Origin of the sequence: Kushneria aurantia DSM 21353, assembly GCF_000382245.1 — a bacterium.
GTDB classification, from domain to species: Bacteria; Pseudomonadota; Gammaproteobacteria; order Pseudomonadales; family Halomonadaceae; genus Kushneria; species Kushneria aurantia.
In genome coordinates, this window is the sequence record NZ_KB907873.1 from 1 (window position 1) to 57424 (window position 57424).

Sequence of the window (57424 nt, forward strand, 5' to 3'; positions counted from 1 at the left end):
ATCTTCCGGATAGCTATTGGGCTTCGAGTTTCTTGGCCCTCTCGCCCGGATGTGGCTGCCTCATATGCGGTTCCTGTTCGTCGGGCCAGGAGTTTGCCTGCAGCTTCCTTCAGATTCCGCCTCGCGACGGACACCCTTGCTGTTCGGCTAACGGTTCCCGCTACCAGGGTCCGTAGGGGACTTTCACCCCCAAGTCATCCAGCCAACCACCACGGCGGACCGGATAGCGCCTAGTCGGCGCTGCGCGCCATGCCTGGCGCACCATGAAAAAGGGGCACCCGGAGTGCCCCTCTCGATGACCGATTGAACCCCGGACAGGCGGTTACTCGGCCACCACGACCACGCGCACGCTGGTGTGCACTTCGGCGTGCAGGCGCAGTTCGATGTCGTACTCGCCGGTCTGGCGGATCGGGCCATCGGCCATGCGTACTTCGCTGCGGGCCACGTCGATGCCGGCCTGGGCGATCGCCTCGGCCAGATCGCGCGGACCGATCGAGCCGAACAGCTTGCCTTCGTCACCGGCGCGAGCAACCAGCGAGAGCTCGATATCGGAGAGCTCTTCGGCACGACGCTCTGCTTCCGCCTGACGCGCCGCGGCGTCGGCTTCCAGCTCGGCGCGGCGGGTCTCGAACGCCTCGACGTTGGCTTTGGTCGCCGGTACGGCAAGGCCGTAGGGCACCAGATAGTTACGACCGTAACCCGGCTTGACCTTGACCTGGTCACCCAGGCTACCCAGCTTACCGAGCTTGTCGAGCAGAATGACTTCCATCTCGTAAACCTCTTGATGTTATCTGCTGGCCAGACGCCCGCGGAGATCCGCAAAGGTGTCGCTCAGTGCCAGCAGCAGCACTATCACTAACGTGGGCCAGGTGGTCAGCAAAAGCGCATAAAAACCGACCAGCCACAGCCCGCTCATGGACTTGATACCTATCAGACCGTGCACAAGGGCGATACCGGCCACCAGCAGCGGCACCCATGCCATCAGGGCGGCACCGGGCAGCGCCCCCACCACGCCCACCAGAGCCATCAGGATGGCGCCGGCGAGCTCCAGCTTCGATAGCCGAAAGCGGTGAAACTCCTCGCGGAAACCGCCCGGATTGTAGAGCGCCGCCTGCCAGCTGCGCGCCAGCGCAAGGCAGATAATCGCCGCCACCATCACCATCAGGGCGGTTACGGCCGCGATCATCAAACGCGCCAGCATATCGACATCGACCCCCTGACCCGCATACTGACTCAGCAGGTTGTCGATCTCGGGCGCCTGGCTGCGCACCTGCGCGATCAGCTGCGCGGCGTTGGGCGGTGCAAAAACGCCCAGCTGGATCAGCACCGCAACGACCAGCGCGCCGGCCAGCAGTGTCTCACCCCAGCGAAAGCGCTCACGCAGGATGATGGCCATCAGGGTCACCAGCAAAATGCTGGCCAGCGGGATGGCGTCCCCCTGCATCCACCACCAGCCGGCAGGCAGTGCGGCGGCGATCACCACCGGTGCTGCCGGCCGCAGGCCGCGACGCAGCGTGACCAGGGCGCTGACAGTCGCCGAGAGCCAGAACAGCCAGGGAATCAGAGCGCCTGCCAGGGCAACGCCGACCGCCCGCAGCGGACTCTCCATCAGCCATCGTGCAAAAGCCTGCATGGCGTCTGACGACTTACTGGTGGCTGTCGGTGTAGGGCAGCAGCGCCAGATAGCGCGCGCGCTTGATCGCGGTAGACAGCTGACGCTGGTAGCGCGCACGGGTGCCGGTGATACGGCTGGGAACGATCTTGCCGGTCTCGGTCACGTAGGCCTTGAGCGTGTCGAGATCCTTGTAATCGATGTACTTCACGCCTTCGGCGGTGAAGCGGCAGAACTTGCGGCGACGGAAAAAGCGTGCCATTGGGGTCTCTCCGGTTGACTGTCAGAGCAAATCAGGAAGCGGTTTCGGTCGACTCGGCGTTTTCGCTGCGCTCACTGCGCTCGGAGCGCTCACGCGGCCGGTCGTCGTCGGAACGCTCGCGACGGCGCCCCTTGTCCTCGGCCGCCTTCATCATCGGCGAGGCTTCGGTGACCGCTTCGGTGCAGCGCACCACCAGATTGCGGATGATGGCGTCGTTGAAGCGGAAGATGTTCTCCAGCTCGGCGAGGGTTTCGCTCTCGCACTCGACGTTCATCAGCACATAGTGTGCCTTGTGGATCTTGTTGATCGGATAGGCCAGATGGCGACGCCCCCAGTCCTCGAGACGATGAACGGTGCCACCGTTTTCGGTCACGAGGTTGGTATAGCGCTCGATCATGGCGGGCACCTGCTCGCTCTGGTCCGGATGGACCATAACCACGACTTCATAATGACGCATGATGTCTCCTTTCGGTTTGACAGCTTCCCTCAGGCGGCGACCCTGAAAGGTGCCTGACGCATGAGAAGCAAGGAGTAGCTACTGCTGAGACTGTAAACTTCAGTGTGAACTACAGGCTGGTATTCGCGGCGCGGTAAAAGCATGTCGGCGCCGCTATAGGCGGCGCCGAGTTCAATGCGTTACGGACACTGCCGCCGCGAAACCGCGCTATTGTAAGGATGCTACGGACGACTTGCAAGCCGCTCGGCCCGCTGCCGCACTGCCTCGAACAGACAGATACCGGTCGCCACCGAGACATTGAGGCTCGACACCTGTCCCGCCATTGGCAGCTTGACCAGTACATCGCAGCGTTCACGGGTCAGCGGGCGCAGCCCCTTGCCCTCGGCGCCCATCACCAGCGCCAGCGGACCACTCAGTTCGGCATCGTAGAGACTGACCCGGGCTTCCCCTGCCGCACCCACGACGGTCAGGCCGGCCTCGTCGCGCAGTCGCGCCAGGGTGCGGGCGAGATTGGTGACCTGATAGACCGGCAGGCCTTCGGCGCCGCCGCAGGCGATCTTGCGTACCGTGGCATTGAGCGGCGCAGAGCGGTCACGGGAGACCACCACGCCGACGGCGCCGGCAGCAGCGGCGCTGCGCAGGCAGGCGCCGAAGTTGTGCACGTCGGTGACGCCATCCAGCACCAGCAATAGCGGTGCTTCCTGCTTTTGTGCCTCGAGATGCCAGAACAGGCTCGCCTCGTTTTCCGCCACCAGCGGCGGGCAGAAGGCGACGACGCCCTGGTGGGCCCCCTCGGCGACGGCGTCGAGGCGTTCACGCGCCACCTGCTCGATCCTTACGCCCTGCTCGACGGCGCGAGCGATGAGGTGTTCGAGTCGCTCCCGGGCGCGCCCTTCCTGCAGCCACAGCTCACTCGGCCAGTGGCCGCTGTCGAACAGGGTCTCGACGGCATGTACGCCGTGCACCGGGTCGAGCCCGCGCGGCGCGGCGGGTCCGGCCTGAGCCTGGCGCCCACCGGCGCGGCGTTTGCCGCCCTCCTTCGCTGCCATCAGCCCTGCTCTCCCCTGTCAGCGTCGGTGGACTTGCGCTTTTTGCTCTTTCTTTTCTTCTTTTTCCTGTCGCCGGCGGGCGCGTCACTCTCTTCAGCAGCGTGTTCTTCACGAGAGAGACGCTTGCGCGGCTGACGCGGCGCGTCGTCGCTCTGCGCTGCGTCGGTGGCCCCGGACTCCGACTGACCGTCAGCCTTGCCAGCGGCAGTGTGTTCGCCGCCCTCCTCATCCCGGCGGTTCTGGCGCTCACGCCTGCCGGGACGGCTCTTGCGTCGCTTGCGCGGCGGCTTTTGGCCCGCTTCGTCGGCCGGCGCGGTATCGTCGCCGCCGGGCTTTTTACGTACCCGGCGCCGCGAGCGCGGCTGTGCCTCGGTGAGCGAGAAGTCGATCTTGCGGTCGTCGAGATCGACCCGTGCCACCTGAACGGTCACGCCGTCGCCGATGCGATAGACGATGCCGGCGCGCTCGCCCTTGAGCTGAAAGCGCTCGGCATCGTACTGGTAGTAGTCCGAGGGCAGATTGGAGATATGCACCAGCCCCTCGACGAAGTGCTCGTTGAGGCGCACAAAGATGCCGAACTGGGTCACCGAGGCGATGGTGCCGTCGAAAATATCGCCCACCTTGTCGGACATGAACTCGCACTTGAGCCAGTCCTCGACGTCGCGGGTCGCCTCATCGGCACGCCGCTCGGTCAGCGAGCAGTGTTCGCCCAGTTCGACCATCTGCTCGAAACTGTAGGGGCACCAGCGCTGCGCTTCGTCCTTCGGCGCTCCCTCGACGCGCTCCACGCTTTTGCTGTCCTGCGAGCCGCGGATCACCGAACGAATGGCGCGGTGCACCAGCAGGTCGGGATAGCGGCGAATCGGCGAGGTGAAGTGAGCGTAGGCAGCGTAGGCCAGCCCGAAGTGCCCCTCGTTGTGTGGCGAATAGACCGCCTGATTCATGCTGCGCAGCATCACCGTCTGAATGATGTCGGCATCGGGACGATCCTTGACCGTCTCGCGCAGGGCCTGGAAATCCTGCGGCGAGGGTTTGCCCTTGTCACCGCTGGCGCCCAGCGTCAGCCCCAGCTCTCCCAGGAAGGTGCGCAGGGTTTCGAGCTTCTCGTCGGAGGGCGCGGCGTGTACGCGGTAGAGCGCCGGCAGCTTGTGCTTCTCGAGAAAGCGCGCGGTGGCCACGTTGGCCGCCAGCATGCACTCCTCGATCAGCTTGTGAGCATCGTTGCGCGAACGCGGTACGATACGATCGATCTTGCGATCCTCGTTGAAAACGATCTGCGTTTCGGTGGTCTCGAAGTCGATCGCGCCGCGCACGGTGCGCGCCTTGCGCAGCGTCTGATAGAGTCCGTAGAGCGACTCCAGCGGCTTGACCACGCTGCTGTATTCGCGGCGCAGCGCCTGCCCCTGTTCACTATCCGGCTCCTGAAGCATGGCCCCCACTTTGGTGTAGGTAAGCCGCGCATGGGAGCGCATCACGCCTTCGTAGAATTTGTAGCGACTGATGTCACCACTGCGCGAGATGTTCATCTCGCACACCATGCAGAGGCGGTCGACGTCGGGGTTGATCGAGCACAGCCCATTGGAGAGCAGCTCCGGCAGCATCGGCACCACCTGGCCGGGAAAGTAGACCGAGTTACCGCGCCCCCGCGCCTCTTCATCCAGCGGTGAGTCGACCTCGACGTAGTGGGAGACGTCGGCAATCGCTACCAGCAGCTTCCAGCTACCGGACTTCGTTTTCCACGCGCAGACGGCGTCGTCGAAGTCCCGGGCGTCCTCGCCGTCGATGGTGACCAGCGGCAGATCACGCAGATCGACCCGGTGGGCCTTGTCCTCTTCCAGCACCTCTTCGCTCATGCCGCGAATCTGGTCGAGCACCTGATAGGGGAACTCGGCCGGGATCTCGTGCTCGCGAATGGCGATATCGATCTCCATGCCGGGGTCCATGCGCTCACCCAGCACCTCGGTCACCTCACCCAGCGCCTGCTGCCGGATGCCCGGCGCAGTGGTGATGCGCACCTGCACCACCTGGCCATCCTCGGCACCGGCTTCGTCGCCCGGATTGATCAGAATCTCGTGAGCGATGCGGCTGTTTTCGGGTACGACCACGGCGATATCCGGACCGCGCTTACGGTAGTGGCCGACCAGCGTCTGCGTGTTGCGCTCGAGAATTTCGTTGACACTGGCCTCCTCGCGGCCGCGGCGGTCACGGCCGCTGATCCGTACCCGCACCCGGTCGCCGTCGAACAGCCGACGCATCTGGCGCGGCGGAATCACGAGATCGGGTTTGGCGCCGTCGTCACGCACCATAAAGCCGATGCCGTCGCGGTGACCGACGACCCGGCCATCCAGCAGCAGTGAGGGGTCGATGATTTCAAAAGCGCCGTCCTTGCGACGCAGAATCTGACCGTCACGCTCCATGGCGGAAAGCCGCCGCCGTACCGCTTCGAGACGATCCTCGTCCTCGATGCCCAACTGGCGACTGACGTTTTCGTGGGTGATCGGCTTGCCGTGCTCGGTGAGAATCTGCAGTAGATATTCGCGACTGGGCACCGGATTATCGTACTGGCTGGCCTCACGTTCCGCTTGCGGATCGTCGGCAGGCGTCCATTGACTCATAAATGACTTCCCTGAAACGGTTGTGTTGTGATCGCGGCGGGACGGCAGGCAGCAGTACGCGAGTAATTGGCATATTTCATGAAACGATTATAGCGGCGCGACCAGGCCGACCCAAACTTCCAGTTCAAAAAGGCCGATGTCGCTATAGATTAACGCAATTTAAACGCCATCTGTGGCCACCTCTTGCATCAGCACAAAATTTGCGTATTATTTCGGCCCACCTGCCCGGGTGGCGGAATTGGTAGACGCGCCAGCTTCAGGTGCTGGTGACCTTAGGGTCGTGGAGGTTCAAGTCCTCTCCCGGGCACCATCCGATGTCAAAAATCCTTCTCTTCGAGAGTCGGTGACATCAACAGGGTGGTGAATACGACAGTCGCAGGGACGACGCATTCAGGTAGACAGCACAGGTACAGATCGAACGCCCGGATGGCGGAATTGGTAGACGCGCCAGCTTCAGGTGCTGGTGACCTTACGGTCGTGGAGGTTCAAGTCCTCTTCCGGGCACCAAGCGTTCGATGCTCCCCTCTGCTTTATCATGCCGGCAGCGCATGACACCCGGCCCGGGTGGCGGAATTGGTAGACGCGCCAGCTTCAGGTGCTGGTGACCTTACGGTCGTGGAGGTTCAAGTCCTCTCCCGGGCACCATCTCTCTTTTATGCCTTGCCTGCCATCGATTCCCGCGACTGATGACGCGCTACTGCGACAGTTTCCAGCCGCTTGTGTCGACGCCGGATTCCAGCACGCTTTCGATGCGATCCGGCAGCACGGCAAAAAAATCCAGACCGGTACGATTTTCCACTTCATCGACGCTCACTACAAAGCGCGACAGCGGCTCGCTGCCCTGCACACTCTGCGGCACGATAAAGGCCAGCATCCGCGTGGGTCCGCCGCCATAGCCCGGCGCCACCAGAATCTTGTAAAAGGCGTCGGGAATCTCGATCAGCGACGGCAGGCGGCGGATATCGGCGTCGAAAATCGGCCCGGCGGTTACCCACAGGGTGCCCAGCCGCGGCGCGAAGTCGTCGATCACCACCTCTTCGAGGCGCCGCCAGAGTCGGCGGTTGAGCTTGGGACGCTGCGGCGACACATTGCTGATCAGAAAGCTGTCGCGCTGCGCGCTTCGTCCGTGCACGGCGGCAATGGCGTAGTTGGGCGCCATATGGCCGCGATCGAAGCCGCTGCCACTGTAGTCGTCGCTGGTGACCGGCCAGAACGTGCGCCAGTCATCGTGAAAGGCATCGGGGCGCTCGCCAACACGTGGATTGGCGATCGGATCGAGGCGATAAAGCGTCCACAGCGGGTTGGCGCGCAGATCCGACCAACCGGTTAGAAAACCGTCGTTGCGCAGGGTGCGGTGCAGGGTTTTCCAGTCATACCACTGCTGCGCCTGCGGCGTTCCCATCCAGCTCATCTGCGCGCGAAAATCGCGCTCCTGCCAGTACCACAGACCGTAAAGCACCGCTGTGATCAGAATGCCGGCCACACCGGTACGCCTCAATCGCGCGATCATGCCTCGACGCCCTGCGCCATTATGCTTCTCCACCTGAAAGTGACGACCAACGGAATCAGGCGATTATAACCACCACCCGCCGCAATACCGACCCCGATCTCTGCTTTTGCAGAGCGCTTGTGTCATGGCGCCATTATTTTTAATATCAGAAAACATGATATTGATGTAACGGACCGTACCGATGCCCTCGACTACCGGCGGCAAATTCCTGATTCTCGACCCTTACAGGGATTTTGCGATGCTCCGCGGGCTCGCCTCTCGCGCCAGAATCGACATTCTGCAACTGCTGCATGATCGCGGCCCTACCAATGTCAATCTGATCGCTGCAACACTCGCGCTACCACAATCCTCGGTCTCCTCTCATCTGACGATTCTCGAGGAGGCCGGACTTATCGAGACGTGGTCGAACAAGGGACGCAAGGGCAAACAGAAACTTTGCCGGGCCCTGCATGACGAACTGGTCATTGCTTTCGGCAACCGTGCAAGGACCGGCAGCAACAGTATCGAAGTTGCCATGCCGGTGGGGCTTTACTCGACCTATGATGTCACCGCGCCCTGTGGGCTGTGCACCACCGACAACATCGTCGGCATGCTGGATGTGCCTGAAACCTTTTTCAATCCGGAGCGCATGAAAGCGGGCCTGGTGTGGTTCACCAGCGGCTACGTCGAGTACCAGTTCCCCAATAACGCCCGTCTCACCCGTTCCGAGGTCAGTTCGCTGGAGTTCTCCATGGAACTGAGCTCGGAGGTGCCGGGCACCAATGCCGACTGGCCATCGGATATTTCGGTATCGGTCAACGGCATCGAGCTGGGCCTGTGGACCTCGCCGGGCGATTTCGGCGACCGGCGCGGCGCCCTTACCCCCTCATGGTGGAAGCTCAAGGGCTCACAGTACGGTCTGCTCAAGCGCTGGAGCGTCAATCATCAGGGCACCTTCATCGATAGCATCAGACTTTCGGATGTCACTATTGATCAGCTACGGCTCGCCGAGCATCACTCCATCAAGCTGCGCATCGGCGTCAACCCGAATGCCCGCCACCCCGGCGGCATCAATATTTTCGGGCGCGGCTTCGGCAATCATGACCAGGATATCGTGCTACGCCTGAACATCGTCGAATAGCGTCACCGACACGGCATTCGACCTTTGACGATGTTGACCCCTTTACACTCTCGGCTTTGAATATCAAAAAATCGGATAAAACCCTTTTTTCTGATACTAATGCCGGGGGCCCTTTTCATGCAGATTCGTGCCAGTGTCCATCGTGACTTCACCATTGCCGTCATTGATGATCGCCTTTATTCCGCCTTCATAGAGCACATGGGTCGGGCAATCTACTCCGGCATCCATGAACCGGATCACCCGGAGGCCGACGAACGTGGTTTTCGTCGCGACGTGATGTCGCTGGTACGCGATCTGCATATCCCCACCATTCGCTACCCCGGCGGCAATTTTGTCTCCGCCTATCGCTGGGAGGATGGCGTCGGCCCCAGCGAGCAGCGCCCGGTGCGCCTTGACCTTGCCTGGCGCACCAGGGAGACCAATCAGGTTGGCATCAACGAGTTCGGCGCATGGGCCGAGAGCGCCGGTATCGATATGATGCTGGCGGTCAATCTGGGCTCGCGTGGCCTCGAGGAGGCGCGCAATTTCGTCGAATACGTCAATCACCCCGGAGGCACCTGGTGGTCCGATCTGCGCCGCAGTCATGGCGTCGAAAACCCCTGGAATGTCAATCTCTGGTGTCTTGGCAACGAAATGGATGGCCCCTGGCAGATCGGCCACAAGGAGGCGAAGGAGTACGGCCGGCTGGCCGACGAGACCGCCAAGGCCCTGCGCGGGCTGACTCCGACGGCCGAATTCGTGGTGTGTGGCAGCTCCCACGACCACATGCCGAGTTATCCCGACTGGGAACGGGAGGTGCTGGAGCAGTGCTACGACAACGTCGACTACATCTCGCTGCACAAGTATTTCGGCAACCGTAGCGGCGATACTCTGGATTATTTCGCCACTATCGAGGAGACCGGGCGCTACATCCAGACGATTGCCGGCGTCATCGACTACGTCAAGGCGAAAAAGCGCTCCGCGCGGGATGTCTACATCTGCTTCGACGAGTGGAACGTCTGGTACCACAACCGCGACGAGGACGACCGCCGCGTTGCGCAGTGGGACTGGCCGGAGGCGCCGGCCCTGCTGGAGGAGACCTATAACTTCGAGGACGCACTGCTGGTAGCCGGCCTGATCAACGAATTCATCCGCCGCAGCGATCGCGTCCGCATTGCCTGTATCGCCCAGTTGGTCAATGTGATCGCCCCGATTCGGGCCGAGCGCGGCGGCCCGGCCTGGCGACAGACCATCTACTGGCCCTTTCAGTTCGCTTCTCGCTACGGTCGCGGCCGGGCGCTGCGCGTCGCAGTTGACGGACCGACCTACAACGCCCCGAACGCTTCCGACGTCCAGTATCTGGATATCGCCGCAGTGCATAATCCCGCCGAAGGCGCACTCACCTTCTTCATCATCAACCGCCATCTCACCGAGCCGGCCAGCCTCGATCTCGATCTGCACGGCTTTGACGGCGCGCGTCTGGACATGCACCACAGCATGAGCGGCCACGATCCGAAGGCGAGCAATGGGCCGGATCGTCCCGACCATATCGTTCCCGTGCCCGGTAACGGACTCGGTGTCGAGGATAACCGTCTCAGGGGCGAGCTGGCACCGCTCTCCTGGCACACCGTACGACTGGGGGTATAGATCATGTCGGGTATCGAGCTTGCCAACGTTTCGAAATCCTTCGACACCACCGAGGTCATCAGAGGCGTTTCGCTGACCGTCGACAAGGGCGAGCTGGGCGTTTTCGTCGGCCCTTCGGGGTGTGGTAAATCAACACTGCTGCGCATGATCGCAGGACTGGAAGAGACCACCAGCGGCCGAATCAGCATCGGCGATCGTGACGTAACTCGCATCGAACCGGCCGAGCGTGAAGTCGCCATGGTATTTCAATCCTACGCGCTCTATCCCCATCTCAGCGTGTTTGACAACATGGCCTTCAGTCTGCGACTTGCGCGCGCTTCGAAAGCGCAAACCCGCGACATGGTGCAGGAAGCGGCACGTATTCTGCAGCTCGAGGAGCACCTCGACAAGAAACCGGCTCAGCTCTCCGGCGGTCAACGCCAGCGCGTGGCGATCGGCCGCGCCATTGTTCGCCAGCCGAAAGTATTTCTGTTCGACGAACCCCTCTCCAACCTCGACGCCGAGCTGCGCGTTCAGATGCGCCTCGAACTGGCACGCCTGCACCGCCGCATTGGCGCCACCATGATCTATGTGACCCATGACCAGGTCGAGGCGATGACGCTGGCAGACAGGATCTTCGTTCTGCGCAACGGCATGGTCCAGCAACAGGGCGCGCCACTGGAACTCTACAACGACCCCGATAACCGCTTCATCGGCGGCTTCATCGGCTCTCCTGCAATGAATTTCCTCGACGGCCACGTCACTGCACAGAACGACGCAGGTATTGAAGTCGCCGTCGACGGCGCCGACGGGCAGCGGCTGCACGCCCGGCTGGCGTCGAAACGCGTTACCGGCGACAGGGTCACGCTGGGCCTGCGCCCCGAACATCTGCACCCCAATGCCGATGGGCTGCGCGTTCGCATGGAGATGGTGGAGGCGCTCGGCGGTGTCTCCTACCTGCATACCCGTACCCCTGATGGCACCGAGCTGGTGGTCGAATATCGCGGCGCGCAACCGCCTGCCGACAGTACCGGGATCGCAGTCGGTATCGATCCGGCCAACGTGGTGGTGTTCGATTCGCAGGGGCGGCGACTGAGATAGGCACAGGACCGCAGCACAGGGCCTCCAAACGAGAAAAGGAGAAGGACAATGATATTCCTACGCAAGCGCATCATGGCTATCGCTCTGGCCTCCATGATTCTTCCCGGCACTGTATTCGCGCAGCAGCACATCAGTTGGTGGGACTTTTTCGTCGGCGGCGACGGCGTGCGTATGAAGGCACTGACCTCACAGTTCAACGACGAGCATGCGGACATCAATATCGATGCGACATCGCTTGAGTGGGGCGTCCCCTTCTACACCAAGGTGCGCACCTCGGTAGCGATCGGCCAGGGACCCGATATCATGTCGTGGCACCTGTCGCGGCTGCCGCTGGGCCTCGAAGAGGGCGTCCTGAGCCCGATCACCGACCATGATCTCGAGGTAGCAGGGCTATCCAGGAGTGATTTCTTCCCGCATGCCATCGAGGCGGCCAGCGGTCCCGACGGTCAGCTCTACGCGGTACCCTTCGATATTCACGCGCTGGTGCTCTATTACAACAAGCGCTATCTGCAGGGAACCGATTATCTCGATGCCAGCGGCAGACTGACCGGCATTGACAGTCTCGAGGATTTCGAATCCGCCATGGCGGCGGCGGCCCGCAACGGGTCGCGGGTACCGCTCTCCTATGGCACCTCCGAAGACGCCCCGGTCTTTCGCATCTTTTTCACGCTGCTCAAACAGATGGGAGGCATCCTGATCTCACCCGATGGAGAGATCCTGCCCGGCGACAGCACGGCAAAGGCAACCCGGGCTATCGAAATCATGACCCACTGGTTTGATGAGGGCTGGCAGCCGGAGCAGACCAGTTATGAAGCCTCGGTGGCGCTGTTCACCTCCGGCGAGGCGGCCTTCATGCTCAACGGCGTCTGGGAGGTGCCCACCGTCAAGGATCTCGCGGCGAGCGGTAAACTCGGCTTTGACTGGGGAGTGGTGCAGGTTCCCATGCTGCTCGACCAGCCGGCCAGCTGGGCCGACAGCCACGCCTTTGCCATCCCCGCCAACGCGCGCAACCCGATGTCGCCGCAAAAACGCGAAGCGGTCATGACAGCCATCGGCTGGATGGAGCGGCACTCACTGGAATGGGCCGGTGCCGGTCATATCCCTGCCTACAAGCCGGTTGCCGAGAGTAGCGAATTTCAGCAGATGGAACCCAATGCGACCTACAGCGCACTGGTCGACACCGCCATGTATGACCCGCGCTCGCCGATCGCCGGCGTGGCATCGCCGGTCTACGACGCCGCCGTCAATATCCTGGCGCCAGCCATCAATGGCTATCTATCGCCCGAGCAGGCCATCGCACAGTTCAAATCCGAGTTGCAGTCGCGTCAGCGCTGATACCACATCTGCCGCACGCTCCTGCGAGCGTGCGGCAGCGCGCCGGGAGACAGAAAGATGACCATGATCCACAACCGTCGCCGACACTATCTCGTTGCAGCCAGCCTGGTTGCCCCCTTTATGGTGATCCTTGCGCTGGTCTTTCTCTACCCCGCCATCCGGATGGTAGCGCTGAGTTTCACCAACGGCCCTCTGATCGGTGCCGGAGACTGGGTCGGACTGGACAACTATCGGCGCCTGTTGAGCGACAACCTCTTCTACACCTCGCTGAAAAACAACGGCTACTTCATCGTCCTTACCGTATTGCCGACGACTCTGCTGGCGCTCGCCATCGCACTGATGATCAACCGCCTTTCAGGGCGGCTACAGGCCACCATGCTGGCGCTGTTCTTTCTTCCCTATATTCTGCCGGTGTCGGTGGTCACCCAGATCTGGAGCTGGATGCTCGATTTCCAGTTCGGCATCGTGCAACCCCTGCTGGCCTTCATTACCGGCAAGCCGATCCCCGTATTCCGTAATCCACACTGGGTGATGCCGATGGTGGCACTGGTCACTATCTGGTGGACCAACGGTTTCAACGTACTGCTTTTTATCGCCGGCCTGCGCAACATCCCTGTCGACCTATTCGAGGCGGCGTCGCTGGACGGCGCCAGCCGTCGCCAGAAGTTTTGCCGAATTACCTGGCCCTTGCTGTGGCCGGTCACGGCGCTGGTACTCACCCTGCAGTTGATTCTTCAGCTCAAGATATTCGATCAGGTCTATCTGATGAGCCAGGGCGGCCCCTTCAACTCCTCCTATGTACTGCTGTTGATGGTCTATCGCGAGGCCTTCCAGCTCAACAACGGCGGCTACGCCTCCGCCGTGGCGCTGGTGTTGTTCGTGCTGATCATGGTGGTTTCCGTCCTGCAGTTTCAACTCCTGCGGCTGGGAGGAGGAAAGCGATGACCCGCACGAGAAAAATCGAAAATGCCTGCCTGACGGCGATAACAATGGCGGCGGCCGTCCTGTGGATCTTTCCGCTCTACTGGGCACTGGTCACCTCACTGCGCAGCGAGGATCACGTCGTCAGCCGCAACGCCGGGCTGCTGCCCGATCAATTCAACCTGTCCGCCTATATCGATGCCATCTTCAATACGCAGCTTGTCACCTGGTATATCAACTCCATCGTCACCGCGCTGATCATTACGCTGCTGGTGATCGTCTCCGGCATGATGTGCGCCTACGCCCTTTCGCAGATGCGCTTTCCCGGGCGGCGCCTGCTCTATGTGGTGGTACTGGCCAGTTTCATGGTGCCGAGCCAGGCGCTGGTCGTTACCCAGTTCATCCTTATGGATCAGCTCGATCTTATCGACAGCTGGGCCGGTATCATCCTGCCGCAGCTGATCGTGCCGGTGGTCATCATCGTCTACAAGCAGTTTTTCGACGCCGTGCCCGGGGAGATGCGCGAGGCGGTGGTACTGGACGGCGGTGGCGACTACACCCTGCTCTTCCGGGTCTATCTGCCGCTCAACCGTGGGATCACCACGGCGCTGGCGATCATCACCTTCATCATGGCCTGGAATCAGTTCTTCTGGCCGTTTCTGGTGGTCAACAGCGAAGCGATGATGACCATTCCTGTCGGTATTACCCAGGTCAACGATGCTTTCGGCGTGCGCTACGCGCGGTTGATGGCAGTGGCGTTACTGGCGGCGATGCCGGTCGCGCTGGCCTATCTGATCTTCCAGCGCCGGGTTACCGAGGCAGTGATGATCTCATCAGGGGTCAAGGGCTGACCGGGGGCGAGAAGGCGCCTTTATTTGCAAGCGCCCTCAACGATCGCCGGCACCCTCACGCCTCGGGCCAGCTGTGGCGCTCGACCACCTCGTCATCCTCGACCGATTCGAGATGCACCGGAAAGCCCCACAACTGATGCAGATAGCGCAGCACCGGTGCCAGCGAGGCGTCGAGTTCGCGCCGGTCACGACGCTGGTGGCGCAGGGTCAGCGAGCGATCGCCGTGAACGTCTGCCGCCCACACCTGAATATCGGGCTCGCGCTGGCCCAGGGCGTACTGCGCCGACAGCGCTTCGCGTACCCGGCGATAGCCGCGCTCGTCGTGAATGGCGTCGATCTCGATCATGTCGTCCTGGTCGTCATCGACGATCGCGAACAGGTGCAGATCGCGCATCACCTGCGGCGACAGGAATTGCTGGATAAAGGATTCGTCCTTGAAGTTCTGCATGGCGAAGTGCACCGTCTCCAGCCAGTCACTGCCCGCCGTGTCGGGGAACCAGCGGCGATCCTCTTCTGTTGGCGTTTCGCAGATACGGCGAATGTCGCTGAACATGGCAAAGCCCAGCGCATAGGGGTTGAGGCCGCTGTAGTACGGGCTGTCGAAAGGCGGCTGCGCCACCACCGCGGTGTGCGACTGCAGAAACTCCAGCATTACCCCTTCATCGATCAGCTTGTCATCGTAGAGCCGGTGCATGATCTGATAGTGCCAGAAAGTCGCCCAGCCCTCGTTCATCACCTGGGTCTGGCGCTGCGGGTAGAAATACTGCGCCAGCTTGCGCACGATGCGCACGATCTCGCGCTGCCAGGGGGCCAGCAGCGGCGCGTTCTTTTCGATGAAATAGAGCAGATTCTCCTGCGGCTCGGCGGGGTAGCGTGGCCGGTCGCGCAGCCCCAGCGGGTCGTCACCGGCGGGGGCGCGCTGCTCCCGCGGCGCCTGCGGAATGGTGCTCCACAGGGTATTGAGCTGCTGCTGCAGATAGGCCTCGCGCTCCTGCTGGCGGCGGCTCTCCTCCTCGGCGGAGATCGGCGAGGGGCGCTTGTAGCGGTCGACGCCGTGGTTCTGCAGGGCGTGGCAGGCGTCCAGCAGCTGCTCCACGGCATCGACGCCGTGGCGCTCCTCGCACTCCGCCACGTAGCGCCGGGCAAATACCAGATAGTCGACGATCGCCGAGGCGTCGGTCCAGGCGCGGAACAGATAGTTACCCTTGAAAAAGGAGTTGTGGCCGTGGCAAGCGTGGGCCATGACCAGAATCTGCATCATCAGGGTGTTCTCTTCCATCAGATAGGCGATGCAGGGGTCGGAATTGATCACCAGCTCGTAGGCCAGACCCATCTGGCCGCGCCGGTAGGCCTGCTCGACGGAGAGAAACTGCTTGCCGAACGACCAGTGGCTGTACCCCACCGGCATACCGATGCTGGAGTAGGCGTCCATCATCTGTTCGGAGGTGATGATCTCGATCTGGTTGGGGTAGATGTCCAGCCCGAACTCGCCGGCGATGCGATTGATCTCGCGCTCATAGTACTCGAGATCGGCAAACGACCAGTCGGAGCCGCGGGCGTGGTACTCCTCGTCGTGAATCGCGCTGACGCTGTCGCTCATGCTCCACTCCCCTCTTCGCGGCTGCGAAACAGCTCGCGAAAGACCGGATAGATGTCGCCGGGCTCGACGATACGGCGCATCGCAAAGCGCTCCTCGAAGCGCGCCTGAACCCGCTCGTACTCCTCCCACAGCGCCTGATGGGCGTGGGGCGTAATCTCCACGTAGGCGTAGTACTGCAGCTGCGGCATCAGGGTCTGCTCCAGCAGCTCGCGGCAGCGAATCGAGTCGTCGTCCCAGTTGTCGCCGTCGCTCGCCTGGGCGACGTAGAGGTTCCACTGCGCCGGCGGATAGCGCTCGGCGATCACCTGCGAGAGCAGATCGAGCGCACTGGAGACGATGGTGCCACCGGTTTCGCGGGAGTAGAAAAACTCCTCCTCGTCCACCTCGCGCGCCGCGGTATGATGGCGAATGAAGACCAGCTCGACACGCTCGTATTCGCGCTCGAGAAAGAGATAGAGCAGCAGAAAGAAGCGCTTGGCGATGTCCTTGTGGTTCTGGGTCATGGAGCCGGAGACGTCCATGACGCAGAACATCACCGCCCGGTTGGAGGGCTGCGGCTGGTCGATGAGGTTGTTGTAGCGCAGGTCATAGGTGTCGATGAAGGGCACCGCCGCCAACCGCCGCTCAAGGCGCGCGATCTCCTCCTTCAGTTCGCGAATGCACTGCGGATTGCGCAGCACCGGGTCCTTGCGCTCCTCCTCTTCCAGCGCCTGCTGCGCTTCCAGCAGCGCCCGCTTGATCGGCGCGCGCATGGCGATACGCCGCGCCTGGGCCTCGCGCATCGAGCGCACGATATTCATCCGTGCCGGCACCCCCTGACGCGACACGCCGGCGCGCACCGGCCGCTGCTCCTCGACCTCGGCCAGTTGCTTGCGCACCAGGTGCGGCAGTTCGAGGCCGTCGAAGATGAAGCCGAGGAACTCCTCGCGAGAGAGCGTGAAGGCGAACTCGTCGACCCCTTCCCCCTGTCGGGAGGCATTGCCCTCGCCGCTGCCGCTACCACCGCCACGGCCGCCCGGGCGGCGCAGCCGGTCGCCCTCGACGAACTCGCGGTTGCCGGGGCTGACGATAGTCCGTCGGCCACTGTTGCCGTGTCGAAACACCGGCTCGGAGATATCGCGGCCGGGGATGCTGACCTTCTCGCCACGCTCGATGTCGGTAATCGAACGGCGGTTGATGGCCTCCTCCACCGAGCGCTTGATGTGTTTGCGGTAACGGCGAATGAAACGCTGGCGGTTGACCGCACTCTTGTGCCGCGCGTTACGCCGTCGATCGATGAAATAACTCAACACGCACCTCCTTGCAGGCCAGGCGGATGCCGCTATGGCGGCCTACTGCGACTTGCGTACGCGCAGGTACCACTCGGAGAGCAACCGCACCTGCTTTTCGGTGTAGCCACGGGCCTTCATGCGATCGACGAAATCCTCGTGCTTGCGACGATCGGCACTGGAGGCCTTGGCGTTGAAGGAGATCACCGGCAGCAGCTCCTCGGTGTTGGCGAACATCTTGTGCTCGATCACACCGCGCAGCTTTTCGTAGGACTGCCAGCCGGGGTTGCGCCCCTCGTTCTGGGCGCGCGCGCGCAGCACGAAGTTGACCACCTCATGGCGGAAATCCTTGGGATTGGAGATGCCGGCCGGCTTCTCGATCTTCTCCAGCTCCTCGTTGAGCGACTGGCGGTCGAGCAGTTCGCCGGTCTCCGGGTCGCGATACTCCTGATCCTGAATCCAGAAGTCGGCATAGGTCACGTAGCGATCGAAGATGTTCTGGCCGTACTCGGAGTAGGACTCCAGATAGGCGGTCTGAATCTCCTTGCCGATGAAGTCGACGTAGCGCGGCGCAAGGAACTCCTTGATAAAGCGCAGATAGCGGTCGTGCATCTCGGCGGGCAGCTGCTCCTGCTCGAGACGCTGTTCCAGCACGTAGAGCAGATGCACCGGGTTGGCCGCCACCTCGGTGGAGTCGAAGTTGAATACCCTCGAGAGGATCTTGAAGGCGAAACGGGTCGACAGCCCCTCCATACCCTCGTCGACCCCGGCGGCGTCGCGGTACTCCTGGATCGAGCGGGCGCGCGGGTCGGTGTCCTTGAGATTCTGACCGTCGTAGACCCGCATCTTGGAGTAGATGCTGGAATTTTCCGGCTCCTTGAGGCGCGACAGCACCGAGAACTGCGCCAGCATACGCAGCGTATCCGGCGCGCAGGGCGCCGCGGAGAGCGAAGAGTGCTCGAGCAGTTTCTCGTAGATCTTCATCTCCTCGGAGATGCGCAGGGTATAGGGCACCTTGACGATGTAGACGCGGTCGAGAAAGGCCTCGTTGTTGCGGTTATTGCGAAACTGCTGCCACTCGGATTCGTTGGAGTGAGCCAGAATCACGCCGTCGAAGGGAATCGCCCCCATCCCCTCGGTGGGGTTGTAGTTGCCCTCCTGGGTGGCGGTCAGCAGCGGATGCAGCACCTTGATCGGCGCCTTGAACATCTCGACGAACTCCATCAACCCCTGGTTGGCGCGGCACAGCCCGCCGGAGAAACTGTAGGCGTCGGGGTCATCCTGGGAGTAGAGCTCGAGCTTTCTGATATCCACCTTGCCGACCAGCGAGGAGATATCCTGGTTGTTCTCGTCACCGGGCTCGGTCTTGGAGATGGCGATCTGGTTGAGCCGCGAGGGGTAGACCTTCACCACCCGAAAGCGCGAGATATCACCGCCATATTCGCGCAGCCGCTTGGCTGCCCATGGCGACATCACGCTCTTCAGGTAGCGCCGCGCAATGCCATACTCCTGCTCGATCATCTCGCCATCTTCATCGGCGTTGAAAAGTCCCAGCGGTGACTCCTGCACCGGCGAGTCCTTGATGGCGTAGAACGGCACCTTCTCCATCAGCGCCTTGAGCCGCTCGGCAATCGAGGATTTGCCGCCGCCCACCGGCCCCAGCAGATAGAGCACCTGCTTGCGCTCCTCCAGCCCCTGGGCGGCATGGCGGAAGTAGGCGACGATCTGCTCGATCGCCTCCTCCATGCCGTAGAACTCCTCGAAGGCGGGGTAGCGGCGGATCACGCGGTTGGAGAAGATACGCGACAGGCGCGGGCTCCGGGCGGTGTCGATCACCTCCGGCTCGCCGATCGCCTCGAGCATGCGCTCGGCGGCGCTGGCGTAGGCCGAGGGGTCACGGCGGCAGAGTTCCAGATACTCAGGGAGGCTCATCTCCTCCTGAAGCGTGCGTTCGAAGCGGTGCTGCACATGATCGAAAATGCTCATGGACATCTCCTGAAAACCGGCAGCCGCCACAAGAAAACGGCCACCCTGGGTCAATCGGTCACTGGAGCGCTCCCACTGTCAAATGGCTCTTCCTTTCGCATCGGCAGGAAAACGCAGGTCACTTTATCGGCCTCACCGTGGCGCCCCGTCGTGACGAAGGCGCCGTATCGGCGCTACAAGTGAATGTGGCGGACGTCGCTCGCGCGATGGCCCTGCGTTGAATCGGGTGAAGGTAATATCAGCAATATCACTATCTGCCGTTTTGTGCCAGCACCTCCTCGAGATCGCCGAGCAGTGAATCGATCAGCTCCGTCGACGTATTCCAACTGCACACCAGCCGCACGCCGCCCTCACCAATGAAGGTGTAGAAGGTCCAGCCGCGCGCGCGCAGCCCTTCGATCGTTGCTGCCGGCAGCTCGAGGAAAACGCTGTTGGCCTGTGCCGGAAACATGGTGTGAATACCCAGCTCGGCGGCGCCCGATGCCAGCCGCGTCGCCATGGCGTTGGCGTGGCGAGCGTTGTCGAGCCAGACATCGTTTTCCAAAAGCCCTAGCCAGGGGGCGGTCATGAAGCGCATCTTGGAAGCCAGCTGGCCCGCCTGCTTGCAGCGGTATTCGAAGTCAAGCGCCATCCCACGATCGAAAAAGATGATCGCCTCGCCGAAGGCGAGCCCGTTCTTGGTGCCGGAGAAACAGAGTACATCGACGCCGGCGCGCCAGGTGATATCGGCGGGCGAGACCTCGAGTGCGGCACAGGCGTTGGCAAAGCGGGCACCATCCATGTGAATACGCAGATCGTGGCGGTCGGCCACTTCGCGAATGGCTTTCAGCTCATCGAGGCTATAGACCGTGCCGACCTCGGTTGCCTGGGTCAGCGAGACCACTTTGGGGCGCGGATAGTGGATATCGCTGCGGCGCGTCACCATGCGCTCGATCCCCTCGGGGGTGACCTTGCCGTGAGCGCCCTCGACGGTCAGCAGCTTGGAGCCGTTGGAGAAAAACTCCGGGCCGCCGCACTCGTCGGTCTCGATATGTGCCAGTTGATGGCTGATAACGCTATGGTAGGACTGGCACAGCGATGCCAGCGCCAGCGAGTTGGCGGCGGTGCCATTGAAGACGAAAAAGATTTCGCAGTCGGTTTCGAACAGTGTTCGAAAGTGCTCGGCGGCGCGCTCGGTCCATTCGTCGTTGCCATAGGCCAGGTCATCGAGCTGGTTGGCGCGGATCAGATACGCCATCGCCTGCGGACAGATACCCGAGGTGTTGTCGCTGGCGAGAAAGCGCGGCTTCACTACATCGAGATCATCGATACTGAGTGCGCCACTCATGCTGCTGGTTGTCATGGTCCTGCTTCCACTGCTTTTTATTACCCTCGACCGAGGATCTCACCCGGTCGCATGAGCCTATAGCATCAGACGTGGGTACTGGCAGTGCAAGTGGTAATCACGCAATGAGGTGCGGTCCACCCGGGACGGCAGCGTAAAACACGCAAAAGAAGCAGGTGATGTTCAGAACGGGCCAACAAAGGAAGAGTGGCGGACCGGACGGGACTCGAACCCGCGACCTCCGGCGTGACAGGCCGGCATTCTAACCAGCTGAACTACCGGTCCGCGTCTTGTTTCCATTCGACGATGTCTTGTCTCTATCTGATGATAGAAAGTATTCGACGATAGAAAGCGGGCATCATCGGATGATGATGGTGGGTGGTACAGGACTCGAACCTGTGACCCCCAGCATGTGAGGCTGGTGCTCTAACCGGCTGAGCTAACCACCCGCAATTCGATCCGCTATTGCCCCGAACAGCAGCGTTCGAGTTCATTACAGCGGTATCGAGGGGAAATTCGAATGGCGGACCGGACGGGACTCGAACCCGCGACCTCCGGCGTGACAGGCCGGCATTCTAACCAACTGAACTACCGGTCCACTCGTTTCGAAAATGCGCACTGGAATGAAGAGATGGCGGACCGGACGGGACTCGAACCCGCGACCTCCGGCGTGACAGGCCGGCATTCTAACCAACTGAACTACCGGTCCGCATACGACTCTTCAAGAGTGCACCATGACAAGGCGGAACATCCATCGATCAGTGACCGTTCGAACCCGTCGTTTCGAGCGATGGTGGGTGGTACTGGGCTCGAACCAGTGACCCCCAGCTTGTAAGGCTGGTGCTCTTCCAACTGAGCTAACCACCCGTCTCGTCATGTGGCGCGTATATTACCGGCCACAGCTGAAAAGTCAAACGCTTCCTTGCCGCGCGAGAGGGTACGAAAACAGCGTTGCGTAATCCGCTGCGCTGCGCGGTCAACGGGTTGACTCAGGAGCCCTCTGCGGCCATCAGGTTGACGCTTTCAATACGGTCGCGCTGCATGCGCTGCTGCTTCTCTTCAAGGCCGTGAAAATCGAACAGATCGCGGTCGGCAAGCTGCGAAGGCGCGATATTGGTGATCGCCCGAAACATGCTCTCGATACGCCCGGGGTGCTTTTTCTCCCAGTCGGCGAGCATCTCCTTGACCACCTGGCGCTGCAGGTTCTCCTGACTGCCGCAAAGATTGCAGGGAATGATGGGAAACCCCATCGCTTCGGAGAAGTCGGCGATGTCCGCCTCGGCACAGTAGGCCAGCGGCCGGATCACCAGGTTGCGGCCGTCGTCGGAGAGCAGCTTGGGCGGCATCGACTTCAGCGAACCGCCGAAGAACATATTGAGAAAGAGCGTCTCCAGCATGTCGTCGCGGTGGTGGCCAAGCGCGATCTTGTTGGCGCCGATCTCCTCGGCGAAGCCGTAGAGGGTGCCACGCCGCAGCCGCGAGCAGAGCGCACAGGTGGTCTTGCCCTCCGGCACCTTCTCCTTGACGATCGAATAGGTATCACGCTCGACGATGTGATATTCGATACCCAGCGCGCGGAGATACTCCGGCAGCACGTGCTCGGGAAAGCCGGGCTGCTTCTGGTCCATATTGACCGCCACCAGTTCGAAGTCGACCGGTGCGTTACGCTGCAGATTGCGCAGAATCTCCAGCATGGTGTAGGAGTCCTTGCCACCGGAGAGGCACACCATGACGCGATCGCCAGCGTTGATCATGGCGTAATCGATGATGGCGTTGCCCACCTGGCGACGCAGCCGCTTCTGCAGCTTGTTGAACTCGCGTTTCTCTTTGGCCGCGGCACTGGGCGCCGAGCCATGATGCAGATCCATTTCCGGCATGACAGTAACTTCGGTGTGATGCGACATTGGCGCCAAGTTTATCATCGCGGGCAGCGGCGGATGAAATCGCCGGGACCGACTGGCCTTTCCCGGTAATACAAAAGCATCGTCGGCGCCGAGCAGAGCGCCACATTCAGGCAGGGATCATCACCATGTTTCAGGGCTGGCTTCTGGTCACCATCGCACTTTTCTACATCGCCACGCTGTTCGCCATTGCCTGGCGCGGCGACCGGCGCGCCAGGCGGCTGGGGCCGGCGCGCCGGCGGCCAATGGTCTACAGCCTGGCACTGGCGGTCTACTGCACTTCCTGGACCTTCTACGGCAGCGTGGGCCAGGTATCACAGTCGGGACTGCAGTATCTGAGTATCTTCCTCGGCCCGGTTCTCGCCTTTTTGCTGTTCTGGCCGGTATTGGCCAAGATGATCCGCGTCGCCAAGCATCAGAACGTCACCTCGATCGCCGACTTCATTGCCTCACGCTACGGCAAGAACCAGGCACTGGCAGCACTGGCCAGCCTGGTGGCGCTACTCGGCACCCTGCCCTACCTCGCCCTGCAGCTGAAGGCGATGGCCGCCGGCTTCACGGTCATGACGGCCGACAACGATGTCGTGCGCTCGCCGCTGTGGGGCGACACCGCCTTCTACGTCGCCGCTCTGATGGCACTGTTCGCCATTCTGTTCGGCACCCGACATACCGACGCCACCGAGCACCACGAGGGGCTGATCCAGGCGATCGCCTTCGAGTCGGTGGTCAAGCTGGCCGCCTTCGTGCTGCTGGGCGGGATCGTCACCTGGGGCACCTTCGGTGGCCTTGGCGACCTGTCGCAGCGGGCCATCGACGATCTGGCCAGCGGCAGTCATTTCAGCAGCGCCACCTTCGGTCAGGGCTTCTGGACCCAGACGCTGCTGGCCCTGCTGGCGGTTTTCTGCATTCCGCGCCAGTTCCACGTTACCGTGGTGGAGAACACCAGCGCCGACGACAGCGCCCGCGCCCGCTGGCTGTTCCCGCTTTACATGATCGCCGCCGGCTTTTTCGTGCTGCCGATGGGCATTGCCGCCATGACCCTGTTTGGCGGCAGCGATCTGGACAGCGACAACTGGTTACTCTATCTGGCGCTGGCTCTCGACCAGCCGTGGCTGACCATCGTCACCTTTATTGGCGGCTTTGCTGCCGCCAGCGGCATGGTCATCATGGCGGCAATAACGCTGTCGATCATGATCGCCAACGAGGTGGTCATTCCGCTGCTTTTGCGCTTCAAGGGCTTCGATGCCCACCACGGCGACTATGCTCGCTGGGTGCTGCGTATCCGCCGCGTCATTATCGTTGCCACGCTGGCGCTCGCCTGGGGATTCTATCGGCTGGTCGCCCCGGCCAACTCGCTGGCCAGCCTCGGCATCCTGTCGCTGGCGGCGCTGGCTCAGTTGGCTCCCGCCCTGATCGGCGGGCTCTACTGGAAACGTGGCAACTGGCTGGGTGTCTCCAGCGGCATGACGCTGGGTTTTCTGATCTGGGGCTGGACGCTGCTGCTGCCGACCCTGGTACGTGCCGGCCTGTTCGACTTTCCTCTCGACGCGGGACCGTTGGGCATTGCGCTGCTCAGCCCCACCAATCTACTCGGGCTGTCGCTCGATGACCCGACCACTCAGGGCGTGCTGCTGTCGCTGGGGGTCAATCTGTTCTGCTATATCCTCGTGTCGCAGTTGACTACGCCGCGAGTGGTTGAACGCATTCAGGCCTCGCTGTTCGTCGACAGCGCCGATACCCATCAGCCGCGGCTCAACCGCCCGTGGCGCGGCAACACCACGGTGGGCGACCTGAAAAGTCTGGCGCGGCGTTTTCTCAACGAGGATCAGGTCGAACGCGCCTTCAGCGACTATGGCTGGCGCTATCAACAGCGCCTGGAGGCCAATATGCGCGCCTCTATCGACATGGTCGGCTTCACCGAAAGACTGCTCTCCTCGGCAATCGGCGCCTCCTCGGCGCGCATCGTGGTCAACTCGGCGCTGTCAGGACGCGACGTATCGATCTCCGATGTGGTGTCGATCGTCGACGAAGCCTCCCAGGTGCTGGAGTTCAACCGCTCGCTTTTGCAGGCCACCGTCGAGAACATCAACCAGGGTGTGATGGTGGTCGACTACAAGCTGCGCATCGTGGTGTGGAATCAGCGCTATCTGGAACTTTTCCGCTTTCCCGACCATCTGGTGCGGGTCGGCGAACCGATCGAGCGCATCTTTCTCTATAACGCCGAGCACGGCGAGTACGGTCCCGGCGACCCTCATGAGCACGTGCGACTGCTGATGGACAATATCCGCAGCGGCCGCGCTCATCACTACCAGCGCTACCGCCAGGACAACAGCGTGCTCGACATCCACGGCAACCCCATGGCCGGCGGCGGCTTCGTCTACACCTACCAGGACGTGACCGAGCAGAAGCGCACCGAGGAGGCGCTGATTCGCTCGGAGAACAACATCCGTATCTATACCGACAACGTGCCGGCGCTGATCGCCTACTTTGATCGCGACTGCCACTACCTGTTTACCAACCGCGCCTACGAAACGGCAATGGAAGTCGATCGCCTACAGGCGATCGGCAAGCGCGCCGAGGACATCATGCCGGTTTCACAGTGGCGCGAACGCGCCCCCTGGATGCAGCGCGCGCTGAACGGCGAGCGGGTCTCCTGGGAGCTGTCGCAGCGCGATCGCGAAGGCGGCACCCGCTATATGCTGGCCACCTATACGCCGCACTTCGGTGAGGGCGGCCGGGTGCTGGGGTTTTTCGCCCTCTACCAGGACATCACCGAGCGCCGGCTGGCGGAGATCGCCCTGCGCGAAACCAACGAAAACCTCGAGGAGCGGGTGCGCGATCGCACCCACGAGCTTTCCGAGCTCAACGACGCGCTGCGCAAGGAGAATCGGGTGCGCTCGGAGGCCGAACAGGCGCTGCGCCAGGCCAAACAGGTGGCGGAGAACGCTAACGCCTCCAAGACCCGCTTTCTGGCCGCCGCCAGCCACGACCTGCTGCAGCCGCTCAACGCCGCACGGCTGTTCACCTCGGCGCTGACTCAGCGCCTCGAGCAGAGCGAGCACCACGACACCCTGCTGCACATCGATAACTCGTTGCAGGCCGCCGAAGAGCTCTTGAGCACCCTGCTGGATATCTCCAAGCTCGACTCCGGCGCCCTCACGGCGAGGCGTCAGGTGTTCGCCCTCGACGACGTCATGCGCCCGCTCTACGCCGAGTTCTCGGTAATGGCCCAGGATCGCGGCCTCGAACTGGACATGGTCGAGACCCGCGCGGTGATCGACAGCGACCCTCAGATGCTGCGCCGTATCGTGCAGAATTTTCTCTCCAACGCGCTGCGCTACACCCAGTACGGCCGCGTACTGCTGGGCTGCCGGCGGCGCGGCGAGCGCCTCGCCATCGAGGTATGGGATACCGGCCCGGGCATACCCGAGGCGAAGCAGACGGAGATCTTCCAGGAGTTTCGTCGTCTCGATCAGAAATCGCGCCATCGCGAAAGCGAAAAGGGGCTGGGGCTGGGGCTGTCGATCGCCGACCGTATGGCCAGGGTGCTCGACCATCCCATCAGCGTCCGTTCGCGAGAGGGACACGGCACCGTTTTTGCCCTGACCGTGCCGCTCAAGCGCGGCGAAGCGCCCGATCGCCGCTCAACGCAGGAGAAGCAGCGCAGCGCCGGCAATCGCATCGGCGGCGCGCGGGTGCTGTGTATCGACAACGAACGCATGACGCTGGAGGGCATGAAGGCGATGCTGGAGGGATGGCAGTGCGAGGTCTTCACCGCCACCTCGATCGGTGGCGCACGCTCGGTGCTGCGCAACATGGACGGCGAGCCGGACGCCGTGCTGGCCGACTACCATCTCGAAAACGAGGTGACCGGCCTGATGGCGCTGGAGGCGCTTACCGAACGTTTTGAAGGAGACGTGCCGGGCATCGTGATTACCGCCGACCGCACCGAGGAGGTGGCCGACGAGGTCAAGCGCGCCGGCTATCAGCTGCTCAACAAGCCGGTACGGCCGGCAGCGCTGCGGGCGCTGCTGACCCGCACGCTACAGGCCCACAGGCGCCTGCATTGAGCGTTACGCCGGGCGCAGGACCGCAGGACATCGTTCGCGGAACCGACCGACAGGCCGGCGGCTACTCCTCGACGCGCTGCGGCTCTACCTCGAGCTTTTGCGCCGCAATGACCGCCTGAGTGCGCGAGTGCACCCCAAGCTTGCGCAGTATGGCAGTGACGTGCGCCTTGATGGTGGCTTCGGAGACATTGAGATCGTAGGCGATCTGCTTGTTCAAGAGCCCCTCGGTAAGCATGTTGAGCACGCGAAACTGCTGCGGCGTCAGAGAGGCGATGGCGGCGGCGAATTTTGCCTCTTCCTCGTCACCATCGCCCAGCTGATCGGCCATCGCCTGAGGCAGCCAGACTTCGCCATCAAGGATGGCGCTGATGCCGCTGGCGATGGTATCCAGCGATGCCGACTTGGGAATGAAACCGGAAGCGCCATAGTCCAGCGAACGGCGCACCACCTGCAGCTCCTCGCTGCCGGAGATTACCGCCACCGGAATGTCGGGCATCTGACCGCGCAGCTGAATCAGGCCGGAAAAGCCGTGTGCCCCCGGCATACGCAGATCGAGCAGAATCAGGTCAGCATCGGGATGCCGGGTGACCACCTCGATAGTGGCCTCCATGGTATCGGCTTCAACGATCTCGGCATTGGCCGCCACCTGCCTTAGCGACTGGGTCAATGCCGCGCGAAAGAGTGGATGATCATCCGCAACGATGAACTTCTGAGCAAAGGCCATGCAGTTTCCTCCAGGGTTCCCTTTCTACTCGGGAAGGCCCGGTCAGATGGTATTCAGGGATCGCGGCAGCAGGACTGCCATTAAAAATCGCTGACCGGCCTTTTTCTGAACACCGGACAGCGCGCCGTGCGGTTTTCGAACAATTCGTTACACCTTTAGCCGCATGCTATCCCATTTTTTTAGTGACAGAAACGCATGTCGGCAACCGGTCTTTCCGGTTGCCGACATTTTATTCCCCCTGTAGCCGGCCACCCTTTTCATAGCCCGGGTCCGGTACCGGCTTTCACTTGCTCTCGCGGGCCGATGATCAGCGATTGATGCGGTTTTCGATCAGCGCGTCCACCACGCCCGGATCGGTCAGCGTGCTGGTATCTCCCAGCGCGTCCACTTCGTTGGCGGCGATCTTGCGCAGGATACGGCGCATGATCTTGCCCGAGCGTGTTCTGGGCAGGCCGGGGGCCCACTGTACGATGTCGAGCCTGGCAAAAGCACCGATATCGCGGCGCACCGTCTCGACAAGCTCCTGGCGCAGCGCCTCGCTGGCCGTGGCCTCCTGCATCAGGGTGACATAGGCGTAGATGCCCTGCCCTTTCACATCGTGCGGAAAGCCCACCACCGCGGCTTCGGAAATCGCAGGATGGGCCACCAGCGACGACTCGATCTCGGCAGTGCCGATGCGGTGGCCGGAGACGTTGAGCACGTCGTCGATGCGTCCGGTGATCCAGAAGTCGCCGTCGGCGTCGCGGTGCGCGCCATCACCGGTGAAGTAGTGCCCCTCGAAAACACTGAAGTAGGTCTGCTCGAAGCGCTCGTGATTGCCTCGGATGGTGCGCGCCTGGCCGGGCCAGCTACCCTCGATGACCAGACTGCCCGAGGCTTCGCCTTCCAGAATATTACCCTGGTCGTCCAGCAGCGCCGGGCGCACGCCGTAAAAGGGCCGCATGGCGGCGCCGGGCTTGAAATTCTCCGCATCGGTCAGCGGCGCCATCATGTGACCGCCGGTTTCGGTCTGCCACCAGGTATCCATGATCGGACACTGGCCGTTACCGATCACGTCATGCGCCCAGTGCCAGGCCTGGGGGTTGATCGGCTCGCCCACCGTGCCGATCAGCCGCAGGCTGTCGCGGCGGCTGCTGTCCATGATGTGTTCGCCATGGCCCATCATGGCGCGAATGGCGGTTGGCGAGGTGTAAAAGATGGTGATGCCATGATCGTCAATAACCCGGCCTACCCGACCGTAATCGGGCGGCCCGCCCGGAATACCGCCGAACATGAAGGTAGTGGCACCGTTGGCCAGCGGTCCGTAAACCACATAGGAGTGGCCGGTAATCCAGCCCACGTCGGCGGCGCACCAGTAGACGTCATCCTCGCGCAGACCAAATATCTCGCGATGAGTCATGGCGGTGTAGAGCAGATAGCCACCGGTGGTGTGCACCAGCCCCTTGGGCGCCCCGGTCGAGCCCGAGGTGTAGAGAATAAACAGCGGATCCTCGGCGCCCATCGCCTCCGGTTCGCACTCGGGGCTGTGCGTCTCGATCAGCTCGCTGGCGTTGATATCGCGCGCTTTCCAGTCGATCGGTGCGTCGCCGCAGGGCACCAGCAATACATGCTCAATGCACGCCGTGCCTTCCAGCGCCAGCGCCTCATCGACATACTTTTTCAGCGGAATCTGTTTGCCGCCGCGCTGCGAAATATCGGCGGTGATCAGCACCCGCGCGTCGCAGTCGCGAATACGGCTGGCCAGCGCCTCCGGCGAGAAACCGCCGAACACCACCGAGTGCACCGCACCGATGCGGGCACAGGCCAGCATCGCGATCGCCGCCTCGGGAATCATCGGCATGTAGAGCGTGACGGTGTCGCCACGCCCCACGCCCAGCGAGCGCAGCATGTTGGCAAAACGCCCCACCCGGTCGTGCAGCTGGCGATAGGTCAGGGTGCGCTGATGTGACGGATCGTCCCCTTCCCAGACGATAGCGGGCTTGTCACCGCGGGTGTCGAGGTGGCGATCGACGCAGTTGACGCAGGCGTTGAGCACGCCATCCTCGAACCAGCTGATATGCGAATGGTTTTCACCAAAGCGGCCCTTGAGCACCTGCTGTGGCGGCTGCATCCACTGAAGCTGTTGCGCCTCTTCGCGCCAGAAGGCCTCGGGCGACTCGATCGACCTGCGGTAGCGCTCACGATAATCCTGCTCGCTGACCGGGCTCGGATAGTGCGGCGAGCCTGTTGCGCTGGCGGTACTGGTCATGAAGCCTCTCCTCGGTCCAAACAGATGCGTAATACTTACAAGGATGCCATTACGGCCAGATTAATCCCTCGGCGGGGGGCACCGACTATTAGACGATAGTCACTCCCGTGGATGATCGTCACTCCTCGCCGTCGGTACCGCTGAAGCGCAATATGTCGCCGCAGTGGCGGCAGCGATAACGACTGCCCCGCAGGGCGTTGAAATGGCGCCGATTGCTGAAACCATGGGTTCGGCAGCGGCATTCGTAGCGCCAGGGCGCCGGACTGGCGCGGGACGTGTCGAAGCGGTGGGTGACTCGCGGCGGCAGCTGGAAGATATCGCGCATGGCACGCTGCCACTCGCGACCATGGGGGCGTATCCGCGGGCCATGGGTGTGATGTACCACCCAGTGGGCCATCTCGTGCGGTACGATTTCGTCAATAAAGGCCTGCGGCTGCTCACGATAAAGGGTCATGTTGAAACGCAGTCCGCCACGGCCGAAATGGGCCTGGCCGGCACTGCGACCGTGCAGATCGCACCACACACCGGGGCGCGGCAGTCGCGGATGAAAACTGCGCGCCCGCTCGAAGCACTGTTCGACGCTCGCCAGCAGGCGCTCTCGATCGATGGGTGGCGTCTCGTTCAAGCGACTGGCGTCGGTCCCGCTCATGAGTGCTACTATCCTCCTGTTATTTACGGGCGGCGAGTGACCGCCCGCGCCTACCGACCGTACCGCAATATGGACTGCCATGAACGATAGCACGGCCGACACCCCCGAAACGGCGCCGCTGATCGACGACGAACGCCTCGATGCCCTGTTCGAGTTTCTCGACGGCGAGCGGGTCAGCGAAGAGGCGCTTGATCTGTTCGCCGCCCACGGCCTGATCACGGCGCTGGCGATTGCGCCGCTCGAGCACGACGCCGACAGGCGCCACGCGCTGGTGCTGGAAAGCGAACCCGAGTGGCAGGACGACGCCGAGCGCCAGAGTGTACTCGGCGCGCTGGATGACATGCATCGCGGCGCGCGCGAACTGCTGGAGAACGGCCTGATCCCCGACCTGCCCTTCGACCTCGAATTCGACGCCGACGACATCGGCGAAGAGATGCATCCCATCAGACTGTGGTGTGCGGGCTTCATGGCGGGCGTCTTCAACGACGAGCAGGCCTGGTTTGGTGAGCAGGAAGCGGCGGCCGCCGAGCTGCTGCTGCCCTTCATGACGCTTTCCGGTCTGTTCGACGACGAGGATCCGGAGCTGGCCGCCGCCGGGCACGAGCCGCGCAGTGCCAGCGCACTGGCCGGTCAGCTGCCGGAGCTGACGCTGGATCTGTTTCTGCTCTACCGCGCCCCACCCGAAAAGCCTGCTGCCGCTAGCGGGTCAGATAAAAGCAACAGGAAAGCCGGCAGTCCCGGCCACGGCGGCAAAAAGCGCGGCGGCCGGCGGCGCCAGTGATCCGCGCTCTCGGCGTCAGCGCAGGCGCGTGATCAGCGCATCCAGCAGCCCATACCACCACTCGCGCAACCGCTGACGCCGCGGCCGGGACGCCCACTGTTCGGCCTCTATTTCTCGGCACTGGGCAAAGCAGCTTCTGAACAGCGTGGCCATCTCGTCGGCGAAGCGAGGGTCGTCGACCTCCTGATTGGCCTCCAGGTTCCACTGCAGGCTCCAGTGGTCGAAGTTGCACGACCCCACCGTCGCCCAGCCGTCGCAAAGGCTGAACTTGGCATGAATGAAGCGTGGCTGGAACTCGAAGATACGCACGCCGGCCTTCAAAAGCCGGGTAAAAAAACGCTGACCGGCATAGCGTACGCTGGGATGATCATGGTCGCGAGCGGCCAGCAACAGGCGCACATCGACACCGCGGCGGGCGGCGCGTACCAGCTGCCGACGCAGCGTGAGGGTGGGCACGAAATAGGGCGTGCAGATCCAGATATGTCGCTCGGCGCGGCTCACCTGGTGCTGCAGCGAGTGGCGAATCGCCTGGTAGCGATAGCCGCGCCCCCACACCACACGGCCGGTCATGTCGCCCTTATCGCCCGTCTCGACCGGCGCCGACGGCACTTTCGGCAGCAGGTGTCGCTGCCCGTTCACGGCCTGTGCCAGGCGTGAACGCCAGGTACGCTCGAAAAGCGTTGTCCAGTCCGCCACACAGGGGCCTTCGATGCGCAGGGCGATCTCGAACCAGGCGTTGAGAAAATGATCGCTGACGCCAAAACCGCCGGTAAAGGCAGTGCGACCGTCGACCACCACCAGCTTGCGGTGGTCGCGGGAGATGAAGCGGCCCAGATGGAACAGCGACAGCATGTTGAACTCGCGCAGATGAACGCCCGCTGCCATCAGTCGCTGCTTGCTGGTGCGTGACAGCGACCAGGAGCCGCAGGCATCGCACAGCAGCCTTGCATCCACGCCGCGCGCGGTGGCGCGCTCAAGGGCGGCGAAGAACTGCTCCCCCATGGTACCGTCCTCAACGATATAGAGCTCGATCAGCAGCGACTCGCAGGCGCCGTCGATCGCCGCCATCAGCGCCGGCACGAAACACTCCGCCGACGGCAACAGGGTAAAATGGTTGCCGCTGTGCCACTGCTCTCTCATGCTCTCTCCGTCGCCACAGCGCCCGGTGGCGCATTCGCTGTACCATGACGCCCACCTGTCGCCCACCGGCACCGACATGGCACGACGCCTCGATGCCGGTTTATATCAGTGGAGCCACGATGTCGCCATCCAGATCGTCCCGGGCGCGTCTCGTCCGCCTATTTAACCGTCTGGCCGGTCGCTGGCTGCACTTTCGCGCCACGACGCCGCAGTCGCCCGACACCCTGGTCGAGAACTCCGACAGGCCGCTCGTCTACGTGCTGCCGGTCTGCGACTTTGCCGACCGGGTGGCGCTGACGCGTTTTTGCGCAATCCACCGGCTGCCGTCACCCACCGGTGAGACGACGCTGGCCGACGGCACCCGCCTGTCGAGCACCACCGCGCTGTTCGATGGCGCTCGATATCGTCGTCACCATGGTCATGTCGATTACTCGGCCGCGCTCGACACGATGATCGCAGCTCAGCAGCGCTCGGGAGAAGACGTCATGCTGATGCCGGTTACCCTTTTCTGGGGCCGCGCACCGCAGCGAGACCGCGGGCATCCACGCTACCCGCTGCTGCACCGCCTGGCCGCCGGCGTGCGGCGGCTGAGCGCTGTGGTGATGCGCGCTCGTGCGCTGGAAGTGCGCTTTGGCGAGCCGCTGTCGCTGGCGGCGCTGGTAGAGCGCGGCGACGCCGAGGCAGGCTTTGCCAGAGTGCGCGCCACCCGCTTTCTGCGCCGCTATTTTCAGCGTGTGCGGCTACAGGCAATCGGACCCGACCTCTCCCCTCGCCGCGTTCTTGTCCAGCGCGTGCTGCGCCAGCGCGCCGTCAGCGAGGCGATCAGCGCCGACGCCGAGGAGCGCGGTCACTCCCGCGAGCAGAGCCATCACCGCGCCGAGCGCTACGCCGAGGAGATCGCCGCGGCCATGTCGGCGCCGGTGATGCGACTGCTGTATCGGCTGCTGGGGCAGCTGTGGAACCGCCTCTACGATGGCGTCGAAGTACACGACAGCGACGCGATCGAGGAACTGGCCGGTACCCACGAGCTGGTCTATGTGCCCTGCCATCGCAGCCATATCGACTATCTGCTGCTCTCCTGGGTGCTCTATCGTCAGGGCCTGATGCCACCCCACATTGCTGCCGGACGCAACCTCGATATGCCGCTGATCGGGCGGCTTTTACGCGGCGCCGGCGCCTTCTTCATGCGCCGCAGCTTCCGCGACAATCGCCTCTATGCCACCGTTTTTAACGAGTATCTGCACCAGCTGCTGTCGCGCGGCCATCCGGTGGAGTATTTCATCGAGGGTGGCCGCTCCCGCACCGGGCGCATGCTGGCGCCGCGCCCCGGCATGCTGTCGATGACACTGCGTTCCCATGCCCGTGCTCCGACACAGCCAATGGCCTTTGTGCCGGTCTATATCGGTTACGAAAAGGTGCTGGAGTCGCGTGCCTACATCCGCGAACTGCGCACCGGCCACAAGCGCCGTGAAAGCCCGCTGGGGCTTTTACGTGCGCTGCGTCACCTGCGCCAGCCCTTCGGCCGGGTACAGGTCAGTTTCGGCGAGCCGCTCGAGGTTGGCGCCTGGCTGGACAGAGAGGTCAGCGGCTGGCGCGACGCCCCGAACGACAGCAACGCCGACTGGCTGCGCCGTGCAGTACCCGGGCTCGGCTTCGAGCTGGCGGCACGCATCAACCAGGCCGCCGCGCTGACACCAGTGTCGATGGTAGCGCTGGTGCTGCTGGCCACTTCCCACCGCACCATCGAAGTCGAGCTGCTCGCGCATCAGCTCGAAAGCCTCGACGCGCTGCAGCGCCACTACCCCGGCGCGCAACGGCTGCGCCTGCCGCAGGGTGACGCAGCGCAGTGGATCGAACGCAGCCTCACCCTCGGCCTGGTCTCACGGGTGGAGCACCCGCTGGGCGATCTGATCACGGTGGATAGCGAACACGCGGCGCTGCTCACCTGGTATCGCAACAACGCCCTGCATCTGTTCGCCCTGCATGCGCTGGTGGCGTTCGCCTTTCGCAACAACCGGCGCCTCGACTTCGCCACCCTCGAAGCGCTGCTGTCACCGCTGTGGCCGGCGCTGCGTGAAGAGCTCTATATCGATGACGGTGGCACGCCGTTCGAGCGCCAGCTGCACGGCGTGCTGAATGCACTGCAGGCGGCCGGACTGCTGATTGAGCATCAGCATCAGTGGCAGCGCCCGGCCGATGAACTCGAGGCGCGAGAACGCCTCTATCTGCTGGGACGGATCATTCAGCCGACCCTGGAGCGCGGTTTCATTCTGCTGTCGACGCTACTGCGCTACGCCGACGGCGGCATAAGCCGTGCCAGCCTGGTGGAGCAGAGCGGTCTGCTGGCCGAACGTCTGACGCGCCTGCAGGGGCTCAACGCTCCGGAGTTCTTTGATCGGCGTCTTTTCACCGGGCTGCTCGATACCCTCGCGCGCGATGGCTGGCTCGAGGAGCGCGACGGCGGGCTCCATGTCGATCCGCACCTGCCCGAAACCCTGGGCACAACAAGGCGGCTGTTCGATCCGGCGCTGCGTCACCGTCTCAGCGAACTGACGGCACGTCTGCCTCGGCGTGAACCGAACCGGCCGCTATAGCGCCTTCAGCGAGCGGTGGACATAGAGGTCGTAGCGGCTGTTTTTCGAACTCAGCTGATGATGCGGCGCCGGCCCCTCGATGGGCGGCGCCCCCTTCGGCCGCTTGACCACCACCCGGTGGGTCGCCACCGCCAGCGCCTGCTCGAGCAGCGCCGGCGCATCCTCGTCGTCGCCGGCCAGGGCGCGAAACAGCCGCATCTCCTTTTTGACCAGTGCCGACCCCTGGCGATGCGGATACATGGGATCAAGGTGTACCACCTGTGGCAGCACCCCGGACTCCGCCACCAGCGCCGCCAGTTCACGGCTGCTGTCGCCCGGCACCAGCGACAGCCGCTGGCGCAGCTCCGAAAGCTCGGGCTCGGCCGCCAGACGCGCCAGCGCATCGGCCAGTAGCGCCGCGATCGCCGGCTGACGCTCGATCAGCAGCACCCGCGCGCCCAGCGCCGCCAGGGTCGCAGCGTCGCGGCCCAGCCCGGCGGTGGCGTCGACGATCTCCGGCGTCACCCCCTTGCCCAGCCCGCAGGCGCGGGCGAGCAGCTGACCGCGACCGCCGCCGAAGCGGCGCCGATGACCGACGCGACCGCCCACCAGCTCGGCGCACAGCGGCTGGCCAAAGCGTGACGGATCACCGCCCAGCGCCAGCCCTGTCTCACCGTAGCGCAGCCAGAGGATATCGCCGCCCGGCACCTCGGCCCGCAGCGCTACCCCCAGCGCGTGCGCCAGCGCCGCACTGCGGGCGTCATCACCCACCACCACCGGTTCCAGCGCAGCACTCATCACAGCAACAACAGCAGCAGCAACAGACCCAGCGCCAGCCGATAGATCACGAACGGCAGCATGCCGATGCGGTCCAGCGCGGCAAGAAAGAGCCGAATGCAGATAAAGGCCGACACGAAGGAGAGCAGCACTCCGACGCCGATCGCCCTCCAGTGGGCGTCACTGCCGCTGCCGGCAAGCTCGATGCCCTTGAAAAGCCCGGCGGCGAGGATCAGCGGTATTGAAATCAAAAAGGAGAACTGCGCCGCGCTCTGACGCGTGAACCCCAGCATCAGCGCAGCGGTGATGGTGATACCCGAACGCGAGGTGCCGGGAATCAGCGCCAGCGCCTGGGCCAGGCCAATCAGCAGCGCGCTTTTCCAGCCCAGCTGCGCCATGGCAAGCCGCCGCTCGCCCCTGGCATCCGCCCACCACAGCAGCAGGCCGAAGATGATGGTAGTGGTGGCGATCACCAGACCCGAGCGCGCCCAGACGCTGATCAGATCGTCGGCGAGAAAACCGATAATACCGGCCGGCAGCGTTGCAATAATTACCGCCCAGCCAATCCGCGCCTCCTCGCTGGCGCGCCTTTTGAAAACCTGCGCCAGCCAGCCGCGGGCGATCGTCCACACCTGATGGCGAAAGGCGATCAGCACCGCCAGCAGAGTGCCGACATGCACCGCCACATCGAAGGCCAGCCCCTGGTCGGGCCAGCCCAGCAGCTGCGAAGGCAGGATCAGATGAGCAGAGGAAGATACCGGCAGAAACTCGGAGATGCCCTGAATCAGGGCGAGCACCACCACATGCAACCAGTCCATAGCGGAGTTCCTTGATCGACGACGTCAGGCGGGCTTTTGATGCGCCACCCGGTCGCGCAGATAAACCGGCACCGCCTCAAGGGGCGTGGTGGCGATCCCGGCGGCGAAGTCCGCCGCCGCCAGCCGCACCATATCGGCGGCCTGCGGCGCGCGCGCCTCATGACGCTGTGTCACCTGGCGGGCAATATCCGCGGGCAGTCGATCAAACAGCGCCACACCGCTGCCGACCATGGTGATCGACGTTTCCGCCGGCGTCAGTACCAGCGCCTCCGGCGCCGTCACGCAGGGCGCCAGCAGCGCCTCGGGGCCGTTTTCAGCGGCGCCATAGAGCGCCACATAAAGCTCACCGAGACGCGCATCCAGCGCTGCCAGCACCCGCTCGGCGCCGTCGTCGCGCAGCGCCGCCAGCGCCAGTGCACGCAGGGTAGAGATGCCCAGAAGCGGCCGGTCGCATCCCCACGCCAGCCCCTGGGCGACGCCGGCGGCGATACGCACACCGGTAAAGGAGCCGGGGCCGTGACCGTAGGCCAGCGCATCCAGCTCGGCCATTGCGACACCCGCGTGCGCCAGCACCTCATCGATCATCGGCATCAGATAGTGCGTGTGACCGCGCGGCACATGGGCGCGGCGATCGATGACCTCGCCATCGCGCCACAGCGCCACCGAGCAGTTGTCCGAGGAGGTATCCAGTGCCAGCAGGGTTGTCATTGCACAGAGATCGTCATTGCGAGAGCGCCATCGTGATTTACGTAGCGGCAGCATTATAGGACAAGCACCGCAGGCCCCAAAGCCGAATACAAAAGCGCACCGCCGCAATGGCGATGCGCATCGGGTAGTGCATATGACACGCCAGCTACTCTGACGCTTCAGCTCTCCAGTGCCTCGATGGCGCGACGGCGAATATCCTCGACGCTGCCGACACCCTCGACGCGATGGCACTGTGGTGCGCGCGTGGGTGCTTCCTCTTGCCACTGGCGGTAGTAGTGGATCAGCGGTTCGGTCTGCTCATGATAGACGTCGAGGCGGCTGCGTACCGTCTCCTCGCGGTCGTCATCGCGCTGAATCAGCGGCTCGCCGGTGTCGTCGTCGATGCCCGGTTCACGGGGCGGGTGGTGGTCGATGTGATAGACCCGGCCCGAGCCTTCATGCACGCGTCGCCCGGAGAGGCGCTTGACGATCTCCTCGTCGGCGACATGAATCTCCAGCACGTGGTCGAGCTCGACACCGGCATCGCGCAGGGCGTCGGCCTGCACGATGGTGCGCGGGAAGCCGTCGAGCAGAAAGCCGTTGACACAGTCGGGACGGGCGATACGTTCGCGTACCAGCTCGATGATGATGTCATCGGGCACCAGCTTGCCGGTCGACATGATCTCCTTGACCCGCTGACCCAGCTCGTTGCCCTCCCTGACGGCAGTGCGCAGCATGTCGCCGGTGGAGATCTGCACGATACCGAAGCGCTCACAGATAAAGCGGGCCTGAGTCCCCTTGCCCGCGCCGGGGGCTCCCAACAGGATCAAACGCATGGAAAAACCGCTCCTGGATAATGTTGTTTGCTGACGCCAGTTTTAATGGCCAGGGCAAAATGCAAACCGCAACGATACCGACAGCACCGCGCGCGGCACAAGCCGAGTGTGGCAAATTGCGACATTTTGCCAGGTATGGGCGCCACAGCGACGAAAAAGCGGCCCCGCAGGGCCGCTGGCAGTCACCAATGGCGTGCGACTTACATTGTCAGCCGCCGTATATCGCTCAGAAGTGACGCAAGGAAGGCGGTAAAACGCGCCGCGTCGGCGCCGTTGACCGCTCGGTGGTCGTAGGAGAGCGACAGCGGCATCATCAGCCGCGGCGCAAACTCGCTACCGTTCCAGACCGGCTTCATCTGCGATTTGGAGACGCCCAGAATCGCCACTTCCGGGGCGTTGACGATCGGCGTGAAAGCAGTACCGCCGATCGAGCCGAGACTCGAAATGGTAAAGCAGCCGCCCTGCATCTCGTCGCGCTTGAGCTTGCCCTCCTGAGCGCGCCCGGCCAGCTCGATCACCTCTTTCGCCAGTTCGATAATGCCTTTCTGATCCACGTCGCGGATCACCGGCACCATCAGACCGTTGGGCGTATCGACCGCCACGCCGATATGGAAGTACTTCTTCTGGATGATTTTATCGCCATCCGGGTGCAGCGAGACGTTGAACTGCGGGAAACGCTCCAGGGCACGCGCCGCGGCCTTGATCATGAAGGGCAGCGGTGTGAGTTTCGCGCCCTGCTGCTGCGCCTCATCCTTCATCGCCTTGCGGAAGTCTTCCAGCTCGGTGATGTCGGCCTCGTCGAACTGGGTCACGTGGGGCACGTTGAGCCAGCTACGATGCAGGTTGGTGGCACCCGCCTTCATCAGGCGGCCCATGGGCTTCTCCTCGACCTCGCCGAACTGGCTGAAGTCGATCGCCGGAATCGGCGGAATACCGCCACCCTGGGCAGCACCTGCAGCGGAGGCAGCGGACTGGCCGCCCTCCCTGCGCGTTTTCATCACCTGCTTGACGAAGGCATCGACGTCCTCCTTCAGCACGCGATCCTTCGGGCCGCTGGGCTTGACCTCGGTCAGGTCGACGCCCAGCTCGCGGGCCATTAGACGCACTGCGGGACCGGCATGGACGCGGCTGCCACCCTTGCCCTGGCCGGGAGCGGCTTCACCGCCGTAGGCGCCCTCGTCCTTTTTCGCCGCGTCGGGCTGATCCTTGCCGCCACTTTTCTTTGACGGCTGTTTTTTGCCCTTGTCAGCGCTTTTCTTCGCACTATCATCGCCGGACGATTTCGCATCGTCCTTTTTCGACTGCTTCGGCTTGCCGGATCCGCCGGCGCCGGCGACCTCGATATAGCCGATCAGATCGCCCTCGGAGACGCTGTCGCCCTCCTTGACGCTGATCTCGACCACCCTGCCCTTGTAGGGGCTGGGCACGTCCATCGACGCCTTGTCGGACTCCAGCGTGATCAGCGCGTCTTCCGCGTTGATCTCGTCGCCTTCACTGACCGCTACCTCGATGATCTCGACGCCTTCACTGCCGCCGATATCGGGCACACGCAGCTCCCTGCGACCGCCTTCACCCTCTTCGTCGTCGCCGTCGTCATCTTCGTCGGCTTCGTCGTCATGGTCATCCGTGGCGGCGTCAGCGCTGTCGTCTTCGTCGCTGTCATCGTCGCCGTCGTCATCCCCATCGCCGGCGATCTCCATGGTGGCGATCAGGTCGCCCTCGGAGACGCTGTCGCCCTCCTTCACTTCGAGCGACACCAGCTTGCCGCTGTACGGGCTGGGCACGTCCATCGACGCCTTGTCGGACTCCAGCGTAATCAGCGCATCCTCCTCGCTGATATCGTCACCTTCGCTGACCGGGATCTCGATGATCTCGACGCCCTCGCTGCCGCCGATATCGGGCACGCGCACCTCGACGGTACGCTTGCCGCCGCCGGAAGAGGTCTTCTTCGGCTTCTCTTTCTCGACGTCGGACTCGTCGGCCTCGGCCTGCTCCTCATCCGCGTCATTATTCTGGTCGTCGGCGTCCTCTTCGGGCTCGCCATCCTCTTCGCCTTCCGCTTCCAGCTCGAGAATGTCGTCACCCTCGGAAACCTTGTCACCTTCACTGACCAGCAGTTTCTTTACCTTGCCGGCCTTCGGTGCGGGGACGTCCATCGACGCCTTGTCGGACTCCAGCGTGATCATGGTGTCCTCGGCCTCGATGCTGTCACCGGCCTGGATCGGGATCTCGATGATCTCGACCCCTTCGCTACCCCCGATATCGGGGACCTTTATGATTTCACTACTCAAGGTCGCGCTCCTTTCATCCGGCCGTGGCCGCCGGGCGCACCCGGCGACACCGCGTATTTAACGCCTCAGCTCACCAGCGGGCTGGGTTTTTCGGGGTCGATGTCGAATTTCTTCATCGCCTCGCCCACCTTTTTGGCATCGATCTCGCCGCGGGCGGCGAGCGCGCGCAGTGCCATGACGGTGACGTAGTAGCGATCCACCTCGAAAAAGCGGCGCAGATGGGCACGGGTATCCGAGCGGCCGAAGCCGTCGGTACCCAGCACGTGGAAGTCCGTCGGTACCCAGGCGCGCACCTGATCGGCGTAAAGCTTGATATAGTCAGTGGAGGCGATGGCGGGACCGTCGCGCTCCTCGAGACAGCGGGTTACCCAGGGCTTTTCACGCTTGTCGTCGAAGTCCAGGAACTGCTGGCGATCGAACTCCAGTGCTTCACGGCGCAGCTCGTTGAAGCTGGTCACGCTCCACACATCGGCGACCACACCGTACTCTTCGGCCAGCAGTTCGGCAGCCGCTTCCACCTCGCGCAAAATGGTGCCACCGCCCATCAGCTGTACCCGCGGTGCATCCTTCTTGCCCTCGCCTTCGTGCAGCAGATACATGCCGCGCACGATGCCCTCTTCGCAGCCTTCCGGCATCTCGGGGTGGTGATAGTTCTCATTCATCACCGTCAGGTAGTAGAAGCAGCTCTCCTTGTCGTGGAACATCCGCTTCATGCCGTCCTGGATGATCACCGCCAGTTCGTGGCCGTAGCAGGGGTCATAGGCACGACAGTTGGGCACGGTGGACATCAGTATGTGACTGTGGCCGTCCTGGTGCTGCAGCCCTTCGCCATTGATGGTGGTACGCCCGGCGGTACCGCCGACCATGAAGCCGCGCGCCTGCATGTCGCCGGCGGCCCACACCAGGTCACCGATACGCTGAAAACCGAACATCGAGTAGTAGATGTAGAAAGGAATCAGCGCCAGATGGTGGTTGGCATAGGAGGTCGCAGCGGCGATCCAGGCCGACATCGAACCGGCCTCGTTGATGCCCTCCTCGAGAATCTGGCCCTTCTGGTCCTCGCGGTAGTACATGATCTGACCGGAGTCCATGGGCTCGTACTTCTGCCCCTCGGCGGCGTAGATGCCGATCTGGCGGAACATGCCCTCCATGCCGAAGGTGCGCGCTTCGTCAGGAATGATCGGTACCACCCGCTCGCCGAAGGCCTTGTTCTTCACCAGGCCGTTGAGCACGCGCACGAACGACATCGTCGTGGAGACTTCGCGATCCCCTGACCCCCTGGTCTGGGTGGCGAACGTCTTGTCGTCCAGGCCCGGAATCTCCAGCGCCTCGAAATCGCTTCTGCGCGCCGGCAGATAGCCGCCGAGCTGCTTGCGCCGCTGCTGCAGGTAGCGCATCTCGGGGCTGTCATCGTCCGGCTTGTAGTAGGGAATACCGTCGTCGATCTGCTTGTCGGAGACCGGGATGGCGAAGCGGTCGCGCATCGTCTTGAGGGCGTCGTTCTCCATCGATTTGATCTGGTGCGCTTCCATGTCGGCCTCGCCGCTGCCGCCGCCCATGCCGTAACCCTTGACAGTGTGGGCGAGGATTACGGTGGGGCGGTCACCGGCGTTATGGAAGGCTTCATGATAGGCGGCGTACATCTTCTGCGGGTCGTGGCCGCCGCGGTTGAGGCGATGGATGTCCTCATCGGAGTAGTCCTTGACCATCTCCTCGAGCTCTTCGTATTTGGCGAAGAACTTTTCGCGCGTATAGGCGCCACCGCGTGCCTTGAAGTTCTGGTACTCGCCGTCGACCGCCTCGTCCATGCGCTTTTGCATGATGCCCTTGTGGTCGCTCTCGAACAGCGGGTCCCAGAGACCGCCCCAGACCACCTTGATGACGTTCCAGCCGGCGCCGCGGAAGACGCCCTCCAGCTCGTCCATGATGCGGCCGTTACCGCGCACCGGGCCGTCGAGGCGCTGCAGGTTGCAGTTGACCACGAAAATGAGGTTGTTGAGTTTCTCGCGGCTGGCCAGGTGCAGCGAGCCCAGCGATTCCGGCTCGTCGCACTCGCCGTCGCCAAGGAAGGCCCAGACCTTGCGATCGCCCATGTCTTCAAGGCCGCGGGCGTTCATGTACTTCATGACATGCGCCTGGTAGATCGCCTGGATCGGACCCAGCCCCATGGACACGGTGGGGAACTGCCAGTACTCCGGCATCAGGTAGGGGTGCGGGTAGGAGGAAAGCCCCTCGGCGACCGCTTCCTGGCGGAAGGTGTCGAGCTGCTCCTCGGTCAGACGGCCCTCGAGATAGGAGCGCGCATAAATCCCCGGGGTCACGTGGCCCTGGATATAGATCAGATCGCCCTTCTGCTCGTCGCTGTCGGCGCGGAAGAAGTGGTTGAAACCGGTCTCGTAGAGTACCGAGCAGGAGAGGTAGCTGGCCAGGTGACCGCCCAGCCCCTTGTACTTCTTGTTGGCGCGAATGACCTGCGCCACGCTGTTCCAGCGGATCGCGGAGCGGATCTTGCGCTCCATGAACATATCCCCGGGCAGCCTGGCCTCGCGATGAGCGGGGATGGTGTTGCGATGAGGCGTGTTAACGGAGAAGGGGGGCAGCTTGCCCTCGCTGCGCAACCGATCAGCCAGTCTGCTGAGGATATACTGAGCGCGCTCCTCTCCTTCACGATCCATTACCGAATTCAGGGCATCCAGCCACTCCCCTGTTTCGATCGGATCGTGATCTTCTCTTGCCTCCAGACTCATAGACGTCTCTCCGAATGAAGATAGGTTTCAGCGGGCTCTTCTGGAGCCTCGATCGCTTTTTGGCGGGTCGGCCCTTCTGGTGGGGCCATGTGCTCTGTTAAAGAGCCTCCGGAATACGTCGTTTGATAGCCGCAGGGATCGAGCGGCCGGCACGGATCGGCGGCACTGGGGCCGTGTCGAAAACCCTGATGGGTAGCCATCAACGAAGCAGGTCAAACCCTGGAAAAGGGCGCTCTGATCGGGTAACGAAGATACCGCAAACCTGCAGTCATGCCAATTGAAGCGGCTGCAACCCCTTCAATTCGGGCCGTTTGATTGCTCTCATCGCCGGTCGCGACCCGTCTATGCAGTAAAAGGATAGTCACGACGACACCACCGAGCCAGCAGCCACCAATGGCGAATTGCCACACCCCCGCGATAGCAGTAGATGCAGATAGCACCAGTCGAAGCTCGGCCCGGGGTCGCGCTTGCGCAGCGGCGCGATCTGCTCATGCCCCACCAGCCGCGAGCGATCAATGCCTTCATAGTGGCACTCGAGCGTCGCTATCGTCCTCGCCAGGGCGCTGTACTGTGCCGCCGTAAAGGGGCGCTCGTCGCCTTCCAGCTCGATGCCGAGACTGAAATCGTTGAGCGCCCGGCGCCCCTGCCAGCGCGAGCGACCAGCGTGCCAGGCGCGACGGTCGAAGGGGACGAACTGCGTGATACTGCCGTCGCGGCGAATCAGCAGATGGGCCGAGACGCGCAGATGCGCAATGGTGGCAAAAAAGGGATGGGCACGGGGCTCGAGCCGATTGGTAAAAAGCGCCTCGATGGCGTCACCGCCGAACTCTCCCGGCGGCAGACTGATCGAATGCACCACGATCAATGACAGCTCGCCGGAGGGGCGCGCATCGCAGTTGGGTGAGTCGATATGCCGCGCTCCGACCAGCCGATGAGCGTCGATCATGGCAGCCTCCCTCAATGTCGAACGCCCCGCTCAGGAGCTCGAGGCAGAATGCGCGGTAGCGGGCAGGCGTTGCTCGAAGGCGTCGATAAAGCGCTGCCGGTCGGCACGGCTCAGCAGCCCGATTGGCAGCAGATGCCGGCGGCGTTCGCTATGCAGTCGCAGCACCATCGCGCTACCGGTACGCTTTTCGACGGCGGCAATATTGCGATAATCGATATCCACCAGCCGCGGCTTCCAGGCCGGGCCGCCAATGTAGCGCAGCCGCTGTGCTTCGAGCCGTAGTACCGGTGACAGCCGTCGTCGTGTCGACAGATTGTTGCCGATCATCAGCCCCCAGGCGAGCAGGCCCAGCGCGATCGGCACCACCGGCCAGACCCGCCCACTCTGCCAGGCATGCACCATCAGGGTGATGGCGCCGGCCATCGAAAAGGCAAAGGCGACACCCAGCAGCGTCGTGTTGAGACGCTTTTCGGTCAGCAGCAGGGGTGTCGCATCAGCGCTGTCGTCGCGGTTGTTCATGCTCTCTTTTTCCATGGTCGGAAACTGTCGGCGTAGGCAATGCATTTTGACCGCAGATCGCCGCCAATGATCCCCGATGCATCGCAGTAGCTGGCATAATGGCCGTCATGACAGATTTTACGGCCGCTCGGCTGCCTCCGCTCGACATCATCGCCACCGTTGAAAGCTGCTACCCGGACAAATTCGGCGTGCCGCGTCAGCCGGGTCTGGCGCCCTCCGCGACCGCCCGCCTGCGGCTGCTCGCCCCCTTTGATCAGGCCGAGTGCGTACGTGGGCTCGAACATTTCAGCCATCTTTGGATCAGCTTTGTGTTTCATCACAGCCCGCAGCGCTGGACGCCGCTGGTACGCCCGCCGCGGCTGGGCGGCAATCGCCGCATCGGCGTTTTCGCCTCGCGCTCGACCCACCGGCCCAACCGGCTGGGGCTGTCACTGGTCGAGTTGACCGGCATCCGCTACGAACCCGGGCCGGTGCTGGAGCTGCGCGGTCACGATCTGATCGATGCCACCCCGGTGGTGGATATCAAACCCTGGCTGCCCTGGGCCGACAGCGCTGAAAGCGCCCGCGCCGGCTTCGCCCCCGAACCGCCACCGCAGCTGCCGGTGGCACTGACACCCGCCTGCGAGGCGCAGCTTGCAGAGCGTCACGACGGTCAAGCGCTGCGCACTCTGATCAGCGAGGTGCTGGCGCAGGACCCGCGTCCCGCCTACCGCCGCCGACGCGACGACGAGCGGGTCTACGGCGTGCGTCTACATGATCTCGACGTGCGCTTTCGCATTACGTGTGACGACCAGGGCGTCGCCCGTGTCCGGGTCGAGGCGCTGGTCGAGATAGCAAGCCGGTAGGCGGCAATCGCCCTGTCAGCCAAAATCGACGCCGATACGCCGGCCGACCTCTTCATAGGCTTCGATCACACCACCCAGCCCCTGGCGGAAGCGATCCTTGTCCATCTTTTCGCGGGTGGTGGCGTCCCACAGCCGGCAGCCGTCAGGGGAAAACTCGTCGCCCAGCATCACCTCGCCATGAAACAGGCCGAACTCCAGCTTGTAGTCGACCAGCAGCAGATTCCCGTCGAGAAACAGCTTTTTGAGGATGTCGTTGATAGCGAAGGTCAGTTCGCGAGCGCGCTCGAGATGCTCGCGCCGCGCCCAGCCGAAGGTGTCGGCCAGCGATTCGTTGATCATCGGGTCGCCCTTCTCGTCATTCTTGAGAAAGAGCTCGAAGGTGGGCGGCGTCAGCTCGATGCCCTCCTCGACGCCGAGACGACGGCACAGCCCGCCGGCGGCAAGGTTACGCACCACGCACTCCACCGGCATCATGGTCAGGCGCTTGACCTCGCACTCGGTATCGGAGCGCAGCCGCTCGAAATGCACCGGAATACCGGCCTCCCGGAGTCTGGTCATGATGAAGGCGTTGAAGCGGTTGTTGACCTTGCCCTTGCGCTCGAGCTGCTCGACCCGTTTGCCATCGAAGGCGCTGGTATCGTCGCGAAACTCGAGAATCAGGCGGTCCGGGTCGTCGGTTTCGAACACCGACTTGGCCTTTCCGGCGTACAACTGTTGGCGTTTTTCCACGGTGCTCTTTCTCCACGGCGTTTGGTCACGGCCCGAGGCCATGTTATTGCAGAATCGAGGGTATCGGCGGACCCACCGCTACACCACCACCTGCCAGTCCAGCGGCTGTGTCTGGCAGGCAATGGCCAGACGGTCGTCGTCGCCATCCAGCAGCGGCCTCAGCGCATCGAAGGCCAGTTCGGGACGATTATTCTTTTCGGAAAGATGAGACGCAACCAGCCGCTGCATGCGATCGGTCCCCAGTTCGCGCAGCAGATCGAAGGCCTGAACGTTGGAGAGATGGCCCAGCCGGCCGCTCACACGACGCTTGAGAGCCATCGGATAGGGGCCGTCGGCGAGCATCCGGGCATCGTGGTTGCACTCGATGAAAAGCGCGTCGCAGCGCTGGTAGCGCTTTACCACATGGGGGGTGACGAACCCCAGATCGGTCAGCAACCCCAGTCGATGGCGATCGCTCTGCAGCAGATACTGCACCGGCTCACGAGCATCGTGGGGCACCGTCACCGGCGTCACCTCGATATCGCCGATGACCACAGGGCGCTCCGGAACCACCAGCTCGACGCGGATATCGGCATCGGGCTGCAGCGCCAGCCAACTGCCGGCGGTCATGTAGAGCGGCAGCGCGAAGCGGCGCGCCAGCGACATTACGCCACGCACGTGGTCGATATGCTCGTGCGTGATCAGAATCGCCGTCAGCGTCGCCGGGTCGACCCCCAGCGACCACAGCCGCCGGGTGGCCTCGCGAATGCCGAAGCCGCAATCGACCAGCAGCGTGGTCTCGCCCCGGCTTGCCAGGGTGGCGTTACCATGGCTGCCGCTGCCCAACGAGGCAAAACGCATCAGCGCAGGGTCGAGGCCACGCTATCCAGAATCTCGCGCGCGACGCGCGGATCGACCGGCTGATCGCTGCTGTCGGTGACCGTCACCAGCACGCCGCCACTGCTCGGCTCGACATGCAGACGATACTCGCCGGTGCGATCCGCCTCGCCCATAAAGGGCACCCAGCTCCCCTCGCCCTCGACGGTATAGTCGATGGTGAACACCCGTTCGCTGCGGTTCTGATCGATCAGACGGCGGCCGCCGGTCTCGTAGTTGTTCTCCAGCTGCCACGCCATTTCCGCCCAGGCACGGGGGAAGTCGAGCGCCAGCGCCAGCTGCCAGCGGTCGTCGCGACTCTCCAGCTGTACGCGGTCGTTACGCGACAGATTCTGTGCCACCAGCGAGACGCCGCTGTCCGGCGCGCTGGCGGAGAGATACGCACTGATCGCATCGAGACAGCCATCGACGCTTGCACTGCCCTGCTGGCAGTAAACGTCGGTGGTATTACCGCGAATGCCCTGACGCAGCGAGATCACCCCGCGATCGGTAACGATACGCCCGCGATCACCGTCGATCGACTGCACGTTGTAGCCGGACTGCTGCACGAACTGCTGCAGACGCGGCCAGATATTGCCGGGCGCAGCACCCACTACCAGCCAGCGGCTGCCGTCGGCACGACGGTTCTCGACGAAACTGCGGCGGCTGTCGCTGGTGGAAAGCGACTGCGGCCGCGGCGGCTCGAAACCGCCGCGCTCGGCAATAAAGTCGTTGCGGGTATCGGGAACCGGCATGGCGTTCCGGGAACGCATGCGGTCGCGGGTTGGCGGCAGCGTCAGGGGTTCGCTCATCTGCGCCTCGGCGTACTCGCTGTTGCGGTCGTAATAGTAACCGCTCCCGCAGCCGCTCACGGCAATCAGTAGTGGCGCGATCGCCATCCAGCGGGTTGTATACCTCATTGCTCTATCACTCCGGCCAGCTGCAGTGCTTCGGCTACAGTCGGTTGATACTTTTCGGAAAGCCAGGTCAGCGGCAGTCGAATGCCGCGGTCGATCAAGCCCATATGGTTGAGCGCCCACTTGACCGGTATGGGGTTGGCCTCGATGCCCAGCACCGAGTGCAGCGGCATCAGGCGCGTATTGATCTGGTGGGCACGATCGTGATCGCCGCCCACCGCGGCAGTACACAGCTCGTGCATGGAGCGCGGCGCCACGTTGGCGCTCACCGAAATGGCGCCGTGACCGCCGGCCAGCATGAACTCGCAGCTGGTGGGATCATCGCCCGAGTAGAGCGCGAAGTCGTAACCGCGCAGCCGCTCGATCAGGTCCTCGGCGCGCTCCAGGTTGCCGGTGGCATCCTTGAGGCCAATGATGTTGTCGACCTCGGCCAGCCGCAGGGTGGTCTCGTTGTAGAGATCGACGCCGGTACGACTCGGCACGTTGTACATGATGACCGGCAGATCACAGGCGCTGGCGACCGCACTGAAGTGCTGGTAAAGCCCTTCCTGGGTGGGGCGATTATAGTAGGGCGTTACAGAAAGACAGTAGTCGGCGCCTACCTCTCTGGCATAGCGCGCCAGCTCCACCGCCTCGGCGGTGGCGTTGGCCCCGGTACCGGCGATCACCGGCACCCGGCCGTTGACCTCCTCCACCACGGTACGAATCACGTCGAAGTGCTCGGCGAAACTCATGGTCGTGGGTTCGCCGGTGGTACCGGCCGCCACAATGGCGTCGGTACCGTGCTCGAGATGCCAGCCAACGTAGCGCCTGAGCGCTTCCCAGTCGATCGCACCATCGGTCTTCATGGGCGTCGCCAGAGCGACCATGCTGCCAGTGATCATCCCGCCAACCTCTCCTGTCATAACATTGGACCTGTCCGTGGGAAAAACGGACTCGGTGGCCGCAGGCATCCCGCAGGGGGCGCGTCGGCCGGGCTGTCGATGGTACTCGGCGCGCCGGCGCCTGTACAGCCGGCCGCGAGCGCAAAGGGGCGACGCACCCGGCATAACGTTACACTGGCAACACCGCCGGACTATCCTGGTGGACCCGCCGGTCCACTACCCGGCTCAAAGCAGAAGGAGCGACAGCATGACCCTCGAGATCGGCGACACCGCACCGGATATCACCCTCGACGCCACCAGCGGCGAGCGCTTCAACCCGACCGCCTTTGCCGGCGAGCAGCTGGTGGTCTACTTCTACCCGAAGGACGCCACTCCCGGCTGTACTACCGAGGGGCAGAACTTTCGCGATCTGAGCGATGCCTTCAGCGCCGCCAATACCCGTATTGTCGGGGTCTCCCGCGACAGCCTGCGCCAGCATGAGAACTTCAAGGCCAAACACGAATTCGGCTTCGAGCTGGTCAGCGACCCCGACGAGCAGCTGTGTCGCGCCTTCGATGTCATCAAGCTCAAAAAACTCTACGGCAAGGAGCACGAGGGCATCGAGCGCAGTACCTTTCTGATCGACCGCGACGGCAAGATTGCCGCAGCGTGGCGCAAGGTAAAGGTCGACGGCCACGCCACCGAAGTGCTGGAAGCGGCGCGGACGCTCAACGACGACTGAGCCGCTCGGCAACACTTCAGTCGAAGTGGGCGTCGGTGTGGCGCCCACTGGGCTCGCTGTGGCGCAGCTCATTGTCGCGCGTGGCGGCACCGCGCGGCCAGGCGAACATCAGCGACTTGATCAGGGTCGCCAGCGGAATGGCGAAGAAGATGCCCCAGAAGCCCCATATACCGCCGAAAAACAATACCGCGAGGATTATGGCAACGGGGTGCAGGTTGACCACCTCGGAGAAAAGCAGCGTGACCAGCACATTGCCATCCAGTGCCTGAATGATGGCGTAGGCGAGAAGCACGTAGACGAAATGCTCGCCGAAGCCGAAATGCAGCCCCGCCGAGGCGGCAACCGGCAGCGTGGCGGCGGCCGCGCCGATGTAGGGCACCAGTACCGAAAGCCCCACCACGATCCCCAGCAGCATGGCGTAGGGGAGCCCCAGCGCCCAGAAAGTAACGAAGGACACTACCCCGACGATCGTGATCTCGATGAACTTGCCGCGGATGAAGTTGGCGATCTGATCGTCCATTTCGCGCCACACGCGGGTCATCAGCATGCGCCTTCCGGGCAGCAGGGTAAGGAAGAAGCCGACCAGCTTTTCGCGATCCTTGAGCAGAAAAAAGACGAGAATCGGCACCAGCACCAGATAGATCAGTACATCCAGCAGGCCCATCAGGGAGTTGAGCGAAAAGCTCACCACCCGTCGCCCCAGTTGGGTGACCTCGTTACTGGCCGAATTGATCAGGTGCTGCGTCTGATCCGGCGTCACCAGATTGGGGTAGCGTTCGCGCAGTTCATCGAGCAGCTGCTGGGCGCGCACGAACACCGAGGGTAGCCCCTGCACCAGCCGCGCGAACTGATCCCACACCATGGGCAGTATCACCAGCGCGAAAAACAGCATCACCCCGACAAACATCAAAAGCACCAGACAGACCGACAACAGCCGCGGCAGGCCGCGTCGCTCCAGCCAGGCGACGACACCCTGCAGCAGGAAAGCGACCACCAGGGCGGTGAGAAAAGGCGCCAGCATGCGCCCGAAGAAGATAATGATGGCAAAACCCAGCACCAGCAGCGCACCCAGCATCACCGCTTCTTCATCGGAAAAATAGCGCTCGATCAAGCGGTTCCAGAGGTTTCTCAGAGTCATCATATCCGCCGCGAGGTTATCGGGTAGGCGTGGGGATTGGGTTCAATTTCAGCCGCCTTTGATCAACACATAATGATAGACGTTGTCGCTGCGTCGTCGCGCCGCCAGACGATGCGAGGCATGCGCCGCAAAGCTTTCGAAATCGCGCCACGACCCGGGGTCGGTGCAGCAGACATACAGACTCTGACCCGGCGCCAGATCAGCCAGCGCCTGGCGCGCGCGCAAAAGCGGCAGCGGGCAGGCCAGGTCTCTGGCGTCCACTCGATAATCGGCACGGGCCTCCAGCGCAAGGCCCTGCTCGTTACTCTCCGGAGGCTCGTTCAAGGGAATTCCCCGCGGTTGTAATCGCTGCGATTCAAGTGCATTTTGACGCTTTAGGCAACCGTTGCATTGCCCGCTCGAGGGTCCTGTGATCCACCGGCGCTCCGTAACCTCTCAAGACACTGGTCCGCCATGCCCATACTCCCGTCGAATCGCTTGCTGCTCGGCGCGCTGCTGCTCGGTGGCGCCCTGTTTCTCGCCACACCTCATGCCAGCGCGCCGCAGGCCTCGGCCCTGCCCGAGCTGGGCGATCCCGGCGGCAGTTACAGCCAGCAGGACGAGTACCGGCTGGGCCGTGCCTGGCTCAGGGCGTTTCGCGCTCATGCCGGGCAGTGGCGCGACCCCATCACCGCCGACTACGTCGACTCGCTGGTGCTGCGACTGCTGCCCAACGCTCAGTTGCAGGATATTCGACCCATCATCGTGCTGGTATCGAGCCGCGCACTGAATGCCTTTGCCGTGCCCGGCGGTGTTATCGGCATCAATACCGGGCTTTTCAGCTACGCCCCCGACCGTGACGCCTTCGCCTCGGTTATCGCCCACGAGATGGGCCACCTGTCGCAGCACCATTTCGCCCGCGAGATGGCGCGCAGCGAGAACGCTCAACTGCCCACCATGGCCGCCCTGCTGGCCGGCATGGTGCTGGGTGCCACCGGCGGCGGCAGTCTGGGCGTGGCGACCATCGCCGGCACCCAGGCCGCGACACTGCAGAATCAGCTGACCTATTCACGCCGCTACGAGCAGGAGGCCGATCGCGTCGGTCTGCAGGCGCTGGCGCGCTCCGGCATGGACCCCATGGCCATGCCGCGCATGTTTCGTGCCATGCAGCAGCTGGCCAGCATGCAGGGCAATACGCCACCGGAGTTTCTGCTCTCTCACCCGATGACCTCATCACGCCTTAGCGACACCACCAGCCTGGCCCAGCAGTACGCCGGCAACAACCCACAGCCCGAGGTGGGACCGGATTACGACATGATTCGCGCCCGCGCCATGCGGGCCATGAGCATGGAAGACCCACAAGCGGTGCGCACCCGGCTCGAACAGGATAATGCCGACCCGCTGGCGCTGCGCTATCTGGCAGCCCTGACGGCCAGCGTTCAGGACCGCCACGACGAGGCACTGGCGGCCTTCGATGCGCTCGCCGCGGAACTGCCCGACAACCTGATCGTTACCGCCAGTGCCGCCGATGCCGCGCTCGACGCCGGTCGGCGTGACGAGGCAGTAGCGCGCAGCGAGCGCATTCTGCGCCTCACGCCGGGCTACTATCCGGCACGCATGATCCGCGATGAGGCGCTGCTGGGCGCCGACCCGCAACAGGCCTTTCGTGATCTGCGCGAACTGGCGGCACAGCGGCCGGAGGAGCCGGATATCTGGAACCTGCTTGCCGAAGCCGCCGGGCGCAGCGGCAACGACGGCTGGGGCCATTTGGCGCTGGCCGAAAGGCTGCAGCTGGTCGGCAATATCGACGACGCCATGGCGCAGCTCGATATGGCCGAGCAGGCGTCGCAGGAGAGCGGCGACTACGCCCTCACCGCACGTATCCGCGAGCGCCGCGAGGCCTATCGCGGCTATCGCGAGACGCTCGAGAACTTCCGCTGAGCGCGCTTTACGCCAGGCGCCTGCCCACGAAAAACGCCTCGCGGCCGTGAAGCCGCGAGGCGCTCTGAAATCTGGTGGGTCGTCCAGGATTCGAACCTGGGACCAATTGGTTAAAAGCCAACTGCTCTGCCGCTGAGCTAACGACCCGTTCGCCGCTCTGCACGGAAGAGCGTCAAACCTGTCGAGATGGTGGGTCGTGTAGGATTCGAACCTACGACCAATTGGTTAAAAGCCAACTGCTCTACCACTGAGCTAACGACCCGCTCGACGGGCGCAAATAGTACTCGCAACATGGGTTGATTGCAAGCGTTCGTCAGCGAGGTGCAAGCCCAAAGCGCCAGCGCCGTCTCATTATCTGCCCCCCATGATGTCAAACCACCCGGGCTGCCGGGCAAGGCCTGCGTGAGCACCACACCATGGAGACGGTCAGCATTTCCAGGGGTTAATGACGTCTACGTTTGCCGCCTCAAATGGCGCCATGTCGCGGGATGCAACCTGATAGCCCTGCGACGCGGCAATGGCGGCTATGTAGCCATCCGGCACAGGAAAACCACGCCCGGCGGTTCTGGCGGACACGGCAAGCTCGGCGTACTTGCGGGCAGCGTCGGTATCAAAGGGCAATACTCGCTCCGCGAACAACTGCACAAGACCCTCCAGCGACTCGCTCAGCATGTCCTTGCGCTTTCCGTTTGACATCGCTGCGATACCAAACAGCAGCTCCGCCAGCGACACACTGGAGAGATACAGCGTTTCGGCGGACTGCTCATTAAGCCAGGCTCTCACGACGGGATCAGGTTCGGGTTTCATCGCCTCGGAAACGACATTGGTATCCAGGACGATCATTCAAACCTCATAGGCTCAGCCGGCGTCCTGTCACGCACCTGCTCGAGGGCTGCAAAGTCTTCATTGGTCAGACCCACTTTACGGCCCAGCTCTGCCAGGGCGTCGCCCATCCTGAGACGAGACTCCGGCCGTATGGCCTCCTCCAGGATGGCCCGCACCTCGGCCTCGGCACTGCGATGATGTCGCCTGGCCCGCGCTTTAAGTGCATTGTGCACTTCGTCAGGAATGCTCCTGATGGTCATCATACCCATGGTTTCAACCCCTTTCCGCATTCATTTTAATGGAATGCCCGCCAACTGCATTCATTATATAAAAATGAATGCAAAGAACAAGCATTGCCGTGAACCCTATAGAATCTCTCCGAAAAGGAGGCAGGTTGAGGTGAATGGTTCCTTCAGGCGACCACAGCTGTCGAGTCAACGCCATCTCGACAGACTCACCACCACTATTCAGCGTATCGAGTCATTGTGCATCAGCCCGGGGGACATCCCTGACGGGCTGAAAAGAAGACATTGATGATCCGGAGACAGCGCACTCAACGCCGCCCACCACCGCGACTGCCCTTGTCGCGCCCGCCACGTCCCGGCGGCGGCGTCGAACTCCACTCCTCCTTGCGCTTGCCACGACGCGACGGCTTTTCACCGCGCTCCGGGCTGCGGGCGTCGCCATCGTGGCGGCGCGAATGCTCGCTTTCACGCGCGCTTTCCGGCGATTTGACGCCGCGCACCGGGCGGCGCTTGTTGCGATCGCGATTCCAGCGGTTTTTCTCATCCGGAGTCAGCTGCGGCACCCGTCGCGGCTCCAGCTCGGCCAGCGCCGAAAGATCGTCGACCTCCTGCTGGGTCAGTTCGGTCCACTCGCCGGCGCGGGCACGCTTGTCGAGGAAGATAGAGCCGTAGCGCACCCGCTTGAGGCGGCTCACGGTCAGCCCCTGGGACTCCCACAGGCGGCGCACCTCGCGGTTGCGGCCCTCCATGAGGACGACGTGAAACCAGCTGTTGATGCCCTCGCCGCCGAACTCCTGAACGTCGCTGAAGTGCGCCGGCCCATCCTCCAGCATCACCCCTTCGACCATCGCCCGTACGTGATCCATGGTGACCTCGCCCATCACGCGCACGGCGTATTCACGCTCGACCTGCATCGAGGGGTGCATCAGGCGGTTGGCCAGCTCACCGTCGGTGGTGAACAGCAAAAGGCCGCTGGTGTTGATATCCAGCCTGCCGATAGCGATCCAGCGCTCGCCGGAAAGACGCGGCAGGCGATCGAAGACGGTGCGCCGCCCCTCCGGGTCGCGGCGGGTGCAGAGTTCGCCCTCGGGTTTGTTGTACATGATCACCCGACGCGCGCTCTGCTGGCTCGAGGTCATGTTGATCGGCCGACCGTCGAGGCTGACCTGATCCTCGCTGGAGATGCGATCGCCAAGGGTTGCGGTTTCGCCATTGACGCTGACCCGCCCGGCGGCGATCGCGGTCTCCATTTCACGGCGCGAACCCAGCCCTGAGCGGGCCAGTACTTTCTGCAGTTTTTCGGTATCCATCTGCAACACTCAATCCCGGCTGTCAATCCGCTGATTCATTGGGGGGCGTGGCCGACCCATCGCCCTCGTCAGGCGTCTGCTCGTCCCGCTCGGCGCGGCGCAGACGCTCTTCGAGACGGTCACCGATGCCGCGCAGGTCGCTATCCTGCTGTGCTGCGGGCGCCGCCTCGTCGCCATTCTCACTGTCGCCTTCGCCGGGCGCCTCGGCCTCGCTCTCCGCGCCGCTATCGGGTGGCGACGCCTGCTCCAGCCAGTCGACCGTCTCGCCCTCGCGCACCGCGCTCATCGGCGGCAGGGCATCCAGGGTGCGCAACCCGAAGTCGTCGAGGAAGCTGCGCGTGGTGGCATAGACCGCCGGCCGACCCGGCACGTCGCGATGGCCGATCACCCGAACCCAGCCGCGCTCGACCAGAGTGCGCATGATCGAAGCGCTGACCGAGACGCCGCGTACCTCCTCGATATCGGCGCGGGTCACCGGCTGGCGGTAGGCGATCAGCGCCAGCGTCTCCAGCAGCGCCCGCGAGTAGCGCTGCGGGCGCTCATCCCACAGCCGCGACACCCAGGGCGAAAGCGCGTCGCGCACCCGCAGGCGAAAGCCGGAGGCACTCTCCTCCAGCATCAGGGCACTCTCCTCCAGGCGCCGCTCGAGGCGCTCCAGCGCCTCGCGAAGCGCCCGCCGCCCGGGCCGCTCGCTCTCTTCGAAAACCGCCTCAAGGCGCTCGAGCGACATCGGCTCGCCGGCAGCCAGCAGCACTCCTTCCAGAATGTGGTCGAGCGGCGGCGTCAAGGCGCGCCCTCCACATCCGTTTCAAAGGGCTGCTCGGCGTCCTGTTCATCATCGCTGTCGCCACGCCCGCGCACGTGAATGGGCGACAGCGGCGCGTTCTGAACAATTTCGATCAGCCGCTCGCGAGAGAGTTCCAGCACCGCCATGAAAGTCACCACCACGCCGGCGCGCCCCTCGCCGGGATCGAAGAGCGCCTCGAAAGGGGTAAAATTGGCCTCATCGATAAGCGCCAGAATCGACATCATGCGTTCGCGGGTGGAGAGTACCTCGCGAGTAATCTGGTGCTCCTGACGAAAATCGGCGCGCTGCATCAGCTGTGACAGCGCCCCCAGAAGCTCCTCGAGCGCTACCGGCGGATGTTGGACCCGCGGCTCCAGCGTCGGCAGGCCGGCGGCGGCGCTGTACCAGTCGCGGCCGCGGCGCGGCAGCTCGTCAAGGCTCTCGGCCGCCGCCTTGATCCGCTCGTACTCCTGCAGCCGCCGCACCAGCGCCGCCGTGGGATCCTCTTCATCCTCCTCCTCGGAACTCTGCGGCGGCCGTGGCAACAGCGTACGCGACTTGATCTCGGCCAGCATGGCGGCCATCAGCAAGTATTCGGCGGCCAGATCGATACCGCTGGCCTGCATCAGTTCGACGTACTCAATGTACTGATGCGTCACCCTTGCGACGTTGACCGCGAGAATATCGAGGTTCTGGCGCCGGATCAGGTAGAGCAGCAGATCGAGCGGGCCTTCGAAAGTCTCCAGAAAGACACGCAGCGCCTCCGGCGGGATATAGAGATCCTCCGGCAGGTCATGCAGCGGCTCGCCGCCCACCACGGCGGCGGGAGCGGCCCGGTCGGCAGGGCTTTGCGGCTCGGCGGTGCGGGTCATGGCGTGTCATCGAAGGTAAATGGCGCGGGCGCAGCAGAGTTGTCAGTCTATCAGGCCGCCCGGCCTTGAGCACCAGCGCCGCGCTATTCGCCGCGGCGGGCGAAACGACGATACGCGAAGGCGGCGTCGCGCGCCGAGTCAGCGATCGCCAGCGTCTGAATATCGTCGTGCCAGGGCGAGAACTCGCACACCGGGTCCATCTGACGCGCATCGCCGGTGACCATCAGCGCCTGGCAGCGGCAGCCACCGAAATCGATGTCGCGACGTTCGCAGCGCTGGCAGGTATCGGGCAGAAAGTCGGTGCCGCGAAAAGCGTTGAAGGCCGGCGAGCGATACCAGACGTCGGCCAGCGTATGCTCGCGCAGACTCCAGAATTCGAGCCCCGGGATGCGCTGAGCGGCGTGGCAGGGCAGGCCGAGTCCCGAGGGCGTAACATTGAGGGTCTGGCGCCCCCAGCCGTTCATGCAGGGTTTGGGGCGGCGGGCATAGTAGTCCGGCACCACCGAGTCGATCGCCAGCCGCCCTTTCAGGCGCGCCTGCGCCTGTTCGACCTTTGCCAGCGCCGCCATCACCTCGGCGCGCGGCGGCATCAGCGCCGAGCGGTTGTGCAGCGCCCAGCCGTAGTACTGGGCGTGGGCCAGCTCCAGGCGTTCGGCACCCAGCGCCAGCGCCAGCGCGATGAAATCGTCGACCTGATCGATGTTGGCGCGATGCAGCACCACGTTGAGGGTCAGCGGCAGCTCGAGAGCACGCACCTCGGCGGCGAAGGCGCGCTTTTTGTCATGCGCGCCGCGCAGTCCCGACACCTGCTCGGTCACCTCCGGCGTCGCCCCCTGAAAGGAGAGCTGAACGTGATCGAGTCCGGCATCGGCCAGCTCGGCGAGGCGCTGCGGGCTGATGTTGACGCCGGCGGTAATCAGATTGGAGTAGAGCTGCTGCTCGGCGCAGGTCGCCACCAGCTCGGTCAGGTCACGCCGCGCCGCCGGCTCGCCGCCGGACAGATGCACCTGTAAAACGCCCAGCGCCGCCGCTTCGCAAAGTATTCGCTGCCAG

The 57424-nt window shown here is 63.4% G+C and carries 47 protein-coding genes, 10 tRNA genes and 1 pseudogene (1 of these 58 cut by a window edge); 15 read left to right on the plus strand and 43 right to left on the minus strand.

Annotation, left to right across the window (positions count from 1 at the left end):
• Window positions 1–322: 322 nt before the first annotated feature.
• From rplI to rnr, 6 genes are all read right to left on the minus strand, one after another.
• A complete protein-coding gene (rplI, locus tag H146_RS0109735) occupies window positions 323–769 on the minus strand; it encodes a 50S ribosomal protein L9 (protein ID WP_019951692.1) in 447 nt (148 codons plus the stop codon).
• Window positions 770–787: 18 nt separating this feature from the next.
• Window positions 788–1609, minus strand: a complete 822-nt coding sequence (locus H146_RS0109740; protein ID WP_019951693.1) for a hypothetical protein — start codon at window positions 1607–1609, stop codon at window positions 788–790.
• Between the two features lie 37 nt (window positions 1610–1646).
• Window positions 1647–1874, minus strand: a complete 228-nt coding sequence (rpsR, locus tag H146_RS0109745; protein ID WP_019951694.1) for a 30S ribosomal protein S18 — start codon at window positions 1872–1874, stop codon at window positions 1647–1649.
• 31 nt (window positions 1875–1905) lie between these two features.
• On the minus strand, window positions 1906–2331 hold the full coding sequence (gene rpsF, locus H146_RS0109750) for a 30S ribosomal protein S6 (protein ID WP_019951695.1): 426 nt from the start codon (window positions 2329–2331) through the stop codon (window positions 1906–1908).
• A gap of 221 nt (window positions 2332–2552) precedes the next feature.
• The gene (gene rlmB, locus H146_RS0109755) at window positions 2553–3380 is read right to left on the minus strand and encodes a 23S rRNA (guanosine(2251)-2'-O)-methyltransferase RlmB (RefSeq protein WP_019951696.1); all 828 of its coding nucleotides are present in this window, start codon (window positions 3378–3380) and stop codon (window positions 2553–2555) included.
• Window positions 3380–5995: a ribonuclease R gene (gene rnr, locus H146_RS0109760; protein ID WP_019951697.1), complete on the minus strand. Its 2616-nt coding sequence runs from the start codon at window positions 5993–5995 to the stop codon at window positions 3380–3382. Before rnr ends, rlmB begins: the two co-directional genes overlap by 1 nt.
• Before the next feature lie 223 nt (window positions 5996–6218).
• On the opposite strand from rnr, the gene H146_RS0109765 reads away from it, so the two are divergent.
• The 3 genes from H146_RS0109765 (at window position 6219) to H146_RS0109775 (ending at window position 6640) form a co-directional block, all read left to right on the plus strand.
• Window positions 6219–6305 (plus strand) — tRNA-Leu (locus H146_RS0109765).
• Window positions 6306–6415: 110 nt separating this feature from the next.
• Window positions 6416–6502: transfer RNA gene (locus H146_RS0109770), tRNA-Leu, on the plus strand.
• A 51-nt stretch (window positions 6503–6553) separates the two neighbouring features.
• Window positions 6554–6640, plus strand: a tRNA-Leu gene (locus tag H146_RS0109775).
• Between the two features lie 49 nt (window positions 6641–6689).
• Here H146_RS0109775 and H146_RS0109780 read toward each other — a convergent pair.
• Window positions 6690–7505, minus strand: coding sequence for a DNA/RNA non-specific endonuclease (locus H146_RS0109780; protein WP_019951698.1), 816 nt, complete (start codon window positions 7503–7505; stop codon window positions 6690–6692).
• 181 nt (window positions 7506–7686) lie between these two features.
• On the opposite strand from H146_RS0109780, the gene H146_RS0109785 reads away from it, so the two are divergent.
• The 6 genes from H146_RS0109785 (at window position 7687) to H146_RS0109810 (ending at window position 14438) form a co-directional block, all read left to right on the plus strand.
• Window positions 7687–8625, plus strand: coding sequence for an ArsR/SmtB family transcription factor (locus H146_RS0109785; RefSeq protein WP_019951699.1), 939 nt, complete (start codon window positions 7687–7689; stop codon window positions 8623–8625).
• A gap of 117 nt (window positions 8626–8742) precedes the next feature.
• Window positions 8743–10251: an arabinosylfuranosidase ArfA gene (gene arfA / locus H146_RS0109790; RefSeq protein WP_026351891.1), complete on the plus strand. Its 1509-nt coding sequence runs from the start codon at window positions 8743–8745 to the stop codon at window positions 10249–10251.
• A gap of 3 nt (window positions 10252–10254) precedes the next feature.
• Entirely contained in the window at window positions 10255–11331 is a 1077-nt protein-coding gene (locus H146_RS0109795; protein WP_019951701.1) for an ABC transporter ATP-binding protein, read from the plus strand.
• Window positions 11332–11379: 48 nt separating this feature from the next.
• Window positions 11380–12666 carry an extracellular solute-binding protein gene (locus tag H146_RS0109800; protein ID WP_019951702.1) on the plus strand — a complete coding sequence of 429 codons (1287 nt, stop codon included), beginning with the start codon at window positions 11380–11382 and terminating at the stop codon, window positions 12664–12666.
• A gap of 57 nt (window positions 12667–12723) precedes the next feature.
• A complete protein-coding gene (locus tag H146_RS0109805) occupies window positions 12724–13611 on the plus strand; it encodes a carbohydrate ABC transporter permease (protein ID WP_019951703.1) in 888 nt (295 codons plus the stop codon).
• Entirely contained in the window at window positions 13608–14438 is an 831-nt protein-coding gene (locus tag H146_RS0109810; RefSeq protein WP_019951704.1) for a carbohydrate ABC transporter permease, read from the plus strand. The genes H146_RS0109805 and H146_RS0109810 overlap by 4 nt, the downstream gene beginning before the upstream one ends.
• 55 nt (window positions 14439–14493) lie before the next feature.
• Here H146_RS0109810 and H146_RS0109815 read toward each other — a convergent pair whose 3' ends face one another.
• From H146_RS0109815 to ttcA, 10 genes are all read right to left on the minus strand, one after another.
• Window positions 14494–16038: a SpoVR family protein gene (locus H146_RS0109815; protein WP_019951705.1), complete on the minus strand. Its 1545-nt coding sequence runs from the start codon at window positions 16036–16038 to the stop codon at window positions 14494–14496.
• Entirely contained in the window at window positions 16035–17327 is a 1293-nt protein-coding gene (locus tag H146_RS0109820; protein WP_019951706.1) for a YeaH/YhbH family protein, read from the minus strand. Before H146_RS0109820 ends, H146_RS0109815 begins: the two co-directional genes overlap by 4 nt.
• Before the next feature lie 42 nt (window positions 17328–17369).
• Entirely contained in the window at window positions 17370–19292 is a 1923-nt protein-coding gene (locus tag H146_RS0109825; RefSeq protein ID WP_019951707.1) for a PrkA family serine protein kinase, read from the minus strand.
• Window positions 19293–19542: 250 nt separating this feature from the next.
• Complete coding sequence (locus tag H146_RS0109830; RefSeq protein WP_019951708.1) at window positions 19543–20634, minus strand: threonine aldolase family protein; 1092 nt, start codon at window positions 20632–20634, stop codon at window positions 19543–19545.
• A 190-nt stretch (window positions 20635–20824) separates the two neighbouring features.
• Window positions 20825–20901 (minus strand) — tRNA-Asp (locus H146_RS0109835).
• Between the two features lie 87 nt (window positions 20902–20988).
• Window positions 20989–21065: transfer RNA gene (locus H146_RS0109840), tRNA-Val, on the minus strand.
• Between the two features lie 72 nt (window positions 21066–21137).
• Window positions 21138–21214 (minus strand) — tRNA-Asp (locus tag H146_RS0109845).
• Window positions 21215–21248: 34 nt separating this feature from the next.
• Window positions 21249–21325 (minus strand) — tRNA-Asp (locus H146_RS0109850).
• Between the two features lie 82 nt (window positions 21326–21407).
• Window positions 21408–21483, minus strand: a tRNA-Val gene (locus tag H146_RS0109855).
• 122 nt (window positions 21484–21605) lie between these two features.
• Window positions 21606–22493 carry a tRNA 2-thiocytidine(32) synthetase TtcA gene (ttcA, locus tag H146_RS0109860; protein ID WP_019951709.1) on the minus strand — a complete coding sequence of 296 codons (888 nt, stop codon included), beginning with the start codon at window positions 22491–22493 and terminating at the stop codon, window positions 21606–21608.
• 152 nt (window positions 22494–22645) lie between these two features.
• On the opposite strand from ttcA, the gene H146_RS0109865 reads away from it, so the two are divergent.
• A complete protein-coding gene (locus H146_RS0109865) occupies window positions 22646–26587 on the plus strand; it encodes a hybrid sensor histidine kinase/response regulator (RefSeq protein WP_019951710.1) in 3942 nt (1313 codons plus the stop codon).
• Window positions 26588–26648: 61 nt separating this feature from the next.
• Here H146_RS0109865 and H146_RS0109870 read toward each other — a convergent pair whose 3' ends face one another.
• The 3 genes from H146_RS0109870 to H146_RS0109880 all read right to left on the minus strand — a co-directional run bounded on the left by H146_RS0109870 (window position 26649) and on the right by H146_RS0109880 (window position 30208).
• Window positions 26649–27311 (minus strand): response regulator, encoded by a 663-nt coding sequence (locus H146_RS0109870; protein ID WP_019951711.1) that lies wholly within the window; start codon window positions 27309–27311, stop codon window positions 26649–26651.
• Between the two features lie 307 nt (window positions 27312–27618).
• A complete protein-coding gene (acs, locus tag H146_RS0109875; protein ID WP_019951712.1) occupies window positions 27619–29559 on the minus strand; it encodes an acetate--CoA ligase in 1941 nt (646 codons plus the stop codon).
• 118 nt (window positions 29560–29677) lie between these two features.
• Window positions 29678–30208 (minus strand): SprT family zinc-dependent metalloprotease, encoded by a 531-nt coding sequence (locus tag H146_RS0109880; protein ID WP_019951713.1) that lies wholly within the window; start codon window positions 30206–30208, stop codon window positions 29678–29680.
• 79 nt (window positions 30209–30287) lie between these two features.
• On the opposite strand from H146_RS0109880, the gene H146_RS19020 reads away from it, so the two are divergent.
• Complete coding sequence (locus tag H146_RS19020) at window positions 30288–30989, plus strand: YecA/YgfB family protein (protein WP_019951714.1); 702 nt, start codon at window positions 30288–30290, stop codon at window positions 30987–30989.
• A gap of 15 nt (window positions 30990–31004) precedes the next feature.
• Here H146_RS19020 and H146_RS0109890 read toward each other — a convergent pair whose 3' ends face one another.
• Window positions 31005–32129, minus strand: coding sequence for a phospholipase D-like domain-containing protein (locus H146_RS0109890; RefSeq protein ID WP_019951715.1), 1125 nt, complete (start codon window positions 32127–32129; stop codon window positions 31005–31007).
• Window positions 32130–32248: 119 nt separating this feature from the next.
• Between H146_RS0109890 and plsB the strand changes: the two genes are divergently transcribed.
• On the plus strand, window positions 32249–34723 hold the full coding sequence (gene plsB / locus H146_RS19025; RefSeq protein WP_019951716.1) for a glycerol-3-phosphate 1-O-acyltransferase PlsB: 2475 nt from the start codon (window positions 32249–32251) through the stop codon (window positions 34721–34723).
• Here plsB and H146_RS0109900 read toward each other — a convergent pair.
• The 8 genes from H146_RS0109900 to H146_RS0109935 all read right to left on the minus strand — a co-directional run bounded on the left by H146_RS0109900 (window position 34718) and on the right by H146_RS0109935 (window position 44323).
• A complete protein-coding gene (locus H146_RS0109900; protein ID WP_019951717.1) occupies window positions 34718–35500 on the minus strand; it encodes a class I SAM-dependent methyltransferase in 783 nt (260 codons plus the stop codon). The two genes, plsB and H146_RS0109900, sit on opposite strands and share 6 nt — an antisense overlap.
• Window positions 35500–36297 carry an undecaprenyl-diphosphate phosphatase gene (locus H146_RS0109905; protein WP_019951718.1) on the minus strand — a complete coding sequence of 266 codons (798 nt, stop codon included), beginning with the start codon at window positions 36295–36297 and terminating at the stop codon, window positions 35500–35502. Before H146_RS0109905 ends, H146_RS0109900 begins: the two co-directional genes overlap by 1 nt.
• 24 nt (window positions 36298–36321) lie before the next feature.
• The gene (tsaB, locus tag H146_RS0109910) at window positions 36322–37005 is read right to left on the minus strand and encodes a tRNA (adenosine(37)-N6)-threonylcarbamoyltransferase complex dimerization subunit type 1 TsaB (RefSeq protein WP_019951719.1); all 684 of its coding nucleotides are present in this window, start codon (window positions 37003–37005) and stop codon (window positions 36322–36324) included.
• 158 nt (window positions 37006–37163) lie between these two features.
• Entirely contained in the window at window positions 37164–37820 is a 657-nt protein-coding gene (adk, locus tag H146_RS0109915; protein ID WP_019951720.1) for an adenylate kinase, read from the minus strand.
• A 200-nt stretch (window positions 37821–38020) separates the two neighbouring features.
• Window positions 38021–40111 carry a pyruvate dehydrogenase complex dihydrolipoyllysine-residue acetyltransferase gene (gene aceF / locus H146_RS0109920; RefSeq protein WP_019951721.1) on the minus strand — a complete coding sequence of 697 codons (2091 nt, stop codon included), beginning with the start codon at window positions 40109–40111 and terminating at the stop codon, window positions 38021–38023.
• A 65-nt stretch (window positions 40112–40176) separates the two neighbouring features.
• Window positions 40177–42858: a pyruvate dehydrogenase (acetyl-transferring), homodimeric type gene (gene aceE / locus H146_RS0109925; protein ID WP_019951722.1), complete on the minus strand. Its 2682-nt coding sequence runs from the start codon at window positions 42856–42858 to the stop codon at window positions 40177–40179.
• Window positions 42859–43219: 361 nt separating this feature from the next.
• Window positions 43220–43804, minus strand: coding sequence for a 1,6-anhydro-N-acetylmuramyl-L-alanine amidase AmpD (ampD, locus tag H146_RS0109930; protein WP_019951723.1), 585 nt, complete (start codon window positions 43802–43804; stop codon window positions 43220–43222).
• 30 nt (window positions 43805–43834) lie between these two features.
• Window positions 43835–44323, minus strand: a complete 489-nt coding sequence (locus H146_RS0109935; RefSeq protein ID WP_019951724.1) for a hypothetical protein — start codon at window positions 44321–44323, stop codon at window positions 43835–43837.
• Window positions 44324–44421: 98 nt separating this feature from the next.
• Between H146_RS0109935 and tsaA the strand changes: the two genes are divergently transcribed.
• Window positions 44422–45168, plus strand: a complete 747-nt coding sequence (gene tsaA, locus H146_RS0109940) for a tRNA (N6-threonylcarbamoyladenosine(37)-N6)-methyltransferase TrmO (RefSeq protein ID WP_019951725.1) — start codon at window positions 44422–44424, stop codon at window positions 45166–45168.
• Between the two features lie 15 nt (window positions 45169–45183).
• On the opposite strand, the gene purC is transcribed toward tsaA, so the two are convergent.
• From purC to dapA, 4 genes are all read right to left on the minus strand, one after another.
• Entirely contained in the window at window positions 45184–45897 is a 714-nt protein-coding gene (purC, locus tag H146_RS0109945) for a phosphoribosylaminoimidazolesuccinocarboxamide synthase (protein WP_019951726.1), read from the minus strand.
• A gap of 78 nt (window positions 45898–45975) precedes the next feature.
• Window positions 45976–46737 carry an MBL fold metallo-hydrolase gene (locus H146_RS0109950; RefSeq protein ID WP_019951727.1) on the minus strand — a complete coding sequence of 254 codons (762 nt, stop codon included), beginning with the start codon at window positions 46735–46737 and terminating at the stop codon, window positions 45976–45978.
• Window positions 46737–47672, minus strand: coding sequence for an outer membrane protein assembly factor BamC (locus H146_RS0109955; RefSeq protein WP_026351894.1), 936 nt, complete (start codon window positions 47670–47672; stop codon window positions 46737–46739). The genes H146_RS0109950 and H146_RS0109955 overlap by 1 nt, the downstream gene beginning before the upstream one ends.
• Window positions 47669–48553: a 4-hydroxy-tetrahydrodipicolinate synthase gene (dapA, locus tag H146_RS0109960; RefSeq protein WP_019951729.1), complete on the minus strand. Its 885-nt coding sequence runs from the start codon at window positions 48551–48553 to the stop codon at window positions 47669–47671. Before dapA ends, H146_RS0109955 begins: the two co-directional genes overlap by 4 nt.
• A gap of 247 nt (window positions 48554–48800) precedes the next feature.
• On the opposite strand from dapA, the gene H146_RS0109965 reads away from it, so the two are divergent.
• A complete protein-coding gene (locus tag H146_RS0109965; protein ID WP_019951730.1) occupies window positions 48801–49274 on the plus strand; it encodes a peroxiredoxin in 474 nt (157 codons plus the stop codon).
• A gap of 16 nt (window positions 49275–49290) precedes the next feature.
• Here H146_RS0109965 and H146_RS0109970 read toward each other — a convergent pair whose 3' ends face one another.
• Both H146_RS0109970 and H146_RS0109975 read right to left on the minus strand, forming a co-directional pair.
• Window positions 49291–50412: an AI-2E family transporter gene (locus H146_RS0109970; protein ID WP_033195626.1), complete on the minus strand. Its 1122-nt coding sequence runs from the start codon at window positions 50410–50412 to the stop codon at window positions 49291–49293.
• 48 nt (window positions 50413–50460) lie between these two features.
• Entirely contained in the window at window positions 50461–50736 is a 276-nt protein-coding gene (locus H146_RS0109975) for a sulfurtransferase TusA family protein (RefSeq protein ID WP_019951732.1), read from the minus strand.
• Window positions 50737–50865: 129 nt separating this feature from the next.
• On the opposite strand from H146_RS0109975, the gene H146_RS0109980 reads away from it, so the two are divergent.
• Complete coding sequence (locus tag H146_RS0109980) at window positions 50866–52332, plus strand: M48 family metalloprotease (protein ID WP_019951733.1); 1467 nt, start codon at window positions 50866–50868, stop codon at window positions 52330–52332.
• Window positions 52333–52404: 72 nt separating this feature from the next.
• Here the strand turns inward: H146_RS0109980 and H146_RS0109985 are convergent.
• The 8 genes and pseudogenes from H146_RS0109985 to pqqE all read right to left on the minus strand — a co-directional run.
• Window positions 52405–52479: transfer RNA gene (locus tag H146_RS0109985), tRNA-Lys, on the minus strand.
• 40 nt (window positions 52480–52519) lie between these two features.
• Window positions 52520–52594 (minus strand) — tRNA-Lys (locus H146_RS0109990).
• Between the two features lie 164 nt (window positions 52595–52758).
• Window positions 52759–53175 carry a type II toxin-antitoxin system VapC family toxin gene (locus tag H146_RS0109995; protein ID WP_019951734.1) on the minus strand — a complete coding sequence of 139 codons (417 nt, stop codon included), beginning with the start codon at window positions 53173–53175 and terminating at the stop codon, window positions 52759–52761.
• On the minus strand, window positions 53172–53426 hold the full coding sequence (locus tag H146_RS0110000; protein WP_026351896.1) for a FitA-like ribbon-helix-helix domain-containing protein: 255 nt from the start codon (window positions 53424–53426) through the stop codon (window positions 53172–53174). The genes H146_RS0109995 and H146_RS0110000 overlap by 4 nt, the downstream gene beginning before the upstream one ends.
• A gap of 449 nt (window positions 53427–53875) precedes the next feature.
• Window positions 53876–54712: pseudogene (gene rluB, locus H146_RS0110005) on the minus strand (23S rRNA pseudouridine(2605) synthase RluB); the annotation flags it as partial.
• A gap of 22 nt (window positions 54713–54734) precedes the next feature.
• Window positions 54735–55442 carry an SMC-Scp complex subunit ScpB gene (gene scpB / locus H146_RS0110010; RefSeq protein ID WP_156826776.1) on the minus strand — a complete coding sequence of 236 codons (708 nt, stop codon included), beginning with the start codon at window positions 55440–55442 and terminating at the stop codon, window positions 54735–54737.
• 53 nt (window positions 55443–55495) lie between these two features.
• Window positions 55496–56371 (minus strand): segregation and condensation protein A, encoded by an 876-nt coding sequence (locus H146_RS0110015; protein WP_019951738.1) that lies wholly within the window; start codon window positions 56369–56371, stop codon window positions 55496–55498.
• An 83-nt stretch (window positions 56372–56454) separates the two neighbouring features.
• Window positions 56455–57424 carry the 3' portion of a pyrroloquinoline quinone biosynthesis protein PqqE gene (pqqE, locus tag H146_RS0110020; RefSeq protein ID WP_019951739.1) on the minus strand. It continues 161 nt past the right edge of the window, so the window shows 970 of its 1131 coding nt (coding positions 162–1131); its start codon lies beyond the right edge, outside the window; the stop codon is at window positions 56455–56457.

Excerpts from the sequence above, each read along its gene's own strand:
- H146_RS0109865 (WP_019951710.1), top strand. The coding sequence starts at position 22,646 with ATGTTTCAGGGCTGGCTTCTGGTCACCATCGCACTTTTCTACATCGCC.
- adk (WP_019951720.1), bottom strand. The coding sequence starts at position 37,820 with ATGCGTTTGATCCTGTTGGGAGCCCCCGGCGCGGGCAAGGGGACTCAG.
- aceE (WP_019951722.1), bottom strand. The coding sequence starts at position 42,858 with ATGAGTCTGGAGGCAAGAGAAGATCACGATCCGATCGAAACAGGGGAG.
- tsaB (WP_019951719.1), bottom strand. The coding sequence starts at position 37,005 with ATGACAACCCTGCTGGCACTGGATACCTCCTCGGACAACTGCTCGGTG.
- H146_RS19020 (WP_019951714.1), top strand. The coding sequence starts at position 30,288 with ATGAACGATAGCACGGCCGACACCCCCGAAACGGCGCCGCTGATCGAC.
- rpsR (WP_019951694.1), bottom strand. The coding sequence starts at position 1,874 with ATGGCACGCTTTTTCCGTCGCCGCAAGTTCTGCCGCTTCACCGCCGAA.
- H146_RS0109950 (WP_019951727.1), bottom strand. The coding sequence starts at position 46,737 with ATGCGTTTTGCCTCGTTGGGCAGCGGCAGCCATGGTAACGCCACCCTG.
- H146_RS0109815 (WP_019951705.1), bottom strand. The coding sequence starts at position 16,038 with ATGAGCGACAGCGTCAGCGCGATTCACGACGAGGAGTACCACGCCCGC.
- scpB (WP_156826776.1), bottom strand. The coding sequence starts at position 55,442 with ATGTCGCTCGAGCGCCTTGAGGCGGTTTTCGAAGAGAGCGAGCGGCCC.
- H146_RS0109980 (WP_019951733.1), top strand. The coding sequence starts at position 50,866 with ATGCCCATACTCCCGTCGAATCGCTTGCTGCTCGGCGCGCTGCTGCTC.
- dapA (WP_019951729.1), bottom strand. The coding sequence starts at position 48,553 with ATGATCACTGGCAGCATGGTCGCTCTGGCGACGCCCATGAAGACCGAT.
- H146_RS0109805 (WP_019951703.1), top strand. The coding sequence starts at position 12,724 with ATGACCATGATCCACAACCGTCGCCGACACTATCTCGTTGCAGCCAGC.
- rplI (WP_019951692.1), bottom strand. The coding sequence starts at position 769 with ATGGAAGTCATTCTGCTCGACAAGCTCGGTAAGCTGGGTAGCCTGGGT.
- H146_RS0109740 (WP_019951693.1), bottom strand. The coding sequence starts at position 1,609 with ATGGAGAGTCCGCTGCGGGCGGTCGGCGTTGCCCTGGCAGGCGCTCTG.
- H146_RS0109890 (WP_019951715.1), bottom strand. The coding sequence starts at position 32,129 with ATGAGAGAGCAGTGGCACAGCGGCAACCATTTTACCCTGTTGCCGTCG.
- H146_RS0109800 (WP_019951702.1), top strand. The coding sequence starts at position 11,380 with ATGATATTCCTACGCAAGCGCATCATGGCTATCGCTCTGGCCTCCATG.
- H146_RS0109810 (WP_019951704.1), top strand. The coding sequence starts at position 13,608 with ATGACCCGCACGAGAAAAATCGAAAATGCCTGCCTGACGGCGATAACA.
- H146_RS0109830 (WP_019951708.1), bottom strand. The coding sequence starts at position 20,634 with ATGACAACCAGCAGCATGAGTGGCGCACTCAGTATCGATGATCTCGAT.
- H146_RS0109880 (WP_019951713.1), bottom strand. The coding sequence starts at position 30,208 with ATGAGCGGGACCGACGCCAGTCGCTTGAACGAGACGCCACCCATCGAT.
- H146_RS0109785 (WP_019951699.1), top strand. The coding sequence starts at position 7,687 with ATGCCCTCGACTACCGGCGGCAAATTCCTGATTCTCGACCCTTACAGG.
- tsaA (WP_019951725.1), top strand. The coding sequence starts at position 44,422 with ATGGCCGTCATGACAGATTTTACGGCCGCTCGGCTGCCTCCGCTCGAC.
- H146_RS0109955 (WP_026351894.1), bottom strand. The coding sequence starts at position 47,672 with ATGAGGTATACAACCCGCTGGATGGCGATCGCGCCACTACTGATTGCC.
- H146_RS0109935 (WP_019951724.1), bottom strand. The coding sequence starts at position 44,323 with ATGAACAACCGCGACGACAGCGCTGATGCGACACCCCTGCTGCTGACC.
- H146_RS0109965 (WP_019951730.1), top strand. The coding sequence starts at position 48,801 with ATGACCCTCGAGATCGGCGACACCGCACCGGATATCACCCTCGACGCC.
- H146_RS0110000 (WP_026351896.1), bottom strand. The coding sequence starts at position 53,426 with ATGGGTATGATGACCATCAGGAGCATTCCTGACGAAGTGCACAATGCA.
- H146_RS0110015 (WP_019951738.1), bottom strand. The coding sequence starts at position 56,371 with ATGACCCGCACCGCCGAGCCGCAAAGCCCTGCCGACCGGGCCGCTCCC.
- H146_RS0109870 (WP_019951711.1), bottom strand. The coding sequence starts at position 27,311 with ATGGCCTTTGCTCAGAAGTTCATCGTTGCGGATGATCATCCACTCTTT.
- rnr (WP_019951697.1), bottom strand. The coding sequence starts at position 5,995 with ATGAGTCAATGGACGCCTGCCGACGATCCGCAAGCGGAACGTGAGGCC.
- acs (WP_019951712.1), bottom strand. The coding sequence starts at position 29,559 with ATGACCAGTACCGCCAGCGCAACAGGCTCGCCGCACTATCCGAGCCCG.
- plsB (WP_019951716.1), top strand. The coding sequence starts at position 32,249 with ATGTCGCCATCCAGATCGTCCCGGGCGCGTCTCGTCCGCCTATTTAAC.
- H146_RS0109795 (WP_019951701.1), top strand. The coding sequence starts at position 10,255 with ATGTCGGGTATCGAGCTTGCCAACGTTTCGAAATCCTTCGACACCACC.
- H146_RS0109905 (WP_019951718.1), bottom strand. The coding sequence starts at position 36,297 with ATGGACTGGTTGCATGTGGTGGTGCTCGCCCTGATTCAGGGCATCTCC.
- H146_RS0109995 (WP_019951734.1), bottom strand. The coding sequence starts at position 53,175 with ATGATCGTCCTGGATACCAATGTCGTTTCCGAGGCGATGAAACCCGAA.
- rpsF (WP_019951695.1), bottom strand. The coding sequence starts at position 2,331 with ATGCGTCATTATGAAGTCGTGGTTATGGTCCATCCGGACCAGAGCGAG.
- H146_RS0109970 (WP_033195626.1), bottom strand. The coding sequence starts at position 50,412 with ATGACTCTGAGAAACCTCTGGAACCGCTTGATCGAGCGCTATTTTTCC.
- H146_RS0109825 (WP_019951707.1), bottom strand. The coding sequence starts at position 19,292 with ATGAGCATTTTCGATCATGTGCAGCACCGCTTCGAACGCACGCTTCAG.
- ttcA (WP_019951709.1), bottom strand. The coding sequence starts at position 22,493 with ATGCCGGAAATGGATCTGCATCATGGCTCGGCGCCCAGTGCCGCGGCC.
- H146_RS0109900 (WP_019951717.1), bottom strand. The coding sequence starts at position 35,500 with ATGAGTGCTGCGCTGGAACCGGTGGTGGTGGGTGATGACGCCCGCAGT.
- arfA (WP_026351891.1), top strand. The coding sequence starts at position 8,743 with ATGCAGATTCGTGCCAGTGTCCATCGTGACTTCACCATTGCCGTCATT.
- ampD (WP_019951723.1), bottom strand. The coding sequence starts at position 43,804 with ATGATCGACGCTCATCGGCTGGTCGGAGCGCGGCATATCGACTCACCC.
- H146_RS0109780 (WP_019951698.1), bottom strand. The coding sequence starts at position 7,505 with ATGATCGCGCGATTGAGGCGTACCGGTGTGGCCGGCATTCTGATCACA.
- rlmB (WP_019951696.1), bottom strand. The coding sequence starts at position 3,380 with ATGGCAGCGAAGGAGGGCGGCAAACGCCGCGCCGGTGGGCGCCAGGCT.